General features: G+C 57.6%; 52 protein-coding genes (1 of these 52 running past the window's edge). 24 read left to right on the forward strand and 28 right to left on the reverse strand.

Annotated features, from left to right (window positions below; translation table 11 throughout):
* The 8 genes from AB5Y47_RS01405 to AB5Y47_RS01440 all read left to right on the forward strand — a co-directional run.
* A partial coding sequence (locus AB5Y47_RS01405) for a type I secretion C-terminal target domain-containing protein (protein ID WP_368219639.1) occupies window positions 1-3,000 on the forward strand: 3,000 nt, incomplete at its 5' end.
* Between the two features lie 87 nt (window positions 3,001-3,087).
* Entirely contained in the window at window positions 3,088-3,645 is a 558-nt protein-coding gene (locus AB5Y47_RS01410; RefSeq protein ID WP_010675157.1) for a hypothetical protein, read from the forward strand.
* Between the two features lie 54 nt (window positions 3,646-3,699).
* On the forward strand, window positions 3,700-4,401 hold the full coding sequence (locus AB5Y47_RS01415; RefSeq protein ID WP_010675156.1) for an SIMPL domain-containing protein: 702 nt from the start codon (window positions 3,700-3,702) through the stop codon (window positions 4,399-4,401).
* A gap of 788 nt (window positions 4,402-5,189) precedes the next feature.
* Window positions 5,190-7,949, forward strand: coding sequence for a UvrD-helicase domain-containing protein (locus AB5Y47_RS01420; RefSeq protein ID WP_368219641.1), 2,760 nt, complete (start codon window positions 5,190-5,192; stop codon window positions 7,947-7,949).
* Between the two features lie 146 nt (window positions 7,950-8,095).
* Window positions 8,096-9,193: a hypothetical protein gene (locus AB5Y47_RS01425; protein ID WP_368219643.1), complete on the forward strand. Its 1,098-nt coding sequence runs from the start codon at window positions 8,096-8,098 to the stop codon at window positions 9,191-9,193.
* Between the two features lie 467 nt (window positions 9,194-9,660).
* Window positions 9,661-10,470, forward strand: a complete 810-nt coding sequence (locus AB5Y47_RS01430; protein WP_368219646.1) for a hypothetical protein — start codon at window positions 9,661-9,663, stop codon at window positions 10,468-10,470.
* Window positions 10,471-10,560: 90 nt separating this feature from the next.
* A complete protein-coding gene (locus AB5Y47_RS01435; RefSeq protein WP_368219648.1) occupies window positions 10,561-10,740 on the forward strand; it encodes a hypothetical protein in 180 nt (59 codons plus the stop codon).
* 303 nt (window positions 10,741-11,043) lie between these two features.
* The gene (locus AB5Y47_RS01440; RefSeq protein WP_368219777.1) at window positions 11,044-11,112 is read left to right on the forward strand and encodes a DUF4113 domain-containing protein; all 69 of its coding nucleotides are present in this window, start codon (window positions 11,044-11,046) and stop codon (window positions 11,110-11,112) included.
* Here AB5Y47_RS01440 and AB5Y47_RS01445 read toward each other — a convergent pair.
* Both AB5Y47_RS01445 and AB5Y47_RS01450 read right to left on the reverse strand, forming a co-directional pair.
* Window positions 11,084-11,437: a hypothetical protein gene (locus tag AB5Y47_RS01445; protein ID WP_368219650.1), complete on the reverse strand. Its 354-nt coding sequence runs from the start codon at window positions 11,435-11,437 to the stop codon at window positions 11,084-11,086. The two genes, AB5Y47_RS01440 and AB5Y47_RS01445, sit on opposite strands and share 29 nt — an antisense overlap.
* A gap of 47 nt (window positions 11,438-11,484) precedes the next feature.
* Complete coding sequence (locus AB5Y47_RS01450; protein WP_368219652.1) at window positions 11,485-11,928, reverse strand: hypothetical protein; 444 nt, start codon at window positions 11,926-11,928, stop codon at window positions 11,485-11,487.
* Between the two features lie 209 nt (window positions 11,929-12,137).
* Here AB5Y47_RS01450 and AB5Y47_RS01455 point away from each other — a divergent pair, with 209 nt between their 5' ends.
* The 3 genes from AB5Y47_RS01455 to AB5Y47_RS01465 all read left to right on the forward strand — a co-directional run bounded on the left by AB5Y47_RS01455 (window position 12,138) and on the right by AB5Y47_RS01465 (window position 13,348).
* Complete coding sequence (locus tag AB5Y47_RS01455) at window positions 12,138-12,386, forward strand: hypothetical protein (protein WP_368219653.1); 249 nt, start codon at window positions 12,138-12,140, stop codon at window positions 12,384-12,386.
* 218 nt (window positions 12,387-12,604) lie between these two features.
* The gene (locus AB5Y47_RS01460; RefSeq protein ID WP_368219656.1) at window positions 12,605-12,763 is read left to right on the forward strand and encodes a hypothetical protein; all 159 of its coding nucleotides are present in this window, start codon (window positions 12,605-12,607) and stop codon (window positions 12,761-12,763) included.
* 156 nt (window positions 12,764-12,919) lie between these two features.
* Window positions 12,920-13,348, forward strand: coding sequence for a hypothetical protein (locus tag AB5Y47_RS01465; RefSeq protein ID WP_368219659.1), 429 nt, complete (start codon window positions 12,920-12,922; stop codon window positions 13,346-13,348).
* A gap of 179 nt (window positions 13,349-13,527) precedes the next feature.
* Here AB5Y47_RS01465 and AB5Y47_RS01470 read toward each other — a convergent pair whose 3' ends face one another.
* The 6 genes from AB5Y47_RS01470 to AB5Y47_RS01495 all read right to left on the reverse strand — a co-directional run bounded on the left by AB5Y47_RS01470 (window position 13,528) and on the right by AB5Y47_RS01495 (window position 22,670).
* Entirely contained in the window at window positions 13,528-17,292 is a 3,765-nt protein-coding gene (locus AB5Y47_RS01470; protein ID WP_368219662.1) for an SNF2-related protein, read from the reverse strand.
* A gap of 18 nt (window positions 17,293-17,310) precedes the next feature.
* Window positions 17,311-19,014: an EH signature domain-containing protein gene (locus AB5Y47_RS01475; RefSeq protein WP_368219665.1), complete on the reverse strand. Its 1,704-nt coding sequence runs from the start codon at window positions 19,012-19,014 to the stop codon at window positions 17,311-17,313.
* On the reverse strand, window positions 19,011-19,721 hold the full coding sequence (locus AB5Y47_RS01480; protein WP_058052924.1) for a flagellar motor protein MotB: 711 nt from the start codon (window positions 19,719-19,721) through the stop codon (window positions 19,011-19,013). The genes AB5Y47_RS01475 and AB5Y47_RS01480 overlap by 4 nt, the downstream gene beginning before the upstream one ends.
* The gene (zorA, locus tag AB5Y47_RS01485) at window positions 19,721-21,769 is read right to left on the reverse strand and encodes an anti-phage ZorAB system protein ZorA (RefSeq protein ID WP_368219667.1); all 2,049 of its coding nucleotides are present in this window, start codon (window positions 21,767-21,769) and stop codon (window positions 19,721-19,723) included. Before zorA ends, AB5Y47_RS01480 begins: the two co-directional genes overlap by 1 nt.
* Window positions 21,766-21,981 carry an excisionase family DNA-binding protein gene (locus tag AB5Y47_RS01490; protein ID WP_368219669.1) on the reverse strand — a complete coding sequence of 72 codons (216 nt, stop codon included), beginning with the start codon at window positions 21,979-21,981 and terminating at the stop codon, window positions 21,766-21,768. Before AB5Y47_RS01490 ends, zorA begins: the two co-directional genes overlap by 4 nt.
* 131 nt (window positions 21,982-22,112) lie before the next feature.
* Window positions 22,113-22,670 (reverse strand): recombinase family protein, encoded by a 558-nt coding sequence (locus tag AB5Y47_RS01495; protein ID WP_368219671.1) that lies wholly within the window; start codon window positions 22,668-22,670, stop codon window positions 22,113-22,115.
* Window positions 22,671-23,001: 331 nt separating this feature from the next.
* Between AB5Y47_RS01495 and AB5Y47_RS01500 the strand changes: the two genes are divergently transcribed.
* Window positions 23,002-24,702: an SEC-C metal-binding domain-containing protein gene (locus AB5Y47_RS01500; RefSeq protein ID WP_323952243.1), complete on the forward strand. Its 1,701-nt coding sequence runs from the start codon at window positions 23,002-23,004 to the stop codon at window positions 24,700-24,702.
* A 119-nt stretch (window positions 24,703-24,821) separates the two neighbouring features.
* On the opposite strand, the gene AB5Y47_RS01505 is transcribed toward AB5Y47_RS01500, so the two are convergent.
* The 11 genes from AB5Y47_RS01505 to AB5Y47_RS01555 all read right to left on the reverse strand — a co-directional run bounded on the left by AB5Y47_RS01505 (window position 24,822) and on the right by AB5Y47_RS01555 (window position 34,560).
* On the reverse strand, window positions 24,822-27,050 hold the full coding sequence (locus AB5Y47_RS01505; protein ID WP_319863443.1) for a nuclease-related domain-containing protein: 2,229 nt from the start codon (window positions 27,048-27,050) through the stop codon (window positions 24,822-24,824).
* A gap of 275 nt (window positions 27,051-27,325) precedes the next feature.
* Window positions 27,326-27,601, reverse strand: a complete 276-nt coding sequence (locus tag AB5Y47_RS01510) for a hypothetical protein (protein WP_045524329.1) — start codon at window positions 27,599-27,601, stop codon at window positions 27,326-27,328.
* Entirely contained in the window at window positions 27,588-27,902 is a 315-nt protein-coding gene (locus tag AB5Y47_RS01515) for a hypothetical protein (protein ID WP_045524331.1), read from the reverse strand. Before AB5Y47_RS01515 ends, AB5Y47_RS01510 begins: the two co-directional genes overlap by 14 nt.
* Window positions 27,903-28,161: 259 nt before the next feature.
* Window positions 28,162-28,857: a phage antirepressor KilAC domain-containing protein gene (locus tag AB5Y47_RS01520; protein WP_045524332.1), complete on the reverse strand. Its 696-nt coding sequence runs from the start codon at window positions 28,855-28,857 to the stop codon at window positions 28,162-28,164.
* Between the two features lie 219 nt (window positions 28,858-29,076).
* Window positions 29,077-29,718, reverse strand: coding sequence for an inovirus-type Gp2 protein (locus AB5Y47_RS01525; RefSeq protein WP_045524333.1), 642 nt, complete (start codon window positions 29,716-29,718; stop codon window positions 29,077-29,079).
* Window positions 29,711-29,962 carry a hypothetical protein gene (locus AB5Y47_RS01530; RefSeq protein WP_139737018.1) on the reverse strand — a complete coding sequence of 84 codons (252 nt, stop codon included), beginning with the start codon at window positions 29,960-29,962 and terminating at the stop codon, window positions 29,711-29,713. The genes AB5Y47_RS01525 and AB5Y47_RS01530 overlap by 8 nt, the downstream gene beginning before the upstream one ends.
* Before the next feature lie 96 nt (window positions 29,963-30,058).
* Window positions 30,059-30,529 (reverse strand): hypothetical protein, encoded by a 471-nt coding sequence (locus tag AB5Y47_RS01535; protein WP_368219677.1) that lies wholly within the window; start codon window positions 30,527-30,529, stop codon window positions 30,059-30,061.
* A gap of 1 nt (window position 30,530) precedes the next feature.
* Window positions 30,531-30,737, reverse strand: coding sequence for an AlpA family transcriptional regulator (locus AB5Y47_RS01540; RefSeq protein WP_045524334.1), 207 nt, complete (start codon window positions 30,735-30,737; stop codon window positions 30,531-30,533).
* 467 nt (window positions 30,738-31,204) lie between these two features.
* Entirely contained in the window at window positions 31,205-31,738 is a 534-nt protein-coding gene (locus AB5Y47_RS01545; protein WP_139737019.1) for a hypothetical protein, read from the reverse strand.
* Window positions 31,735-32,970 (reverse strand): integrase arm-type DNA-binding domain-containing protein, encoded by a 1,236-nt coding sequence (locus tag AB5Y47_RS01550; protein WP_045524336.1) that lies wholly within the window; start codon window positions 32,968-32,970, stop codon window positions 31,735-31,737. Before AB5Y47_RS01550 ends, AB5Y47_RS01545 begins: the two co-directional genes overlap by 4 nt.
* A 213-nt stretch (window positions 32,971-33,183) precedes the next feature.
* Entirely contained in the window at window positions 33,184-34,560 is a 1,377-nt protein-coding gene (locus AB5Y47_RS01555; RefSeq protein WP_010675155.1) for an amino acid permease, read from the reverse strand.
* A 356-nt stretch (window positions 34,561-34,916) separates the two neighbouring features.
* On the opposite strand from AB5Y47_RS01555, the gene AB5Y47_RS01560 reads away from it, so the two are divergent.
* Window positions 34,917-35,192, forward strand: a complete 276-nt coding sequence (locus AB5Y47_RS01560) for a hypothetical protein (RefSeq protein ID WP_010675154.1) — start codon at window positions 34,917-34,919, stop codon at window positions 35,190-35,192.
* Window positions 35,193-35,322: 130 nt separating this feature from the next.
* On the opposite strand, the gene AB5Y47_RS01565 is transcribed toward AB5Y47_RS01560, so the two are convergent.
* Window positions 35,323-36,135: a pyruvate, water dikinase regulatory protein gene (locus AB5Y47_RS01565; RefSeq protein WP_010675153.1), complete on the reverse strand. Its 813-nt coding sequence runs from the start codon at window positions 36,133-36,135 to the stop codon at window positions 35,323-35,325.
* Between the two features lie 307 nt (window positions 36,136-36,442).
* On the opposite strand from AB5Y47_RS01565, the gene ppsA reads away from it, so the two are divergent.
* Window positions 36,443-38,815 carry a phosphoenolpyruvate synthase gene (gene ppsA / locus AB5Y47_RS01570; RefSeq protein WP_319872694.1) on the forward strand — a complete coding sequence of 791 codons (2,373 nt, stop codon included), beginning with the start codon at window positions 36,443-36,445 and terminating at the stop codon, window positions 38,813-38,815.
* A 118-nt stretch (window positions 38,816-38,933) separates the two neighbouring features.
* Window positions 38,934-40,388 (forward strand): molybdate ABC transporter ATP-binding protein ModF, encoded by a 1,455-nt coding sequence (gene modF / locus AB5Y47_RS01575; protein WP_119197587.1) that lies wholly within the window; start codon window positions 38,934-38,936, stop codon window positions 40,386-40,388.
* A gap of 18 nt (window positions 40,389-40,406) precedes the next feature.
* Here modF and AB5Y47_RS01580 read toward each other — a convergent pair whose 3' ends face one another.
* Complete coding sequence (locus AB5Y47_RS01580; protein ID WP_234927709.1) at window positions 40,407-40,586, reverse strand: hypothetical protein; 180 nt, start codon at window positions 40,584-40,586, stop codon at window positions 40,407-40,409.
* Window positions 40,587-40,603: 17 nt separating this feature from the next.
* Complete coding sequence (locus tag AB5Y47_RS01585) at window positions 40,604-41,143, reverse strand: hydrolase (protein WP_119197589.1); 540 nt, start codon at window positions 41,141-41,143, stop codon at window positions 40,604-40,606.
* A gap of 220 nt (window positions 41,144-41,363) precedes the next feature.
* Between AB5Y47_RS01585 and AB5Y47_RS01590 the strand changes: the two genes are divergently transcribed.
* Window positions 41,364-41,561: a hypothetical protein gene (locus AB5Y47_RS01590; RefSeq protein ID WP_010675148.1), complete on the forward strand. Its 198-nt coding sequence runs from the start codon at window positions 41,364-41,366 to the stop codon at window positions 41,559-41,561.
* Window positions 41,562-41,575: 14 nt separating this feature from the next.
* Here AB5Y47_RS01590 and AB5Y47_RS01595 read toward each other — a convergent pair whose 3' ends face one another.
* On the reverse strand, window positions 41,576-41,812 hold the full coding sequence (locus AB5Y47_RS01595; RefSeq protein WP_234932780.1) for a hypothetical protein: 237 nt from the start codon (window positions 41,810-41,812) through the stop codon (window positions 41,576-41,578).
* Window positions 41,813-42,370: 558 nt separating this feature from the next.
* Between AB5Y47_RS01595 and AB5Y47_RS01600 the strand changes: the two genes are divergently transcribed.
* Window positions 42,371-43,192 (forward strand): MetQ/NlpA family ABC transporter substrate-binding protein, encoded by an 822-nt coding sequence (locus AB5Y47_RS01600; RefSeq protein WP_010675145.1) that lies wholly within the window; start codon window positions 42,371-42,373, stop codon window positions 43,190-43,192.
* A gap of 53 nt (window positions 43,193-43,245) precedes the next feature.
* Here the strand turns inward: AB5Y47_RS01600 and AB5Y47_RS01605 are convergent, their stop codons facing one another.
* On the reverse strand, window positions 43,246-43,968 hold the full coding sequence (locus AB5Y47_RS01605; protein WP_029314731.1) for a phosphatase PAP2 family protein: 723 nt from the start codon (window positions 43,966-43,968) through the stop codon (window positions 43,246-43,248).
* 250 nt (window positions 43,969-44,218) lie between these two features.
* Between AB5Y47_RS01605 and AB5Y47_RS01610 the strand changes: the two genes are divergently transcribed.
* From AB5Y47_RS01610 to dedD, 7 genes are all read left to right on the forward strand, one after another.
* On the forward strand, window positions 44,219-45,340 hold the full coding sequence (locus AB5Y47_RS01610; RefSeq protein WP_202043521.1) for a 4-phosphoerythronate dehydrogenase: 1,122 nt from the start codon (window positions 44,219-44,221) through the stop codon (window positions 45,338-45,340).
* Between the two features lie 145 nt (window positions 45,341-45,485).
* Window positions 45,486-46,502 (forward strand): aspartate-semialdehyde dehydrogenase, encoded by a 1,017-nt coding sequence (locus tag AB5Y47_RS01615; RefSeq protein WP_143237705.1) that lies wholly within the window; start codon window positions 45,486-45,488, stop codon window positions 46,500-46,502.
* A 293-nt stretch (window positions 46,503-46,795) separates the two neighbouring features.
* Window positions 46,796-48,922 carry a FimV/HubP family polar landmark protein gene (locus AB5Y47_RS01620; protein WP_368219680.1) on the forward strand — a complete coding sequence of 709 codons (2,127 nt, stop codon included), beginning with the start codon at window positions 46,796-46,798 and terminating at the stop codon, window positions 48,920-48,922.
* 166 nt (window positions 48,923-49,088) lie between these two features.
* Window positions 49,089-49,898: a tRNA pseudouridine(38-40) synthase TruA gene (truA, locus tag AB5Y47_RS01625; RefSeq protein WP_041214976.1), complete on the forward strand. Its 810-nt coding sequence runs from the start codon at window positions 49,089-49,091 to the stop codon at window positions 49,896-49,898.
* 119 nt (window positions 49,899-50,017) lie between these two features.
* Complete coding sequence (gene accD, locus AB5Y47_RS01630; RefSeq protein WP_010675139.1) at window positions 50,018-50,881, forward strand: acetyl-CoA carboxylase, carboxyltransferase subunit beta; 864 nt, start codon at window positions 50,018-50,020, stop codon at window positions 50,879-50,881.
* A 2-nt stretch (window positions 50,882-50,883) separates the two neighbouring features.
* Window positions 50,884-52,143, forward strand: a complete 1,260-nt coding sequence (folC, locus tag AB5Y47_RS01635) for a bifunctional tetrahydrofolate synthase/dihydrofolate synthase (protein ID WP_216944386.1) — start codon at window positions 50,884-50,886, stop codon at window positions 52,141-52,143.
* Between the two features lie 179 nt (window positions 52,144-52,322).
* Window positions 52,323-53,129 carry a cell division protein DedD gene (dedD, locus tag AB5Y47_RS01640; protein WP_216944385.1) on the forward strand — a complete coding sequence of 269 codons (807 nt, stop codon included), beginning with the start codon at window positions 52,323-52,325 and terminating at the stop codon, window positions 53,127-53,129.
* A 113-nt stretch (window positions 53,130-53,242) separates the two neighbouring features.
* Here dedD and AB5Y47_RS01645 read toward each other — a convergent pair whose 3' ends face one another.
* From AB5Y47_RS01645 to AB5Y47_RS01660, 4 genes are all read right to left on the reverse strand, one after another.
* Window positions 53,243-53,587 carry a TusE/DsrC/DsvC family sulfur relay protein gene (locus tag AB5Y47_RS01645; protein WP_039038798.1) on the reverse strand — a complete coding sequence of 115 codons (345 nt, stop codon included), beginning with the start codon at window positions 53,585-53,587 and terminating at the stop codon, window positions 53,243-53,245.
* 122 nt (window positions 53,588-53,709) lie between these two features.
* Entirely contained in the window at window positions 53,710-55,851 is a 2,142-nt protein-coding gene (yccS, locus tag AB5Y47_RS01650; protein WP_368219682.1) for a YccS family putative transporter, read from the reverse strand.
* A gap of 179 nt (window positions 55,852-56,030) precedes the next feature.
* On the reverse strand, window positions 56,031-56,687 hold the full coding sequence (locus AB5Y47_RS01655; RefSeq protein ID WP_010675134.1) for a Bax inhibitor-1/YccA family protein: 657 nt from the start codon (window positions 56,685-56,687) through the stop codon (window positions 56,031-56,033).
* 163 nt (window positions 56,688-56,850) lie between these two features.
* Window positions 56,851-57,671, reverse strand: partial view of a helix-turn-helix transcriptional regulator gene (locus AB5Y47_RS01660; RefSeq protein WP_041201640.1) — the 3' portion only. The gene runs 118 nt beyond the window's last position; the window shows 821 of its 939 coding nt (coding positions 119-939); the start codon falls outside the window, past its right edge — the gene reads right to left on this strand; the stop codon is at window positions 56,851-56,853.

Raw genomic sequence — 57,671 nt, forward strand, 5'->3', positions numbered from 1 at the left:
GCGAACGGCAACAACAGCCTGTTCGAAGACTTCGCGGTGAGCCTGGTGGACAGCGACGGGGACTCGGCCTCGAACACCCTGAGCGTGCAGATCGTCGATGACGTGCCGACGGCCAACGATGATGCTGACAGTGCCACTGAAGGTGTGTTCACTCCGGTGACGGGTAATGTCATTACCGGGGCGGGGACCATCGGCGGCACAGCCGGTGCCGGGGTGGACGTCATGGGGGCGGATGGTGCGGCAATCAGCCAGGTCGTGAGCTCGAACGGCAATTCAGACAGTAATCCTGCCGGTGGATTCACTGTGACCGGGCTGTATGGGACGCTAACCATGGGGTTGGATGGCGAATACAGTTATACGCTCACGGCGGCATCGGTTCCCGTGGGTGCCTCGGAGGTATTTACCTACACGCTCAAAGATGGCGATGGTGATACAGATCCGGCAACTCTTACCATCAATATTGCTCAGGATACCCGTGTCCCTGTATTGACCATCGGCAATGCGACGGTTGATGAGGAGGGACTGCCTGAGGGGACGGCTGCCAGTGGTAATTCGGAGATATTCAATGGCAGCTTCACCATCAACACCCAGGGGGAAAATCTGACTACCTTGACCATCGGTGGGCAGGCTTACAACTTGACCAGTGGCGGCAGTCAGACCTTGATCAACAATACGGAAGGAATGCTGACGGTAACCGGTGTCAGCGGCCCCACAGCCGGTGTCTACACGGTGAATTATACCTACACGCTCAAAGACAATGTGCTGACTCACAACGTTCAAGGCAACAGTGATACAGCGAATGGTCCGAGTTTCGTCGTGTCGGCTACGGATGCCAGTGGCGACAGTGGCACGGGTAACCTGCAGGTTGTGATCAGCGATGATGCCCCCATTGCCAATGCTGTTACCAATGCAGGCCAGGCGACTCAGGTGCAGAACACGAATCTGATGTTGATCCTCGATATCTCCGGCAGTATGGGTGATCCATCGGGCTATCAAGGCATGACTCGGATGCAGGTGATGCAAAAGTCCGCTTTGGAGCTGCTGGACAAATACAGCGCCTACGGCAGCGTCATGGTCAATATCGTGACCTTCTCCACTTCAGCCGCCAATCCGACCGGGGTGTGGGTCTCGGTCGATGTAGCCAAGGCCATCATCCTTGGCCTTACCCCCACGAACTCGACCAACTACGATGATGCACTGAACGAGGCAATCAAAGCCTTTGGCGATACAGGTAAACTTGCTAATGCGCAAAATGTCTCTTACTTCATGTCGGATGGTCTGCCAAATGCCAACTCGTTGAGCGGTACCCCCGCCACAGTTCCTGATGGCAACAACTCGCTTGGCGGTGGAAACGGGATCGATGGTGACGGCACGACGCTGAGCGGTGAAACCAAGGACTGGGCCGATTTCCTGACGGCGAACAACATCAATTCGTACGCGCTCGGGATGGGATCGGGAGCGACCCAGTCTGCACTGGATCCCATTGCCTACAACGGGGTCAGTGGTGCCAGCCCGGCAAATACCACCGCAGTGGTGGTGACTGACTTCAGCCAACTGACCGCGACCCTTTTGAGCACCGTGGTAGCCCCGCCCTTGGCAGGACAACTTATAAACGGTGTAGCGGCGAGTGCTGGGGCCGATGGTGGCTGGCTCAATGCCATTACCGTGGGGGGGGTGACTTATACCTACAACCAGAAGACGGACTCCGCCGGCGTTTCGGGAGGGACATCAGCCGGGACCTTCAATACAACGACCAACGAATGGACCATTACACTTGCAGGCGGCATCCTCAAGGTGGACATGGACAACGGCGCCTACACCTATACTCCGCCGTCATCCATTCCGGTCGGGGGGATAAACCAGGTCGTGGGTTACAGTGTGATAGACAACGATGGGGATACTGCGTCCAGCACCTTGTCCATCGTTATCAACCCGGCGGTCGGTCCTACCGTGGTTCGTGATGACTTTATCATCACCAACCAGGACCCCGCGACCATTCCGGATTGGGCTCTGCTTGCCAATGACACCGGGCCTCTGGCTGCGACCCAGATGATCACGGGCGTCTCGGGAGCCGTTGGAGGGACCGTCACAGACAATGCAGGCTCGGTAACATTTGATGATACCTCCGGCAATGCGACTCCCAACTCTTACGAGGGTTCGTTCAACTACACCAATAGCACGACCACAGATACGGCCAAGGTGTATGTGGATGTGCAGAGCGGTTTGACACTTACCGGGAGCTATCTCGACGAGATCCTTATTGGGGGATCTGGAAACGATACGCTCAACGGCAATGCCGGGAACGACATCCTGCTTGGAGGACTCGGTAACGACACCTTGAATGGTGGTGAGGGCAATGATCTCCTGATCGGTGGCGCTGGCAACGATACCCTGAACGGCGGCAATGGCAATGATACGGCCAGTTACTTCGACAGCGCTGCTGGGGTCACGGTCACAGTCAATGGTGCCAGTCAGAATACCGGAGGGGCAGGGACAGACAGCCTGAGCAACATGGAAAATCTGGTAGGATCCATGTTCAACGACAGCCTGACCGGCGATGGCAATGCCAACGTCCTGAGCGGACTGGCAGGTAACGACATCTTGAGTGGTGGTGGGGGCGACGACCTGCTGATTGGGGGTACCGGCAGTGATACCCTGACTGGTGGGGCTGGCAAGGATACCTTCAAATGGATGGCAGGTGATGCAGGAGGCACGGATACCATCAAAGACTTCACCACGGGGGCCAATGGAGATGTCCTGGACCTGAGTGAACTGCTCAGTGGTGAGCATGCCGATGCGAGCACACTGGATCACTACCTTACCTTTGCTTCTGGTCCGGGCAGTGGCAAGTCAACCCTGACCATTGATCTCGATGGAGCGGGAAGTGGCACCACGACTCATACCATCCTCTTTGACAACGTGGATCTGACGGCCGGTAAATCCAATCTGCAGGTCATTCAGGATCTGCTGGATCAGGGCAACCTCAAGGTCGATCCGTAAGCAGGGTATGGGGGCCGGGTGTGCCCGGCCCCTGTTATTTGATGGAGTGGGCAGATAAGATAGCTGCAGTATCAGGAGAGGGTCACCATGCAGTCATTCAACTGGGTCGACATCGACGGCATTCGCTACAGCTGGAACGGGCAGGACAATATCGTCTGCACCGGCCGCTTTGGTTATCAGGCCACGATGACAGGTGACACGCTCAATGGTCTGGAGCTGGAGAGCGAAGATGGTGAGGTGGCGGGGTTGCTGAATGTGGACTTTGCCGCTTCTCGTATCAGCTTCACGCCAGCAGAGGATGCCCCCCTGCCCCACATGATGGTGCTGGTCGGCCATGAGTGGGGGCAGCAGGAGTATTCGTTGCAGAGCCTGAGTGATACCTCCTTGCAGGGGCTGCTCAGCCACGGTGAGGAGCTTGACTGGGGAGCGCTGGCCGTCGTGACGACGTCCGAGCCGAATCTGCCATCACAAGGTCATGTTCTGTCGTGGGATTCGTTCCACTTTGAGGATGAGTCGCTGTTTGGCAGCCAGGCGCCTGCTCCCGTGATGACAAGTCATGGCAATTCAGGAGGAGGGGAGATCAGCATCAATATCGACATGACCAATCAGGTGCTGGACCAGATACCGCCGACACACGATATATGAATCCCAATCGACGACATGCATAATGACCTCCATCTAAATGATGGAGGTTTTTTTATGTGGCGTCCCCTTCTTACCCTGTCCGCGCTGGTTGTCAGTGCTCCGTTGCTTGCCATCGAGGTTCCCCAGGCTCCTCATCTGGTCGTCAGTGGCTATGCGGAGCAGAAGGCTGAACCAGACATGCTGACGCTCAATGTCGCCGTCACGGCACTGGAGAAGCAGGGCATCAAGGCCAAACAGCAGGTAGATACCAAGGTAGCTGCCTTCTTTGGCCAGCTTGAGAGCCTGGGCATCAAGCGCAGCGACGTGGAGGCTGGCAATCTGGTGATCTCCCCCGAGTACCAGTATCCCCAGAACAAGCAACCCGAAATGGTGGGTTACCGTGCCCAGCGTCAGCTGGCGGTCAAACTCTACCAGCTCGACAAGTTGAGCCAGCTGATGGACACCGCCCTCAAGGCGGGTCTGGAGTCCGTGACCCAGATAGAGTACGGCCTGAAGTCACCACAGGTCATCAAGGAGCAGGCCCGGCTTGGTGCTGTTGCTGATGCCACGAGCAAGGCGGAATCCCTGGCCAAGGCTTTCGGCATGAAGCTTGGCAAGGTGTATAGCGTTGAATACCGCAACAGTTCCCCCATGCCGGTCTATACCCGTGCCATGAAGGCTGCGGCAGCCCCTGCCGCCGACATGATGGAAAACAGCTATCAACAGCAGCAGATCAGCATCACTGACAATGTAGAAGCCGTCTTCCTGCTGGAATAACACAGCCCCTTTGTCCATCACTCAAACCCGAGGCAACCCCTCGGGTTTGTCATTGCAGGGGCTGGCAGGACAAGTGAGCCGCGAACTGGGTCAGGTGAAACGGGAATGGAATAAAAAAATACCGGTCAGTGACCGGCATTTTTAATGAAAAAACACAATAAGTTCAAGCCATTAACTTTAATGTTGATTTAATCCCCCCACATATCCCCCCACTTTTTTTTCTAATGGTTAAATTCTGGTTTCAAATCGAGGTGCTACTGTTGCCTCACGTGGAGGTGTCGTGAAAGGCAGCTTTAGAGTACATTTGTACCAATACCTCAAGATCACCAGTGTCGAAACCATTCTGATAAATACGCCGAGTTAAGTCAGGTCTCATGTAGAGATCATTCCACCATATGATGCTAAGCATACGTGCACATTTATTTCGTAATGCGAAGGTCGTAGGTTCGACTCCTATTACCGGCACCAGATACAGCAAGGCTCGCAGCGATGCGAGCCTTATTTTCTTTTGAGGCGGGCTAACACTGGGCTAACATCAGCCCCGACGCACAAGTGGCATCGGCATCCCTGTCTGTCGGTTGTTCAATCGTCTGCTGAACCAAATAGGTACGAGCCAGTTCAAGATCTCGGCAAAACAAACAGGCGTCGTAATTCTGTCCTGGCACAATCAACAAGCTGCGCTTCTCGTCGCCGGGGTTATGCCTCCGCCGCAACAATAGATGCGTGTCGGCGTTAATCGTGAGTTGAGAAAAACTGAAAGGTATATCCGAAGTACGGGTGAGGTTGAAATGGCTGTGACTAAGTGGGAGCCGTCGTTCTTAGGGCTGCATCTGACTGGATCGTTTAATTGGCATTTGCGCTTGGATGGCCCTGAACTGGTGTTAACGGCGGAAGGCCGTGCTCACCGGGTACACGCCGAAGAAGAGACGGCTTATCGCATCCAGCCAGGCATACTCTGGACAGGTATCACCCTCTATCCAGGACAAGGGTCAGAGGTAAAAGTGGATGGCCTGCCCAACACTCAAAGCGCGACCCTAACCCACACTCTGAACTTGCTGCTGGCCGAGAAGCGTTTACGTGAGGACGTAGAGTTTCTCTTAGGCAACCTACGAACAATCAACAAATGGCTGGAAAACAAAACCAGCCAGGAACAACACTGTCACCAAGCGCGGCGGTGGTTCACTCATGAACAGCAAGCCGCCGTGATGGCGGCACGCCCTTCAGTGGACGCCAATTCCATACGGACCAGGTTGAAGAAACCTGGCGTTATGGACCGACTAGGTCCAAAGGCCAATGCGGTGGAACGTTCCTTAATCGCATGGGAAACCGACCCCTATCCTACCTGGTCAAGGCTCAACCTCACGCACACCGAATTGGAACTGAAAGATTGTAAGGAGCTTCTCGGTCGGGTGGAAAGTAAGCCCCTGACGGCGGAGCAGGCCCGAGCCGTCATCTGTTTTGACAACCGGGTGCAGGTAGTGGCCTCGGCCGGTTCCGGTAAGACCTCTACCATGGTGGCCAAGGCAGTCTACGCGATCCACCGGAGGATTGTGGCTCCCGAGCGTATCGTGCTGCTGGCTTTCAACAAGCAAGCTGCGAAAGAGCTGAAAGAGCGTGCCGCCAAGTCATTCGAGCGCTTGGGTATGTCGGGAGTGACGGTAGAGGCCTTGACCTTTCATGCCTTAGGCCTGCGCATCATTGGCAAGGCAACGGGCGAAAAACCGGACATTCCTGACTGGGCCACCGATACCGTAGGCGGCTTTCGCAAGCTGACCGACATTATCGACCAGTTGAAAGACCGCTCCACGGTATTTCGAATGAATTGGGATCTTTTCCGTTTAGTATTCGGAAAAGACCTGCCCTCATTGGGATCGCCAGGAAATGCCGACTTATGGGACGGCCAAGGCAACGGTCTGCTCCGCACAGCCCATGGCGAGACGGTGAAGAGCCAAGAAGAGGCGATCATCGCCAACTGGCTTTTCTACAACGGGGTGAATTACCGCTACGAAGAACCTTACAAGCACAGCACCGCCGATGAAGACCATCGCCAATACAAGCCTGATTTTTACTACCCCGACCTGGACTTGTACCACGAACACTTCGCTCTTGACGCACAAGGCATGCCCCCTACCCACTTTGAGGGCTACATGGCAGGGGTCCATTGGAAGCGCCAGAAGCACAGTGAGATGGGCTCCTCGTTGTTCGAGACCACCTCCCACGGCCTTCGCAATGGCAATGATTTTGATCGGTTGGCAGCCGAGCTGACTTCCCGTGGAGTGTTATTAGACCCTAACCCGGATCGGGAGATCCCTCAGGGTGGACAACAGCCAATGGAGTCGGCCGATCTGACCGGGCTGGTGCGCACGTTCATCAGCCATGCCAAAAGCAACTGTTTAACATTTTCATCCCTACATCAGCGGTTGGACGCCATGCCAGAGGACGGGTTCAAGTTCCGCCACAGGATGTTCCTGAATATCGCGATTCCTATCATGGAGGCTTGGGATGCAGCCTTGGCGGCCGAGGGAGGCATCGATTTCGAAGACATGCTCAACTTGGCTGCCGAGCATTTGGAGAGTAATCGTTATGAAGCACCATATGAGCTGGTGATGGCTGATGAGTTCCAGGATGCCTCACGGGCCCGTGCCCGTTTGTGCCGCGCCTTAGTCCAGAAGCCTGGTCGGTTCCTGTTTGCCGTGGGCGATGACTGGCAGTCCATCAACCGCTTCGCTGGTGCCGATGTGTCGGTGATGACCGCTTTTCGACAGTGGTTCGGCCATGGGCAAGTACTCAAGCTGGAACAAACGTTCCGCTGCCCGCAAACCTTGTGCGACGTGTCCAGTGCGTTCGTGTCCAAGAACCCTGCCCAGATCGCCAAACGGGTACGTTCCGTCACCCCGGCTCAAGGCCCAGTGCTCGAAGCCTTCCAGGTGGACAACAAAGAGAAGTTGGCCGATGCGGTCGACCGGTTCGTAATGACGTTGGCGGAGGGGGTTCGCGACGGCACAATCCCCCTAGGCCGCAATGGCAAGGTTTCGGTTTACGTGCTCGGCCGCTACAACGCCGATCGCCAATACCTGCCAGCAGGTAAATCCCGTTTTGAGCGTTGGCTGGATGTATCGTTCTTGACTATCCACCGCTCCAAGGGCGCCGAGGCGGACTTTGTTATCCTACCCGAGATGCTCAGTGTCCTGCGTGAGCGAAGCTTCCCCAACACACGTACCGATGATCCCGTGCTAACCCTGGCCATGCCCAGCGGGGACAATTTCCCGCAGGGAGAAGAACGGCGATTGTTCTATGTTGCTCTGACTCGAGCTCGGCGTAGCGTGGCAATGTTCACCGTTCGTGGACGTTACTCTAGCTTCCTGCGTGAGTTAGCAGAAGAAGGGGCTGTTTCAATCACCGACACCGATGGGAAAGCTATCCATGAGGAGAGTTGCCCGGCATGCAAGCAAGGTGTATTGGTGCTGCGCACCGGGCCGTATGGGGAATTTCGAGCTTGTTCAAATTTTCCTGTCTGTTGCTTCAAACCTAAGAAGCGTCGCCTGTAGATTCAACTTGTCAACGCAACACGCTGGTGTGGTGATATTGGCCCTTGCGTGCGAAAATTCATGGATTATAAACTGCGAATCGCCGCACTCCAGCTCCGCGCTAGGAACACCCCGCGGCGTAACGACCAAGGAAAGGGACAGTTACGGTGGCACCCAGAGACCCGGTAAAAACGCAGCGCAATCGCCAGATTAACGAACTCACAGTGCAGATAAATGAACTCAAGGAGGACGTCCTAGATATCACCGGCTATCCCAGCGAACATTCGTTGAATGCCACTTATGGCGGGAAGCACGCCGAGTACATCGACATCAAGAATGAAGTCATCGATTCGCCCGAGCAGTTCATCGCGCTTTATCTCCGTGGGTTCCTCGAGGCTCTGGAGAACCTCGGATCTGCCGCGCGGCCTGGCAACCCCTATTACGAGGCCCATGCGCATATCAAGAACTCCAAGAAGGTGCGTCGCTGGTTCAAGCTATTCCTCACTCGAACCTACCTGCGTCAGTTCGATGCTCTGGCCCGCAAGCGTCCGGAAGTGGAGGATGCGGAGATATGGATAGGTCAAAAGAATGCGTCCTACGGGATCCTGGTAACCCCCCGGTTCAAAAACGGAGCCTGGGAGAACGATAAGAGTGAAATTCGACATTTCAAACCGAACTACTGGACCATCGGGCACATTCTGCAGACTGGATTCGTGATACCTGATGAAGATGACCGCATCGAGTTTCCCTCCGTCGATCACTACCTGAAATTCTTCCGCCAGACCTTGGTGCGCAACTCTGGCTCCGAACATGAAATGGCGATTGCCAAGCGCTACTGCAATTTCGTGCTCAATAGCGAGAACCCACTGGAAGTGCCGCTGTTGATTCCAGAACTGCGCTATGGTGGAAAGGTGGCGCGCCATGAGCATCGCCTCGACTTCACCATCATTGATCCTTTTACCCTATCGAAGGTCGGGTTCGAGCTTTCGCCCTGGTCAACCCATGGCAGGCTGGAGGGCACCCGTGACAAGACCCAAAAGCAAATCAATGAAGAGGCCCAGGCAAACTTCGAGAAGGGGATGCGCAAGCTCAAGGCATATTTCCGCAAGCGTGGCATCCCCATAATTGTCTACACAGATTCAGATCTGAAGGATCCCGATGCCATCTTTGACGACATTGCGGCATACTTGTCTCCCACGCGCAAGGCCAAGCAGTTGGAGTTCCACGCCATGGAGGACTTCCTGGCGTTCAAACCCGGTCGCTAGTGCCCGCGCCAGTGGCCTCACCTAACTCGCCTCAAGCCGAGGTTCCGCTACCCGCCTTACGGGGCTTCGACAAATGAGAACGGTCGCCTTTCGTATGCTTCGCTGACCGCGGAGCAAAGTTCTGTGAAAGCATCGGCTCACAGCACCAGAGCGCCGACCCACGCGGCCTTCCAGCCTGTCACCGATTGAAAAGGGGACAGATTTATTTTCTCTACTCTAAACGGCTGCTCATGGCCGGTTGCTGCCTATTGTGACCAGCCGGTTTGGGGTGATCCCTGCCAGTTAGGGTCATGAAGCATGCCGGTCAGATTCGATGCAAATGACTGGTCAGTTTGCCGTCGCACACCGCCAGCAAGCAAGCGCAGCAGCTAGGTATCTATTCCCCCTGAATATTTTTTCTTATAGATACCGACATGGCCGCCGCCATAAGTACCATAGGCATGGACTCAATGAAGGGGACTTGCCCAATGACCAAGAGCAGAATCGAAGCAGCCGAAGTGTGCGAAAGCATTCTCAGGAAAGAAATAGAGTACAACGAGCAGAACATTATATACCCCTCCATCAACGCCACAGTCAGGGTTCTGCTCCGGCAAAGCCAAACTATGGCACCAGTCTACGAAGAACTCTGTGAACTGCTCACCTTGGAGCGGTATGTGGCTAGCTTTCTGGACGCGCTGGTCAGTACATTCACCTTCTGGGATGAAGGCGACATGCGCAAGGCCAGGGAAGATCGTAGCAGGCTCATTCAAGTTAACGAGGACATATCGGATCTCGCCTCTCGTCTGGCTGATTTGCTGAGGGAGAGAGAGGAGATCTGCAATCGAGCTGGGTTCGGGTGTGAAAGAGAAACCGGTCTGGCCGCGCTACTTGATCGTGCAGGTGAGCACAACCCACTATATACCATGTATCCCCAGGATGAATTTTTAAGCCTTGCGCGGAAATATGAGTACAAGTACTGGCCAAGCATCGAAGACCTTCTTGAGGAGTTGGCGTGCGACGCGGAGCAATCGGAAGTGTACGCCCACGACGCTGAAACTGAGGCTGGCACCTCATCCAGAAAGCCATCACAGTACGACGTCCTTCGTGCTTTCCAAGCCAAACTCGATGACTACGCACTCGGCGGCTCACTTCCATCCAATCTCAGACTGTCTGACAGCGCCATGGCTACCATCCTGAACTGCATCACGGAGCTCGATGCAGACTCCTTGGTCACAGCTGAATACATCAAGAGCTTTCGACAGAAGGAGCGAGAGAGAGTCAAATCTCAGCGGCATTAAAACGGACACCCCAACCACCTCAGGAGTTTGTCCTGATCCAGATTCGCTCCTATTATTGTACCGCCACATTAAGTACCAGAGGAGAAGATCATGGCGGTCAACGAGCAATTAGGGTCAGGCCAGGACGAGTTCCTGCATGAGCTCGTGGGACAGGAAAACGACCTCCCGTTCGGGTTCGAGCCTGATGACGAGTACGACGACGATGGCGATAGCGACTTCGGCGAGGATGGGCGCGCTCTTGACGTGAACCCCTACGGCGACCTCGAGTAACCCCTCGAGCATATTCCGACCGGTCATAAGCATCGATTCTGGTTTAACGTGAACGACCATTCCAGTTCAGCCTGAACATTTTGACAATTCGCCCACAATGCATAGCGGGGCCGTAGCCCTGCCTATATCACCCGATAGTGCTCAACTGCCGATCAAGGTGGCCGGCCGCATGGGGGATCTATTCGCTGATCAGTTGCAAGATCCCCGTAGCGAAGTGCTGATGCAAGTGATCGACAAGATCAGTCAGGGAAGATTGGGGGAGGTCTGCTTTGCCACTATGGTTGGGACACCAGAGAGTGGATGATGGAGAGAGAGAAATTGAGCACCCGCTACACCACATCTATCAGCGAAATCCCCGCGGTGAAGGCATGAATTTGACCAGTTTGGTCAACTGTTGCTGGATAGACGCCGACTTTGGCACCAGCGGTACCTTCTTGGGACTTGGCGGAGCTTCGGGGTGAATGCAGAGCACCTTGATGAAAATCCGCTTGTAGACTTTCCCTTCCTCTTTAAGCCCTCTCCGGACTTCAGCAACAAGCTCGACGCATTTCAACGTGCGCAAGTAGATCATTAGATCACCAGCCTGACCACTGGGGATTTCAAGCACTTCGGCGACGTCGTACAGATCGAAGAAATCGCCTTGCAGTAGCCCCCAACCCACCATCTTTAGAGCTGGTGCTTTGAATACGCTATCCATGCGTTGTGGCCTTTGCCTCCCTCTCGCAGTTCAAATCCAACCACCACTCAGCTCGGTACTTGCTCCAGACTCACAGTTCGACCTTGCTTACCTTCGAAGGTTGCCGCCAACTCAACTGCCTTCTCATGACTAAACCCTCTGGCATCGCGAATTTCTGTGGATGCACGAGACTTACCATCTCGATTCAGGCTTGAAATGTATAGGGGGCCGAGCTGTAGTCCCTCATCCTGGATGCGAACCATCCAACTACCAGGAGCAGCCTTCATTGGAATAGGCAGCTCCTCATGATGCAGCTCTCCGCTCTCATTACGTACTATGGCAACGGCAACCGCATATCCAGGGCCACGGCGGTTTGCCGATGCCCACGCCTTGGCGACAGTCACGTACATCATTGCTGACGCAGGATCCCAGTGATAATTGTTTGGAGATGCAGTGACCAAATACCCGCTTTCAAACTTGCTGTAAACTGCATATCCAATGTGTTTAGACATCCTTTTTCCTCTTCTACACGGTGCAGCGCCAGTCCCATAGCCAACCGTACCACATAACCCGGTCAGGCCATCTATGCCCTGTTAAGCATCACATTCCTGCGCTCTATGATAGCTGTAATCTCCTACTGCCGGAGCCAATTGTTGCACAACCAAGCACAGGGTTAATATGTATGCGCCACTGAGGCCATGTCACCCTAAAGGAGATGAATATGTCGATCGAAGAAGCACTGGAACCCTGGTTGTCCCGACCAACGTGGTTCAGCTCTCACCCATCAGATCAGCAGCAGTTCAGCCTTGCCATGAAACAGCTGAAACTGCTCTCTACGGCCCCTAGCGTGGAAGAGCTGGAACAAGTGATCATCAGACGCGTAGAGCATCTGCCCGCCATGCTCGGAACCCCGAGTGACATTTCTGCCACTGCCAGGCAGTTTGCCGTCAAAATCCAAGCGAAGTTGTAAGAGTGACTGATGTGACAAAGCCCGCAATGGCGGGCTTTTCTTATTTTTTGCTGCGAGCGTTACCTCTGCGTATCCGCTCAGGCAGCACCATGACTGTCCAAGGACCATGCTCACGGAGTGGATGGCTGGCGCAAAGCACTTTTCCCTTCACCTAGGCCAACATGCACCAGGGAGAACTGTTCGCCGACCATCAGCAGGATCCACGAAACGAGGCGCTGATGCAGGTGATCAACAGTATCCATCAGGGGCAGATAGGAAGGTCTACTTCACGGTCCGTGGCCGGGAGAAGAAAGAAAGTATGGATGATGAAGCGAGAGCATCTCAGTCCTCGCATCAACGATGCTCCCCACTGTGAAGGCCTGACCCAAGCAAGTTGAAAAATGGTTACTGGTTGGGATCCAATTTTGAGGACGGAATCGGCAACACCGACGGCGATACCGACTTAGGGCGGTATTCGACACAGGTAATTGGGGCTATATTTATGTACTTGAATGCAAGGGGATTGTGGTATGGCGAGTAGAGATAGAACATCAATGGCTACAACAACTGTGAAAAAAACGTCGAAAATAGAAACCAACTTTGGAAGTTATACCTTCCAAACAGAAGCTAAGATCGTGGCCGACCTGTCAACACCAGAGGGGGCTGATGCTACAGGGAAACTGTTGTCCAACGATAGCAGTCATCTCGAGACAGCCATTGCTGCTGCCGTGATCGCCGGTTTTGGATTGCTGTTATGTAAATCGAAAAAACAGAGACCAAAACATGGAGAAAAGCCTCAAGACCAGGTCATGAAAGCTGATGACCCTTGGTTAAAAGTTAAAATCAATCCCGAAGTAAAGATAGATTCTGGGTTGTGGAGTGAACACCCAGATGATTTGGTCTCCCCCCAGAAAATCCGGGGAGTGAAAGGGCCAGATCGCGAACGTTGGTTACCAAACCCTTACCTGGGGAAGACTCGATAGACCCTTTCCACATATTCTGGTAAAAATCTACTTATGGGGTTATTCATTTCGTGTAACCCCGCCTACTAGCAAGACCAATCGTCAGATAGATACTTAATCGTCATGGATTTTCTAGACACTCTGTTGTTTAACTTGCTTCTGGCCATGTAGCAAATTATCAGTTCACCGCATGGCATTGGCTATGTGTCCGCTGTATCTCTCCAGTTGGAATACAAGACCCGCTCAATTTCAAGCATCGTTACAGGGAACAGCTCAAGCAGTTCCCCCAACCGGTTCTGGTCAACCAAGGTCACATCGTTTAATTCAGCTTGCTCAAGTGCTTGGGCATTGAAAAATTGATTTGTCATTCCAATTTTCTTGAAGTGCACGTTGGGATGCTTGCGCTGATAAAAAGCCTCACCGCCCGCAAGATCCTTGATAAGCTCCCAGCCTAGCTTTGTTCCCTCATTGCTCGAAGTCTTGGTTTGAATCAAAACACCTTGACCGTCTGATATAGCTACGACATCGACACCCTGATCATTCGTGCCAGGAGTGCAATAGCTGAAATCGAAACCTTGCTTGCTCCATAACGCTGCAGCTAGTCCTTCGAAGTGCCGCCATTCCATCTGTAAGGCAAGGTCCAAGGTGATTCGTTCCTGTAGCCCAGCTACATCGCCATCAGGAATCACATCAGCTATCTCAAAGTCTCCGGGGCTCAAGTCGCCAGAGCCATTGAGTATGTCGCCGGCCAATTCCCGCTTCTTGGTCAGTAACTGATCTAGCTTTACGTCGAAGGTTGAGAAGTCATCAGCAATCACGACTGGGTAGTAGACATAGACATCCTTTTTCTGCCCAATGCGATATGTGCGATCCGTCGCCTGATCCTCCTTGGCCGGATTCCAGGTTCTTGTGTAATGGATGACATGATTGGCGGCCTGGATGTTTACACCGAATCCTACGGCCACTGGGGACAGTATGATGACCCCGAAGCCAGGCTTTTCTTGGAAGGCCTTGATGCGCTTCTGCCGACTAGCGGTGTGGCTCGCTGCCGCGCTCGTCTCGCCATTGATAATGTCCGCCCTAAGCTTAAATGTCTGCTCGATGTAATATTGCAACAAACGCTGAATGTTGCGGAACTCACAGAAGACAATAGCCTTCTCACCCTCCCCACGTTTCCGGATGAGTTCAAGCTGCCCAAGCAGCCAGTCCAGCTTTGGTGCCTTAGCTCTATAGTCTTGCAGAGGCTCTGGTTTAAACGCCGTCAACCCATAGCGCTGAGGGTCGGTGCAAAGTAATCTCAGGTACTGTAAAAGCCCCAAATGATTCTTAAATGGGACCGTAGCTGCCGGGTCATTTCGTTTCTTGAAATCTTCAATCGCCTTGGCGTACAGGTTGCGCTGAGTAGTCGACAGGCGAAGTCGCCGACAATCTTCATCAATGATCTTTTGTGGCAGGTCTTTGGCCACCTCTGCCTTCGTGCGCCGGAGGATCTGTGGAGAAATACGGGTTCTAAGCTCTTCTACCCGAGAGCGCTCCTCGTCGTTGCGAGCTTCGATGGGTTTTCGGTACCGCTGGCCGAAGTCGTTCAATGCTCCAAGCAGCCCCGGCTGGACAAAGTCGAACAGGCACCATAGGTCCGCCAAAGTGTTCTCGACGGGCGTGCCCGTGCACGCCACCTTGAAGCCAACGTTCTGCTTTTTCGCAGCCCGTGTGACCATAGCCGCAGGATTCTTGATGCGCTGCGCCTCGTCGCAGACCATTACGGACCACCGCTCCAAAGCAAAGGAGAACTCAAGGTCACGCAACGTTTCATAGGTGGTCAGCACCACCTTCGCACTTCCGATCCAGCCTGGCTTCAAAAAACGCACCAAGCCGTCCTCAGTACGCAGTCGAGACTCAATAGCTTCTCGAGGTACCCTTAGTGGCGCCAGAGACTCGCCATAGGCAGTTAGGATCGGCAACACCCCTGGACGGATGAACTTTTCTGCTTCTTCCTTCCAGTTTTCCAGCAGGGACACGGGAGCCACCACTAGCATCGGTGCGACGTCTGGGTCATTCTCGGCCAGCCACCCCATAAAGGTAAGTAGCTGATACGTCTTGCCAAGACCCATGTCGTCCGCCAGAACCGCCCCCCGAACATGGTGCTCTGCCTGTGACTTGTGCAAGTGCTGCAACCACGCCAGGCCCTGCCGTTGGTGAGGCAGCAGCGAGAATTCCGCACTCAGACACAGTGGCAGTTCGGGCTCAACAGGGAGTGCAAGCAAGGCCTCCCGACGTTGTTCTTCGTAGTCAACAGTCTGGATGTTGGCCCGAAGGATGAGCGTTTTCCGCGCGCTAAGCTTTTCCTTTTGCTCAGGCCCCTTGCGCTCGGGGTCAAAAGCGCTTGTCTTGACCTCTTCAAGCACTTCGTCAAAGGTCCCAACGATATTCTTGGCCTCTTTGAGGAGCATGGGCTTGGGTAACCACGAGACTTCTACAGTGTCCTGACCTGTCGCCTCTGCATTACCTACAGCCTCTCGAAGCCTACTCAGAGCATCCTTGGTTGCCGGTACGGCCACGGGCTCAGTGTCACCTTCAGGGGTGTACGCAATCAGCGGTAGAACGTTATCGGGGAACCAGCCTTCGCTGTCCTCCTTTTTGGCGATATAGGGTGAGTAATAGGGCTTCTCAACGCCGATCCCTTCGATGCGTGCCGAGTATGCACTCAGGTCATGGACCTGGACATATGACACCATGGCTACGGGTTTGAGCCTCTGCTTGAGCGCATCCTGCAGCTCGGAGAGGTAGTTCGGTGTCTCACCTTGTAGTTCCAGGTCGTATCCATTCCAGCCCAGTAGCTGAAATCCCTTTGCCAGAGATACCTCCAGCTTGGCGATGAACTTGGCAAGATCTTCATCGGCCAACCACTCTGTCTCCGACGTCATGGTGCCCGCAGCACTCGCAGACTCGATGAGCAACCCCACACGTACCGGGTAGCCCGTAGCGTCTTTCTCGATGGCTGGCACAAAGCGCTCGTACTGCAGGCCGGCCTGTTCCCTGGCCTCTTCGAACTGATCTTCGTTGATGACATCCTTGGCGTCGGGACCCAGCGTGGCATAGGGATTAAGGATAAATGCTTGCGCGCGAGAGCCTGCCACCCGGCGCAGCGGCAGCCGCTTGACCTCTTGGAGAACCGTCTTAACTTGTGGTGTAACAAGGACCTGTACGATACCATCCGATGTGACAATGTCATAGCGATCGGGAACGGTTCGGATGCTGTCAAAGCGCTCGAGCCAGTCTGACGGTGCGCCCTCGAAGGTGGGCTCAATCTCTATGACGCTGTCGTCTGCGATAAGCGCGGACTTCCGAAGCCCGATATCGAGTCGCTCCGGCGTAAGCACCACGGATCGATGAAGGAAGTCATCGAGTCGGGCGCCGGCCTTCAAGGCCAGCGTGCGAATACGCCCCCATGATTGTCGATGCAACTGTTCGCCCCGCAGCTCCACAGGTCTTCGAGCAAACTGGACAATCTCCGTAAACAGATCCCATTGCTCGGGCCGCATCAGTTCCATAAGCCCATCGCGCACCAGCATGGCGCCTTTAACTTCGGGTTGCTCGTCACGCGGCACCTTGGAACGCCAACCCGAGACTGCGATGGAAAAGTCCTCGTCAGTCAACGAATTCCTGCTTTGCAGCATCACCTCACTGACAGTGAATGGTGGCAACTCCAGGACCGCTGCGAGTTCGTCGTAACCGGGACTGCGTAGCGCTTCGTAGACCGAGGCCCAAGGTAGAAGTACCTCTGGGGAGTCCTCCTCGGAGGCAAATCCGTCGTCAATAAGTTGGGCCAGATAGGCAGGCAGGAGTTCACTGGAAAGGTGTGTGCCGTCACCAGCTTGGCCAACAAGCACCCCCTGTTCGGTGAGTCTGCGGCGCCAGGTGACATCAGGTGTCGCTAACGCCTTCTTGAAGAATCCGAAAACCATATATACCGACCTGTTGCGCTATCGCCACCAGCCCTTGCCGGGCTTGTAGCGGAATCCCCAATCCAGAAGAGCTTTGCTCACACTAGGGATACTGTTATCTGTTCTAACCCAGAGATTGCCATTCATATCGCTTTTGTCCTCCACCTTCAGGCGGTGGGTCCGTGCGTAGGCATCAAGATTAGCCCTGCTGAAGCTTTGCCCAGTCTGGGTGGGCCTAGAATGAAATGCTGGAGGTGGAGAAGCCACATGGGGAGGCTGCGAAACGGAAGCTGACGTTGACGCAGTCGTTCTTGATGGGGCGTATTTGGCAATCGCGTTCGGGTTAATGTTGAAGTGCTCCTTCAGCGTTGCCTCGAACATGTCTTCCCATCGACTCCACCCTTTAATGCCGTCTTTATGCCCCATCCAAAGCAACCGCTGCTCGTTTTTGAGAGAGTTCCGTGCGTTAACTGCAGTCTCTACGGGGCAAGAGGCATCAAACGGAAGCGCTTTGCGAACATCGTAGCCATAGAACGCATTACCCATGCCGCCAAACTCCACTGCGACCAAGTCACCTAGGGTCATGATGAAGGCGTTGTTCGAGCGGTCATTAGTATAGAGCTTTGTGTAAAGGCCCTTCATTTTCGTACGCAACGCAATGAAGTCACGGTCTCTGGAGTCGTATGCGTGGGGACCAAGTGCAAACTGGATGTTATCCATCGACTTCACGTAGCGCAGCCAGAAGTTGGCACGCCTGCGGTCGCCGACGCCGTCCTCTGCAAGTTTGGTGAAGAAGGCCTCGATAAACTCGCGTTTGAGCCACTCGGAGACCATCTCACGCGCCGCCGGCACGACCCCACCCCAACGAGTCTCGTTCGATGGCAGCCAAGGATTGCCCCACCAGTCGACAGAAGCATTGCGCAATGGTTCGTTGATGCCCGGCTGCGATGCTGATGCGTACTTGTCTAGCATAAGGATTAGGCCCCGGTCACGTAGAACCTGATTGTTGGCCAGAAGCTCAAGCAGACGAGGTATGAGTCCCTTGAATTGCTCATATCCAAACTGGGTGGCCTGTCGTACTTGGGCCAGAACGAGCTCGCGCAGGAACCAAGATGACTTGACTACGCCGAGTTGTTCGCACAGATGGTCAATCTTGGCCATGTCTCCTGATAAGACATCCTCCGCGTAGGCCGCGCAGGGATCCTCACCAAACACCAATCTATTGCTGACAGCAGTGATGACCCAGTCCGGGTTTCCTTGCTTGTCGGTAATGTTCTGGGCGCGGTCATTAAGATAGTCCCGAAGGTCGCCCCAGTTCTGCTTAGCGATGGAAGGCGTTTGAGCAATCATTGCGTCATATGCGAAGTAGCTTCGCACCAGGCCTTGGTAGCACCGTCGGTACCAGCGAGGCTCGTCGACCCACTGATCCACTCCGGTCTTGGCATCTAGGACGGCCAAAAAACGCTGGCGATCTTCCATGATGCAGGGGCCGGAGGGACGACTAGGCACGCACATGCTAAACGACACCATGCGAGCGTCCTTGAGGGTTTCGAAGTGTTGGGTCTCCCAGAACTTGCGGACTGCTGCCTGTTGAAGGTCTTCAGGTATATATGTACCGGTGCCAAACTTGTTGTGCTTGCGAAGCGAAGCAATAACGGGGTCCAAGTCGTCAGAGTGCGGGAATGGCTGTTCAGCAGCGCTGAGGCTACCAAGAAGATTTGAAAGACGGCTGAGCGCAGTCATCGCAGTGCGCACTCGCCAAAGTTGCCCGCACCGGCCGGTGGTGCTAAACGTGCTTCGTCGACCCCGAGAAATTCCAATCTCATCTCAACGCGACGGCTCTCTTCTGCCGTCTCCTTTGACGCATTGAAAGAGTATCCACCCACAAAAAACAGTCCACGAACTTGCTCTTTTTGTTCGTCATTGAGCAAGCTTGGGCCGCTGGTATCAAACATCGTGCAAAGCACCCGCTGGCTGCGCAGGAGACTCAGGTTCAGGTTGGCGAGATAGGTTCCCTTTTTATCGGTATAGCCCTCGACGACAATGCGTTTAAGGATGCTTTTGCCTAAGTCATCATTGGCAAGGTTGAGGATTTCCGGAACGAACTTGCGCAGAACCTCTTCCTGCTGGGTGTTCAAACGCCAATCTCCAAAAGCGAATTGTGCACGCTGGCCGAAATCGATGACATGGCGCAGTTTGTCGACCTTGATGCCCTCATGACGCGCCGCAGCTTGTTCGAAACGCTTCATGATTAGCTCAATGTTTTTGCTGTGCTGCTCTTGCTTCCTCTCACGCTCAGACACACTTTTGGTGACAGCCAACAGCGCAACGCCCATAACGACCAGGAACAACACCATCAGCGCTGTCATAAGGTCAGCGAATGAGATCCAGAATGGCTTTTCCGCCTCGTCGCGGTTACCCCTACGCCGCATAGTATGCATACTGAACATTACTTAGCGCCTCGGGGCAAGGGGCCAAGACTACCAAGCGAGACCTCAAGCTCTTGGACAGCAGTAGAAAGCAGGCCGACGGCACTGCTGAGCTTGGTATGAAAATCGTGGTTAACCTTTGCCAAGGTCGAGACCACCGATTCTCGGAATGCCTCACTGGAACCTGCAAGAACATCGCTTACACCATCCAAGTACTCGTCCGCAGCCTTCTGAGCTTGGCTCAGCTTATTGGTCGACGCCTCGATGCGCTGCAGCACATCACCAGTGAGGCTGGCTTCCTTCCTTGCCAACTCGATAGTCGAACGCACATCTGCAAGCAACGTACTGACAGAGTCACGTTGCACCTTGTAGTCTCGAAGGGCGTCCTGCAACGCACTTGAGCTAGTTGTGAGTGAACCAGACAGTTCGGCTAGCTTTCCGCTGACCGTAGTTGTTTGTCCCATAACTGCCGCGACTCGGTCGCCGGCGGCAGCAAAGTTGGCAGCGGCCAGATCCAAGCGATTCGCACCCGCGCTCATCTTGTCCACGGTCGAGGCTGTGGCCGCCGTGAGCGTGGAAACGCTTTGTGCCATCGTTTGCGAGGCTGCAGATATCTCTTTGACGGCCGCTTCGACACTACCAGTCATCGCTGATACGGCTGTAGAAGTACGTTCTGCCATTGATTGTTCGCGCGCTCGGTTGCCTTCGAAAACCTTGTCCTGAGACTCGTTGAGCGTCCCAAGGATACTAGTCATCTGCTGACCGATAGAAGCCAACGTGGACTGAAGCTTCTCCTGGGTCTCTGCCTGAGAGGACTGAACCAGCTGCCGAATCTGGTCGACAAACTCCTGAGTCTGGTTATTGATACTGGCCTGGCGCTCTTCCATCGCCTTGATTGAGGCTGCCATCTGGGCAGCCATGTCGTCAGTTGTCTTGCGACCACTTTCTTCCAGTTTACCAACCAAGGCGTTGAGCGAAGCAACTGCTTCCTGCATCCCCTTAGAGGTCTGCTGATTCAACTCATTGATACCGTTGATTTGTCCTCCAAACAGGTCGTTCAGGCGCTGACTGAAACTGACCATGACGTCATTCAGCATCTGGACGGCGGTAGAACTCTGCTCGCCGGAAGCAGACTCAACGGAATTAGCAATCTTATCCAAGGGATCTTTTAAGCTACGTTCGATGCTGCCTGCGATGACGTCGCCTAGAAGCTGGTTATCCTCACGAGCTGCCGCAACCTGTCGGGCAGATGACTCTTCAATGTGCTGAGCGAGTTGCACGTTGAGCTGTTGGCCAGTCGCCAACTGAGAAGCAGAGAGCTCTCGCAAGATGTCGCCCAGCTCCTTAACTAGCGCATCCTTGAGGATCTTGGACTGACTGGCTGACGATTCTGATGCGTTGACCAAACGGGACAGATATTCCTCGCCCGCACCAGACGCGAAGCGAGCGTCAATGCCATGAGCAATAGCTTCCGTCTTCCGGTAAAGCGCGGCCAAAAGCAATTTTTCGACAAAAGTAACCAGCATAGCGGCCGCAATTGCAGTAGCAGAAATGAGGAATGCTTCACCGACCGCGTGCATCAGTGATTCGAGACTGGCGCGAACTGTTACCGCGTTCTCGCTGACCTGAAATTGACGCAATCCCTCGATCAGTCCGGTGAAAGTCCCGATGATGCCCAAACCGGTAAAAATACCAGGCAAATGCTTGAAAAATTCAGTGCGCAGACGACTGTCGACAACAAATTGTTCATTGAAAAACATTTCAGCAGCAACTGTTGAACGAACTGCATTAACAACCATTTGGCCATCTCGTTCTTCCCGCTGCTCATGTAGCGTGTCCTGAAATTCAGCCCAAAGATGGGCAAGCAGCTTGTCACCAGCAAAAAGCCTTTTGAAGTTGTTGGGTGCAACGCTCGCCTCGAATACCCCTATCTCGTTGGAAATCTTCCGCAGCCTGAACCAGTGAATTACACCAGGTATCAAGAAGAAAATGAAAAATGCTACAACCAGCAGGCCGAGCAACCCTCCAGTCACCAAGAGGTGGGTAGCAATTCCGGCAAACTCAATCATTTCTTTATTGCTCCTAGGGCATTCGTTTTCATCGCTTCATCATCGGCACCACCCGTGCGCACCCATCCATCGACTTCGGACACCTTAAACTTCCAGAGACGCCTAACACGGTGCGCAGGCTGTCCCTTACGGTCGATCCAGCGGCAGATAGAAACAAATGTGACACCTAGGTATTCGGTAGTCGGTGCGACAGACACCCATGGTTCACTCATTAAATACTCCGATTGTCGAAAAACGGCGGCATAACGTCGAAATTAGTCATAAAGCGAGTAATTTATCAGCTACTAGCTGGGCCAGCTAGATTCAGATGCAGAAAGTGGAAATGACCCCAAATAATGGACATTTATAATCTCCGACAAGCGCGCTTAACGCTGGCGAGTGAGATCCCAAAGTGTTCTGCGGTCAATTTGATGCTCGCTGAGTTTTCTTTACGCCAGATAGCGACAGCTGCATCGTCAATTGTCTTTTCACGCCCAAGCGCCTTACCCTCTGCCTTGGCCTTAGCGATCCCGGCCATCTGACGTGTTTTGATGTTCGAGCGCTCCAGCTCTGCAACTGCGGCTAACATGGTCAGCATGGCTTTGCCGATGGGGGTGGACAGGTCGAACCCCTCCCGCAGACTGATGATTGAAACGCCCTTGCCTTGCAGTGCCTCAACCGTGTTCAGCACGTCGATGGTATTGCGCCCAAGGCGGTCGACAGCGGGCACGATCAGCGTGTCCCCCTTGCGTATGAACTTGAACAGTTCGGCGAACCCAGGACGCTGTAGCGCCTTCACTGCCCCCGATACGCCTTCGTCAGCAAACCAGGTCTCCACCTTGTGAGTCTGCTCAATGCTGTGCCGCTGCGCCCCAATGCTCTGCTCGCCCGTGCTGACCCTGAGATATCCGATCACCGCCATGATACGCCTCTTTGGTTGGCTCATTATCTATGGCTCTAAATATAGATGTGGCTCATAGAGAAAACAACAGATTTGAGCCTATGGTTTGGGAGGAGTGGCTTAATGGGTCAAAAGGTACACTCTTTGAGCCATTCGAGGAGAGATTCGGCACGACGTCACCGAGTCTCGGCTTCGCCATAATCTTCAGCATTCATTGTGAATGTAATCGGCGGTGTTTTCGCCAATAAAATGCTATAACCCGTCAAAATTAACAAACTTGTATCGACCAAGACCTTGCACACACTAGGGCTTTTTTCGATATTGTTGGCCATCAACCTGCTTGAGATTATTCATGGACGACATTCAATTGGCATATGGTGCTTCTGCTGACATAGGACGACTTTACAGAGATGCAAAAGCGTTCAGTATCGACACTCCTGTACTGGCACTGTTGTCACTACGTGGTCTGGCCGCAATTTTTTGTGACTACTTGGACCGTGGCTTAACGGAGCTGATGCTATCCGACAAAATCTCCCATCTTGATCAACAGGGAATGCTCAAGCCAAAAGTGAAACAACAATTACGGTTGTTGCAAAACAGTGGAAATAAGGCTGCCCATCCAGAAAGTTACGATTTCATTAAGCTGAACCTACCAGCTCTCGTAGCTGAGGCATTGGTCGTGGCGAGGAACCTGATTGAGCATCTCTATACAGCTAGGCATCAGGATGTACCTGAATATGACATCGCAGAAATTGAATCTGGAGTTCTGAAAGAGATGTGTGTCCGCGCGATGCTTGATCAGGATGTCGACGCCATGAATCAGGCGGGTAATTTTTTCAAGGAAAGAGCAGATCAACACTCCAAAGATGCGGTGTTGCTTCATTCCGATGGATACCCTCTGGAAGCGAAAGAAGATATCGACCATGCCATGTTCTGGTTCAAAAGAGGGGCCAACAAGAAACACCCCAACTGTCTTTACGAGTACGGACACTATCTAACCAAGCACTTGTTCAATGATCAGGAGAAAGGGCAAGCACAGATTCATGAAGGGGAGCTATACATATCGCAGGCAGCGCTTGCGGGTCATGCTGACGCTCTTGTCTATGCAGCCCAGAGAACAATTTCTGGGATAGGTATTTTTGTTCAAGATGAAGCTTACGCATTCGAGTTATATGGCCGTGCAGCAAAGTTGGGCCATCCCGCAGCTCTCTCTGGGTTGGGGCTCATGTATCTTGAAGGTGTCGGATGTGAGGCCAGCCCGATTAAAGCTGCGCAGCTTACCCTCCAAGCAGCGCAAGCTGGCTTCCCCCAGGCGCAGTACAATCTTGCTGTCCTCTTCATGAATGGCACAGGGGTGCCAAAAAGCGAAACAGACTTCATCCACTGGCTTGAGGAAGCAGCCGCTCAGGATTACCCCTGTGCGGTGTATCAACTAGCCTGTTTAATTCGTGACGGCAGGATTCCGAATCGCCCTGCTAGCGATGCGGAGGCTGAGTTTGAGCGGGCGATGGAATTTGATGAGTTTAGGGCCCGTGCGACTCTATCAGCAGCTGATATGATCTATGAGCGTACTAGCCAGCGGCCGGATCTACTTCGTGCGGCGGTATATCTGCAAGACTGCTTCGCACTCCTGTCAACAGATGGTGATCCAACGGATTTACGTGGCGAATGCTTGTTGGCCTGTAAAAACGTCGTCGAGCGTCTGCGAGAGCAGATCAACGTAAATGGGCCGGATAGTTCGCTAAATGGCAGTGACATCATCACTTTGACCCTCTTCGACCATCACTGTATCCCTGTTGTCGATAGACAAGTCCGGCAGATGGCGGTTGCCGAACAGATGTACAATTTAGGTCGCATATCAAGCGATCAGGGTGTTGCGTACCTGCTACGTGAAGCCTGCCTCAATCCACGACCGATACGGCAAATGTCCCGAGAACGCCAGCGGATGAGTGTTTTGCGTAGTGCCTCCAATATTCCACAATTGGGACGAAACGAACCTTGTCACTGTGGTTCCGGAAAAAAATTTAAAAAGTGTCACGGTCGTGAAGCGTGACAAAAGCATTGAATCTTGACTACAAACCCTGCTTCGGTATCGATGGGGGCTGGCTGTGTAGGTACACAGATATGGTGGTGCTAGCTATCCATCTCTGGTTCATGCCAAATGGCTGGTGCCTAAAGCAAGTCACACCAGACCCCATCGGACTCGATCAACCTAACAAGAGCTTGCGCACTGAATCCGTCGGCATACAGTGTCTCTTCCTCATTCTCAACCTCAGCCTCGTCCATCTGTTCAAACGCCCGCAGATAATGCGGTTCATCGCGCAAAGCGATCTCCATGATCTCGCGGGAGACGACGTGGAAACCATCGATGACCTCACCATCAAATTCAATCGAAGTATCCACAACCCAGGCATGCAGGGCTGGCAGGTGATTGAAATCACTCAGCAATAGAGCTGAACGCAACCCTTGGTCATTTAGCAAGGCTTGAAGCACAACCGGTTGCTTGCGCTTTAACTGCCTCGCCGCCTTGCGCAGGGTATTGGTTCGATGCAGCCAGACTTCATGACGAGTTGAACGGATGAAGCCAGACTTGACCTCCAGCAGCAACACTACCCCATCCAAGTGACAGATCAGGTCCACCTCACCAGCATCGCGCTCATCACTCAATGGTGGTTGGTAGCCCACGACGACGCTGAACCCCCTCTGCCTTAGCGCTTCGGCAAGGGTATGTTCAATACGCTCCGTTTCGCTGCGCAAAGCTGTCCGGCGTTGTTCAACACGACGCAGGTTATTCACCGCAGCGGTCAGATTGTTCTGTTGACCGGCAACCCAGGGGAACTGAAAGCTGTAGCGGCCAATCTTGTAGAACGGTCGCTCGTACAGCCGTGGTGAAGGCATGTTAGGTACTTGCCTCATCTGTGCGGATAGAGCCTGCAGATCACTGGTCCAGAACTTCAGGATGGCACTGGCCGCTTCGGTGTCGCCCTTGGGATGCTCAGGACTGACGGTCCAACCACAAATTCGACTGATCTTATCTTTCGGTTCCGACCAGGTGATGGGAAAGCGATTCTCGCCTTGTACAAGCCCGTCCAGAGCTAATTGACCAAGTGCTTTCGCTGCTACACCTGAGTCGTCCATATAGCGAAGAAAAGGCTGAAGAAACGCCTGCTCAAAAAACACTGTCGTCAGCTCACTGGCTAATATCGCGTGGTGCAGTGCTACCTCAGCTCCGTCGTTCAGTCTGACCCGCTCACCCAGACCGAAAATCGTCTGCAGGTAAAGCTGACTGCGGATGGCTTTTATGTAAGCAAGCTGATTCGCTTCGTGATTTTCCGGTCTCCCGATGATTTTGCCAGCTATATCTGAAGCTGCGAATTGGTCAATCGCGCGGTACATCCAGTAGTGCCAAAGCAACTTGCTTTTGCGCCCGGTACGCTGCCAGCGCTGTGAGCCCGTATATGTTTTGTTGAAAATGACCGGTTGTCCCGGTTTGAGCTGGTAACCGCAATCACTGTCAAAACAGAACCAATTGATGGAATTCTCGTAGTCGATTCGCTCGCGCATGGCGGCAATAAGCAAGGCGACCGATTCGAGGTTGGCAACGTTCTCTCGCCCCACACCTGACTGTGGAAAAAGGATTGGCGACAAATGACGCTTAATAGAGCGGCCGAGAGCTTCCTCTGTCAGTTGAAAATCACACTCAGAGCAATTCGACAGCTTGCGCGCTATTAGCCGATCATAGACATCCCAATCTTCCGCAGAACTGTCCTTACCCTGAGAGGCACCAAGTTGCCCATATGCGATCACGCTCAAATAGGAAAGCAGCTCTAGTAACGAAAGCGACTTCAGGTGGGTCTCAGCCAGTGCAATTGCTTCGTCGAATGGTTCGAGTTGCTCAAGGAGACGATCACAGACGCCGAAAAATTCGTACCAATCTCCGCTACCGAGATTGTCTCGGAGATGCCGCCAGATCAGTGAATCGCTGCGTGTAAACAGCTTCGAGTAACGAATCGCCCAGCGCAATACATCTGGATGACGAGCGGCCAGATGATCCAGCAGCGCAGTGTTAATAGCATCCTCAAAATGCAAAATACGTCCCAGTGCCAAGCTTGCCAGTTGAGCACCTTCAAGATTGACTGGCTCCCACCAAAAGGACGCGGCAGCTAGTCCGGCAGCACGATTGCGAGTTGTGTACTTGCCGCTCGGACGTTGATCCAGAAAGTCGTGAAGGCACTCATCAAGTGCGGCGAATGGGGCAAGCTGCTGAGCATATCCAGCAAAGATAGTCTGGTAAAAATCCTGACATTGCCGCGCCTGGCCATTCATATCTGGTGATCCTTTTCCAGCCGTCGAATCTTGATATTCAAAGACACTGAAACAGATTGCCCATGTGAGACCCATAGCAAGATCGGGTAATCTGTATGAAAGGAAATAGTTAGCACGTTTCCCTGAAAGGGGAAACTGCTGATGAGGAGCCAAGAACTGGCAATTACGGATGTGGTAAGCAGGGCGGCAAATCAAAATGCCCCACAAATGCCCCACAGAACTGGGGGACCGGAAAAGCACAAGGGCCTAGTCGAAGCTAAGCCCTTGTTGAATTTGGTCGGTGTGAGAGGATTCGAACCTCCGACCCCTTCGTCCCGAACGAGATTGCAGTGCGGGATGCAGCGATGAAATTATTGCTCTACTTTGGCGCCATCAGTCGCCTGTTGTTGCCGGTACTCGTCTCTAAGTGCCTCAATATGAGCAAGGTCCCGGCCATAAAACTCGATCCCTGTGAACGATGAGGTTGCTGTTTTTTCTTGCATACAGATGTTCCAGGAACCGCACCGGGGGTCATCGCCATCAACCAGTGCTACGAAACTCACCTGACTCACAACTTTCAATTGCTTATCCGGATCAACGCACTGCTCGAGACGAGCCAGGCGGCCTGAAATGTTACGGCTGGTCATACTTTTCCCCTGACAGTAACGACGCTTCCAGCTTTGCCACCCGCTCTTCAACGTCACGCAGGCTGCGGATCTTGAGCTCTAACAATTCAGCATCAATGGAGTGCTCAGGCGTCACGGGCTTGAGCGCAGGATAGGCCCGCTCAATGACCAGCTTCACAGCTTGCATCTCGCCTGCCTCAACGGCCGCCCGTAACTGCTGCAGTGCTTCGGCGACGAGGTTAGCCGGCAACTGGCTGCGCTTGCCCAGTGCGCCTTTGGGGCGGCCAGCAGCATTACCCGATTTCCCAGGTTGATACTTCATTACTACGCTCCCGACGCTTGACGTTGACTGCTCATGCTACGACCACGAAACCGTAATTTGAAACTGTAGCGCTCTGTTAATTACCTGTTTTTTACAGGGTTCCAAATCTGATAATTGAAGCTTTGCGGGCTCTTGCATCTACTGTTGCTCGGCATACTCCACGTCTTCGTTATTGGTCATCCAATGCAGAACTAAATTGAGTACCTTCAGCACTGCTGACCTTGTTACAGGTTGCCGCATGCAGCGGTGTAGCCATGCGTTACACTGCCACCGCTTTCAGATGGCCACTATCCAACAACTTCTTGATCAGCCACTGCTGTCCCTTGCCGGTGAGCCGGGGCGTAAACCTCAGCCAAGTCTTCCCCTTTACCAGGACGGTTGACTGAACCACCGTAAAATAACCCCGGTCCTGATACTCTTGGTAGGGCAAGTTCTTCTGGATTTTGCCCGTCATCAGGATCCCCATCTCACGCAGCAGCGCAAAGATGCGATTCGGGCCGATGCCCACCGTCTTGGCAAAGGTGCCGAGGAGAATCCCCTTGTCTTCCCCAGCTACCAAGTCAGCGAACATCACCTTCGGGGCATCCTCAGCCACCTTCTGCTCCAGTGCGATATTCTGCTCGGCCAACTCAGCAGCCAGCCGTAACGCCTCGGGCATGGTCTGCGGGACCTTGGGGCTCCGCTGCTCCAATTGCTGCCAGCGGCGAATGATCCGCATGCGCAGGTCGGTGTTGTAGCCAGCAACCAGGCAAAGGGTCTCCTCTTTATCCAACATCAGACACGGTTGGATACGTCCCATCCTGTCTTTGTAATCTCCCGCTTTCTCGGGAGATTGAATTTCAACCAGCATCTTGCGGATATCGACCAACACATGGTCATGCCGCTTACCAGTCAGCTCCGCAATTTCCACACTGCTCATCACCGGATCTGCGCCCATTTTCATCAGCTCATTCATTGGGTATCCTCCCAAACTTCACGGATCTACCATCTCGACTACCTCGCCCGGTACTGATGGCCACGTCCAACTAGCCCAAAATAGAAAATGGATTGGACACAGTCGGACCTGCTTTTTCCTCCACCGCTGCCTACCATCGGATTGCACCTGGCGCAATCATCATCGCAAGAGATAAATTCCACCGCAGCCCCTACAGGGGTGACCGCTCCCTAAGAACGGTTAAGGAGCCCTTGACTTGATGCGCGAACATCCAAAATCACGGGCACCGTCTGGTCGGAACCCCTTGCCCCTCGCCTTGGCAAGGTAGCTGGCCCGGTAGACTGCGTCCGCCACCAATGCTGGCTTGTCGATGAAGATGTACGGCTTCTTAGGTATTGAGGCTGTTCCCCCCATGCGCGCCCAAATCTCCCCCAGCTCTGCAAGCAATTTGGACGAATACCTTATCTTGTCACCGTCCAGCATCAGGACCAGGTGGTAATGCTGACGCTGAGCTTTTTCCTGCTCCCTCACCCACAGGAACCCCATATGCCGCGTTTGGTAGCGACGCTTAGCATGTTTGCGAGCGGCCTCAATGAACGCGCTGACACGTTCACTAGTGGCCTCTGGCTGGAGATGGTGAAGATCAAACCGGACAAACAGCACCCGCCGATAAAGGTCGACCATGGCAGTGAGTTGCTCGATGGTTCTCTGCAGGATCAGGGTATAGCAGCCCGACTTGGTCGAGTTGATCGGGTAGTTCATTCCTGCAAATGGGTATTCGTTCCGATGCGTCACATAGTCATAACGCTCGCCCTGTTTGCGCTTGGCCTCACCTGTCAGGTTGGCCACCACCGATGACGGCAACCCACCGTCCTCAAACATGCGTCGCCACCCACGGCAGGAGCCGCCCGTGAATGACAACTGTATTAAGGTCTCTAACTGGATAACCCCCCTTATAGATATTATAAAAAACCGCCTTTTTCTGACGATGTGAGCGTCCAGCCAGACCGCGCCATTGCTGGAAATACGCCATTTTTTGTGGCGGGATTAGCATGGCGGGATTACCGCAACTAATGCCATGCGACAGATAGGCTTTTTTGGGGGCTAATTCGCGGTAATTGGCCATGGTATGAGGGTCATTGCCAGAGGGGGTCATTAGGGGACGCTTGTGATGAGGTGGTGGGTCCAGGTCGTCAACTGTTGACCCATTACGCACCATGATTTATGCCCCAGTGTCAGGCGAGGTGAGGCCCCCCCAACGCTCATCACGCTTCGGATCGAAACCGAGTGCCAACAGCGTTGCCAAGGATGCTTTGCGTTCGAGGAAGGGCATGTTGGCAGCCAGAAGGATGGCGTTGCTACGCTCCAGAAAGGTAATTTGCTCAAGCTGATACGACGTCAGATGCTGGCGCAGCTCCCCCGCCAGCCCCCGCGCGGTAAGCCACTGCTTACTCTCCATCCCCAACACCAGACGGTTAATCATGTTCAACTCGTTGATGTAGTGGTATTCAACCGTATCCTTTCCCTGCCGGGCACGCTGCTGCAAGGCGTGACACATCCAGGTGTGATGGTCTTTGGTGGCCTTGAGTTGGGCTTGCCAGTTGTTCAGAGACCAGGTGTGGAGTGGTGGGCACAGGCAGCGCTGGCTGTCGTTAGCCTCGCTGCACTGCTGCATGTTTTGGAAGGGGCGCATGTTAGTTGCCCCCATCCAACCGCTGGGATACCCACTGCTGGACCTCATCAGAATCCCAGCCAATGGCACGGGTACCGATCTTGCGAGCTTGGGGGAACTCGCCACGCTTCATCAGCTCGTAAATCCAGGCGCGACCGAAACCAGTGGCGGTCTTGACCTGCGGAAGCCGCATGATGCGGCGCTCGGGGGTGGGGGAATGAGTAGACATTGCTAAATCTCCTTAGTGCCCGATAGGGCTGAGTGGACTTAGCTTCTTCATTATAAGTAGAGAAAAATGAGCTGCAACGCTAAGTTATTTTCTCTACATATTGATATCCCCTAGCGACGTAATTCGGCCTGAGCTATTGGTAGCGGCAGGCCACCTTACCCTTGTTCAGCTCAGCTGTAGGGGGGCTCCAACACGTGTAAGTCACACTCCTCCGTGCCAATGTCATCGGGGACGTTGGCGTTCTGGATTGGTACGGTGGTAACGAACAATGACATTCATCAAGCGCGGCATGGGAAGGGTGGGAGTTGTCTTTACACTGGCCGGACAATCGCCAAGTGAGGAGCTGATGGCGTAGGTGTCCATCAACACACAAAGCACCCTGGCTTTGCGATCAAAAAGCCCCAGGGGTATCGAGCTCCTGGGGCTGAGGCATTGGGGAAAGGGAGGTTAGGTGGTATGGGTAAGCACTAACGCTGGCTCCGGCGTCGCAGTGCAGACCGTCGATTCTTCTCGCAATTATCCCTGTACTTCTGCGCCGGTTCGCGTAGCTGGTCAGCCTCATGCTCGCTGGCAACGAGTCGTTGCTTCAGCGACCTCATTTCCTGATGAAGCCTTCGGATCTCCTTGTGGCACTCCTCAAGGTGCTCGGGAAGACGAAGTCCCTGCGTCTCATCGCTGGCCCTTGCTGCATCTTCGACAACATCAAGCAGGGTTGGACGGGGCAGATCGGTGAGCTTGGCTGACCAGTCCGCACCACTGACCTTCAGCTGACGTGCCCAAGCAGCCAGATCTTCGATTGTGATTCGTTTTTCTACCCTTACCAGCTTGTTGGTTGTCACTCCATACTTGATCCGTTTACGCCAGCGATCTATACCCTGGCGCAGGATTTCGCCCGAACGTTGGTCTCGCTTTGCAAGCAGGGTAGCCGCCTCGTTGAGGGTGAGCCTATCTCCGAGTTGGTATGGGTGCATGGGTTGCGCTTCGTTAGGTGCCATTTTCATGCTTGTCCGAATCCTCCTACTAGCACATTCTCGGCTGGTGGAGTGGTGGCATAGCGAGCCCAGTCTGCCATTACTGACCGGCGCTTTTCCAAAAAGTCCGACCGGGAATAGGCGGCTTCGGTCTGGTCGCGCTTATCGTGAGCCAGTGCCAACTCGCAAATTTCGCGCGGGTAGTGGGTACGCTCATTGGCCCAATCCCGGAAGGTGGAACGAAAACCGTGCCGGGTAATTTCGGTGTAACCCAATCCGTGCAGCAGCTCGCGCATTGCATTGCCATGCATCGCGCCACTCTTGCCCTGGCCGGGAAACAGATAGGGACTGCCTTCCATCCGCTCCATGCCCTGCAGCATGGACATCACTTCCCGAGCCAGGGGAATAGTGAACGGTTTACGCTTCTTCATGCGCCCGGCTGACAGCGACCACACCCCGGCCTCCCAGTCAAATTCCGACCACTGGGCGAGGCGGATCATTTTGGTGCGGGCGCCAGTCAGGATCAGCAGACGGGCCGCCACAGCTTCACGGCTGGACAACTGCGATAGCACTGTCATTAGTTTGGGAAGTGCTCGCCAATCCAAAGCCGGGAAGTGCTGACGCTGAAGCGCCCTCTTTTTGTCGGCTGCGCTCAGCAGATTGTCCAGGTGGCCACGCCAGCGGGCGGGGTTGTCCCCTTCACGTAAGCCTCGGGCCTTGGCGGCATCCAGGATTTTCTCAATCTGGCCGCGGACTTCATCAGCGGTGCGGGTCTTATCTGCCCAAATCGGACGCAGCACTTTCAGGACCTGCTCCGTCTGGATGGTATCAGCCGACAGTTGGCCAATGACGGGAAAGGCGTGCAGCTCCAGCTTGCGTAGCCAGCCTTTGCTCCATTTTTCAGACCACGAAGCGCCATGGGCGGCATGATAGTCCAAGGCTAATTGTTGGAAGTTTATTCGACGTGCTGCAGCTTGGCGCTCCGCCTCGCGCTGAGCGGCGCGCTGTGCATCACGGGCCGCTAAGGGGTCGATTCCCATGCTCAACTGCTTGCGCGCGTCGGCGGCAAGCTGACGGGCCAATTTCAGGGACACGGCCGGGAATTTGCCCAGCCCCATCTCACGGCGCCGGCCATCCAGCTGATAGCGAAACGTCCAGGATTTGGAGCCACTAGGTTTGACCTCCAGCCGCAAACCATCGCCGTCTTCATAGGTGCCGGCTGCGACCAAATTCTCCACTTGCTTGGGGTTGAGCTTTCCCATGCCATCCTCCTACCCAGTGGGGGGAATAAATTCTGTCCCCCCATCTGTCCCCCCACTTTTCCGCCGGATGACGGTCATTTTGAGTGGACACCAATAGACTAAAACTAGGTACTATCCATTGATAAGTCAATGGTTTAATAGATTACTCTGGACGGTGATAGATATCAAAAAAGCCGGTCAGTGACCGGCATTTTTGCTGGAGAGGCATGATGCCTAGCCCAGGTTGGTAGCCAGCTTGCGTTGGCTCTTCTGTTTGAGCAGATAGCCGATACCGAGTACCAGGACCCAGGCCGGGATCAGCTCGACCGAGATGCGGGTGCCATCGTTCATGTACATGATCACCAGGATGGCGGCCATGAAGGCGAGGCAGAGGTAGTTGCCAAACGGGCTCCACAGTGCCTTGAACTTGGTGGTGACGCCTTCTGCAGCCTTCACCTTGCGGAACTTGAGGTGCGCCAGGCTGATCATGGCCCAGTTGATGACCAGGGCGGAGACCACCAGGGACATCAGCAGACCAAAGGCCTTGCCCGGGATCAAATAGTTGATGAGCACGCACAGCAGGGTGGCCGCGGCCGAGATGGTGATGGCGGTCAGGGGCACGCCGCTCTTGTTGGTCTTGAGCAGGGCCTTGGGGCCGTTGCCCTGCTTGGCCAGGCCAAACAGCATGCGGCTGTTGCAGTAGACGCAGCTGTTGTACACCGACAGCGCGGCGGTCAGCACCACCAGGTTAAGTACATTGGCTACCAGGTTGCTGTCGAGCGCATGGAAGATCATCACGAACGGGCTGCCGCCTTCCACTACCTTGCCCCAGGGATAGAGGGAGAGCAGTACGGTGAGGGCACCGATGTAGAAGATGAGGATGCGGTAGATCACCTGGTTGGTGGCTTTTGGGATGCTCTTCTCGGGATTGTCCGCTTCCGCTGCCGTGATGCCGACCAGCTCCAGACCGCCGAAGGAGAACATGATGAAGGCCATTGCCATCACCAGCCCGCCGACGCCGTTGGGGAAGAAGCCACCCTGGGCCCAGAGGTTGCTGACCGTGGCCTCGGGGCCGCCGCTGCCGGAGAACAGCATCCAGCCGCCGAATCCAATCATGCCGAGAATGGCGACCACCTTGATGATGGCGAACCAGAACTCCATCTCGCCGAACGCCTTGACGTTGGAGAGGTTGATGGCGTTGATCAGCACGAAGAAGAAGGCCGCCGACATCCAGGTCGGGATCTCGGGCCACCAGTACTGGACATAGATACCGACTGCCGTCAGCTCGGCCATGCTCACCAGTACATAGAGCACCCAGTAGTTCCAGCCGGAAGCGAAGCCGGCGAAGTCACCCCAGTACTTGTAGGCAAAATGGCTGAATGAGCCGGCAACCGGCTCTTCCACCACCATCTCGCCCAGCTGGCGCATGATGAGGAAGGCGATGAAGCCGCCGATGGCGTAGCCCAGCAGCACCGCAGGGCCCGCCATCTTGATGGTGTCGGCAATGCCGAGGAACAGGCCTGTACCGATGGCACCGCCCAGTGCGATAAGCTGGATATGGCGGTTTTTCAGACCGCGCTTGAGCTCCTCGCCGTGTTGTTGAAGATCCATGCTTCCTTCCTTACGTCGCTGAAATCACTCGGCTCGCGTCCCGTCAGCCACAGCACTTCCTCTGCCTGGCGCGGCATCTTGTGCCGAAAACGTGACGAAATCCGTATTTATATCGTTACGGTTTGCCGCTGGCTGTTTTTTGTAGCGGCTACCAACCCGAGCAGAATAGTGATAATCGACCGTCCATGCACCTGTTTTCCTCATCATTGGCTGCTATTTTGTGCGCCATGCAGGTTTTTCATGATCTGGGAAGGGGTTTTGAGAGTGGTTGCTGGTTTTGTGTTCGGGTGGATTTTAATCTATTGACTCAGTCCGGTTTTCATGGCCTTGTTGCCCTTTGATAAAAAGGGACTCATATGATGGAGCGTATAGTCGGTGGCCTGGTGATGGCCGTGCTCTGGCTCGGGATCTGGCTATCCCCCATGTTGCTGACGATGGCGATGAGCAGCCTTGTTGTCTGGGGCTGGTTGGGAGCGGATTACCTGGTGAACCACATCGCCATGGTGCTCATCCTTGCTGCCGGGATGGGGATGGTGCCAGCTTGCTGGCTGAGCGAGCGAGTCCGCAAGGGCAGGGGACTCATCCATTTTCACGGCATGTTGATGAACAACAAGGAACTCAACAAGCCCTGAGCCTGCTCGCCCCGCGAGTGATGGGATGCCAGCGATGATGCTGGCATCATTTTTTCATCCTGTTCTTCTGTTTCGTTATCTTGCCACTGACTTGTTTAAATGGTGTGTTGTGCTGTCACAGCCTTGCAGGTTAGCAGAGCTGGCGGCGAAGGCCGGTCGCTTCCAGGATCTTGGCGCTGATCTCCTCGACCGAGTGGGAGCTGGTATCGAGGAAGCGGATCGCCTCCTGGCGGAACAGCCTCTCGACGCTGGCCAGCTCCTGTTTGCATTGATCAAGCGAGGAGTAGCGGCTGTTGGCGCGGCGCTGGTTGCGGATCTCGTGCAGCCGCTGCGGCATGATGGTGAGGCCGAACAATTTGTGGCGATTGGCCTTGAGGGCGGCGGGCAGCTCCAGCGATCCCATGTCCTGCTCGATAAAGGGATAGTTGGCGGCGCGAATGCCAAATTGCAGTGCCAGATAGAGGCTGGTCGGTGTCTTGCCGCAACGGGAGACCCCGATGAGGATGATGTCTGCCTCGTCATACTCCCTGGTGGTGATGCCATCGTCGTTGGCCAGCGCAAAGTTGACCGCTTCGATGCGATCGTCGTACAGCTTGCGGTTTTCCATGCCATGGGTGCGATGCAACCTGGGTTCGGCCTTGATACCGAGCTCCTGTTCGAGAGGGCTCACGAAGGTGTTGAGAAAATCGTGGCTGCTGGCCTGGGCCTTGAGCACCTCTTCACGCACCATGGGGTCGACGATGGTGTGAAACAGGATGGGGCGCACCCCGGTCTGGCGAAACTGCTCATCAATGCGTGCCCGTACCTGGCGCGCTTTCTCCTGGGTCTCGACAAAGGGGATGGTTACCTGTTCGAAGGCCAGGGGAAACTGGCTCAACACGGCGTGGCCGAAGACTTCGGCGGTGATGGCGGTGCCGTCGGATACATAGAATACGGTGTGCACTGCGGACTCCTGTGGTGCGCTCCAGGGGGCGGCGAGAAATAAGTATCTCTCGAAACCATATCGTTTTTGTCAACAGATCTGCCATGCCCAAGTTGTGAACTCGCTTGCAAACCTGAGTCGTTACCTTTTTGTGTCGCTATTGTAGAATGCCTGTGTCAAACGACCATCCCCAACTCTTGCTCGGGGATTTTTTTGACAATAAATAGAAAACGTTTTCATGGTCGTTGGCAACAGACACTAACAAAAACACACGACTTGGCACAGCAGGTGAATTGTCACCCTGGCCCCCCAACCTGGAGACATGCAAATGCAACAGTACGTACTCTGGTACGAACAGCTCGGTATGCAGGACGTTGAACGCGTCGGCGGCAAGAATGCATCCCTTGGCGAGATGATCAGCAACCTCTCGGGGGCCGGCGTGTCCGTGCCGGGCGGGTTTGCGACCACGGCCTTTGCGTTTAACGAGTTTCTGGAGTTAAGCGGCCTCAACGGCAAGATCCATGACCTGCTCGACACTCTGGATGTGGATGACATCGCCGCCCTCAACCGGGCCGGTCAGCAGATCCGCGACTGGGTGGTGGAAGCGCCCTTCCAGCCCGCTCTGGAGCAGGCGGTGCGCGAGGCCTATGACAAGCTGAGCGCCGGGCTCGAGGCATCCTTTGCCGTGCGCTCCTCCGCCACCGCGGAAGACATGCCGGATGCGTCGTTTGCCGGTCAGCAGGAGACCTTCCTCAACGTGCGCGGTATCGATGCCGTCATGACTGCCATCAAGCATGTGTTTGCCTCTCTGTTCAACGATCGCGCCATCTCCTACCGGGTCCATCAGGGCTATGACCACAAGGGGGTCGCTCTCTCCGCCGGGGTGCAGCGCATGGTGCGCTCGGACCTCGCCGCCTCCGGCGTCATGTTCACCCTGGATACCGAATCCGGCTTCAACGACGTGGTCTTCATCACCGGCGCCCAGGGCCTGGGCGAGATGGTGGTGCAGGGGGCCGTCAACCCGGACGAGTTCTATGTGCACAAGCCGACCCTCAAGGCCGGGCGCCCCGCCGTGGTGCGCAAGACGCTGGGCTCCAAGCTCATCAAGATGACCTACTCCGGGGATGCCGGTCATGGCCGTCAGGTGAAGGTGGTCGACACCACCGATGCCGAGCGCAACCGCTTCTGCATCACGGACGAGGAAGTGATGGCCCTGGCAAAGCAGGCCCTCATCATCGAGCAGCACTACGGTCGCCCGATGGACATCGAGTGGGCCAAGGATGGTCAGGATGGCAAGCTCTACATCGTTCAGGCCCGTCCGGAAACCGTGCGTAGCCGCCAGGAAGCCAATACCCTCGAGCGCTTTGCCCTCAAGCAAACCGGCAAGGTGCTGATCGAGGGGCGCGCCATCGGCCACAAGATTGGCGCGGGTCCGGCCCGTGTCATCTCTTCCATCAGCCAGATGGATGAAGTGCAGCCCGGCGATGTGCTGGTCACCGACATGACGGATCCGGATTGGGAGCCCATCATGAAGCGCGCTTCCGCCATCGTCACCAACCGGGGTGGACGCACCTGTCACGCCGCCATCATCGCCCGGGAGCTTGGCATTCCGGCAGTGGTGGGTTGCGGCAACGCCACCGACCACATCCAGGATGGTCAGCTCATCACCGTCTCCTGTGCGGAAGGGGACACCGGCTTCATCTATGACGGCGAGCTCGACTTTGACGTGGCGGTGACCGAGGTGGGCAACATGCCGCGCCTGCCCATCAAGATCATGATGAACGTCGGCAATCCGGACCGCGCCTTCGATTTTGCCCAGTTGCCGAATGCCGGTGTGGGCCTGGCCCGCCTCGAGTTCATCATCAACCGCATGATCGGGGTCCACCCCAAGGCGCTGCTGGAGTTCGATCAGCAGACCCCGGAACTCCAGGCCACCATCACCAGGATGATCGCGGGCTACGAGAGCCCCAGGGAGTTCTACGTAGCCAAGCTGACGGAAGGGATCGCTACCCTGGCGGCCGCCTTCTGGCCTGAGCGGGTCATCGTGCGGATGTCGGACTTCAAGTCCAATGAGTACGCCAACCTGGTGGGGGGCCGTGGTTACGAACCCCATGAAGAGAACCCCATGATCGGTTTCCGTGGTGCGTCGCGCTACATCGCCGACAGCTTCCGCCCCTGCTTCGCCCTCGAGTGCGAGGCAATGAAACGGGTGCGGGATGTCATGGGGCTGACCAACGTCGAGGTGATGATCCCCTTCGTGCGTACCCTGGGTGAGGCGGAGCAGGTGGTGGAGATACTGGCTGAGAACGGCTTGCGCCGTGGCGAGCGCGGCCTGAAAGTCATCATGATGTGCGAGCTGCCTTCCAATGCGCTGCTGGCGGACAAATTCCTCGAGCACTTCGACGGCTTCTCCATCGGCTCCAATGACATGACCCAGTTAACCCTTGGGCTGGATCGGGACTCCGGGCTCATCGCCCACCTGTTCGACGAGCGCAACGAGGCGGTCAAGGCACTGCTGGCCATGGCCATCGCCGCCGCCCGCAAGGCGGGCAAGTACGTGGGGATCTGCGGCCAGGGGCCGTCCGATCACCCGGACTTCGCCGCCTGGCTGGTCGAGCAGGGGATCGATTCCGTGTCGCTCAACCCCGATACCGTGGTCGACACCTGGCTCTATCTGGCCGAGCAGCACAAGGCCGGCTAAACCCGTCCCCGCTTTTTGATGACACGGCGCCGCAATGGCGCCGTTTTTGTCTGCGCCCCCCTTTTTCTGTTACAAGGGGAATGCGCAAGGCGCTCCGCACCCATCACAGGACGATCCCATGACCTCATTGCAGTGGCAATCCGCCACCCTGGCCCTGCGTGGCCACCACACCCTGGTTATTCCCGAACTCTGTCTCACCCCGCAGGCCTGCTGGGCCTTCGTCGGCAGCAACGGCAGCGGCAAGACGGCGCTGGCGTCGGCCCTGTGCGGCGAGCTGGTCGTGCGTGCCGGAGCGGTATCGGGCCGAGTCCGGGCCGAGCGACTCTCGTTCGAGTCGCAGCAACAGCTGGGGGAGCTGGACTGGCAGCGGCGCAATACCGACATGCTGGGGGAAGAGGAGGAGGCGGGGTATCGGGTATCGACCCTGATGCTGGAGGCGGGGGGCGAGGAGCATGAGGCCCGCGCGCTGCTGGCCCGCTTTGGCATTGAATCCCTGTGGGATAGCCCCTATCGCTACCTCTCGAGCGGGGAGGGGCGCAAGCTGCTGTTGGCCCGGGCCCTGCTGGGGCGGCCCGAGCTGCTGGTGCTGGACGAACCCTTCGATGGCCTGGATCAGGGGGCCAGGGCTTCTTTGATGATGTTGCTGGCCGACCTGGTGTCAGAGGGGCTGCGCCTGGTGGTGATCGTCAACCGTTTTGACGAGATCCCGCCCTTTGCCACTCACCTCGGCCTGCTCGGCGAGTGTCGTCTGCTGCTGGCGGGGGAGCGCGAGGCGGTGCTCGGTAGCCAGGAGGTGGCCCAGCTGGCACGCGCCGAAACCACGTCCCCCCGTTTGCCGCCACCGCTGACGACACCCGAGCCCTTGCCTCCCGGCCCTCGGGTCGTCATGAAAGCCATGCGTATCGCTTACGGGGATCAGGTGATCATCGACGGGCTCGACTGGACCATTGACGAGGGGGAGCACTGGCAACTGGTGGGACCAAACGGCGCTGGAAAGTCGACCCTGCTCTCCCTCATCACCGGGGATCACCCGCAAGGTTACAACAATGAGCTCCATCTGTTCGGACGGCGGCGGGGCAGCGGCGAGAGCATCTGGGAGATCAAGCGCCACATCGGGCTCGTGAGCCCGGCGCTGCATCTGGACTATCGTGTCAGCTGCCCGGTGCAGACAGTGATCCTCTCCGGTTTCTACGACTCCATCGGGCTTTATACCCGGCCGGGAGATCGTCAGCTGGCGCTGGCCAACCAGTGGCTGGCCCTGCTGGGGCTGGCCGATCAGGGGGCGCAGCCTTTCCACACTCTCTCTTTCGGTCAGCAGCGACTGGTGCTGATCGCCCGTGCCCTGGTCAAACATCCGCCGCTGCTCATCCTGGACGAACCCCAGCAGGGACTGGATCCCCTCAACCGTCACCTGGTGCGGGAGATGGTGGCGCGCCTCGTGGGCGAGGGAACCCAGCTGCTGTTCGTTTCCCATCATGCCGATGATGCGCCCCCCGGTCTGACCCACAGGCTGAGCTTCGTGCCAAGGGAGGAGGGAGGATACGACTATCTGCAGGAGCGTCTGGGGAGCTGAGCCGCCCGGGCGGCATGGTCAGAGAGGGGGTGGTTCGGCGAGGAGCGGCGGCATATCCAGCAGCGTCCACCACAGCCCGAAGAAGAGCATGATCCCCAGCCAGAGCCAGGCAAGATAGTGACGGGTGGCGGCCATCCCCGTCACCGTCACCATGAATGCCGTCCCGAAGGCGATGAGGGCGAACAGAAAGGGCGCCATGTTGTCCATCATGGCGGTCATTTCACTAGGGAGAGGATCTGGCGAAATGCCGGATGGCGGCAGTCCCCCATCAGCTCATAGAGGCACATCTCCACCGACGTCAGCGCAGCTCCCCTGGCCGCAAGCTGGCCGATGGCGAGATCCCGGTTGGCGGCGCAGCGAGACGACACCGCATCCACCACCAGCGAGACCCGGGCGCCCCTGGCCAGAAGCCCCAGCACGCTCTGGTAGACGCAGATATGGGTCTCGATGCCACATACCAGCCAATGCTCTACCCCACTCTCGGCCAGCGCGGTCGCCACAGTGGGCTCCCCCAGGGCGCCGAAGCTGTATTTGGGCAGCACAAGATCGCCTGCCTGCAGCGACTGCAATTCGGGCACGGTGGCACCGAGCTTGTCCGGGTTCTGCTCCAGCCAGACAACCGGCAGCCCCAGCACCCTGGCCCCTTGCACCAGCCTGGCGGTATTGGCAATCAGGGCGTCGCTCTCCTCGACCAGGCGGGCCAGCTTGCCCTGAATATCGACCACCAGCAGGCCTGGGTGATGGTGTTTCTGCATTTTTTGTCTCCTTTCTCCGTTGCGGATGAGATACAGCGCCATCCTGGGAGCCATTCTCGCGTACATCTTGATACAAATTGTGAGCTGACCGACGGCGTGGCGGGCACTAGGATGCGCGTCATGGAGCCCGTTTTCTCAGTTGTGGTGTGCATGACAAGGGGCGACGCATCAACCCGCTACTGCGTAGTTGGACGATTTTCCATTAACGATGAGAAGTACCATGAAGAAGATAATCCTGTTCGTCTCCCTGGCTGGCCTTTTGGCCGGTTGCGCCAGCCCGGCACAACGCATGGCGGAATGCCAGGCGCAAGGGATCAGCAAGGACGCCTGCTACCAGGCCGAGCAAAACCGCCAGGCGTCCATCATGAACGCCGCCGAGAAGCAGGCCTTGGAGAACGCCAGCAAGGCGGTCAAATAATCCAACCCGACTCATTACGTGTACTTCTCAGGCCCTGGATTCACCGAATGCAGGGCCTTTTGCTGGGTGGCACAGTGCTGCGATGTGTTTGCGGCGTGTGAGGACTCAATGTAGGTCATCGCCTCGATGTTGCTGCCATCGGGATCGCGCAGGAAGGCGGCGTAGTAATTGGGGGCATAGTGGGGACGCAGTCCCGGCAACCCATTGCAGGCAAAGCCTGCCTTGATCCCCGCGTGATGGAACGCATCCACCTGTGTCGTGTCGTCGGCCCTGAATGCGAGATGGCAGGAAGCAGCCCTGCTGCCCCCGCTCAATCAGAAAGCCCACGTGATCGCGGCCCATCAGGCCAAAACCGGCCGCCGCCTCATCAGACCATTTGAGTTCTATCAAAAGAGGAGCCAGCACGGTGGCGTAGAAGTGCTGACAGGAGTCAAAACGCACCACCTTGATTTCTACATGATCGAACACGGTGACTCCTTGTGTTGCCTGGGTGTAGATCAGCCCATCAGGCCCTCATTGGAACTTGTGTAAATGGGTATCGAATGACCACAATAAGCCAGTTTGACGCCAGGCAGGGAGAGGGCAAGGCGCATAACTGCGCGCTCTGTCAAAGATTTTTCATCCAGTTGTGGGATGCGCTTTGCTTCGTGCTGGCCAAGCTTGCCCGGTTTTGTTGCTTGGCGAAGGCTACGAGCTCTGTTATGGTGTGCTCAGTTAGCCGTTTGGATGGCTAGATGGTTGTGCGCTGACTGCATGTTTGCGCCCCCGACCGCTCACCGTTTTGATGATCATGTTGACAGGGAGTTTTTATGCAACGTCGTTCCTTCTTCACCCTTTCCGCCCTGGCGTTGCTCGCCAGCAGCCTGCCTCTGTCCGCCTTTGCCATCGATGAGGCGAAGAAAGAGATCGTCATCGGCACCACGGTTGGCGACTTTGCCGACATGGTCACCGACGCCATCAAGCCGCAGCTCGAAGCCAAGGGCTACAAGGTCAAACTGGTGGAGTTCACCGATTACGTGACCCCCAATATCGCCCTGGCGGACGGGTCGCTTGACGTCAACTGCTTCCAGCACAAGCCCTATCTGGAGAGCTTCGCCAAAGACCGGGGTCTCTCTCTGGCGCCCATCACCCAGGTGCCGACCGGTCCCATGGGGCTCTACGCCGGCAAGCTGGGGGATCTGAAGGCGGTGAAAGAGGGAAGCACGGTCGCCATCCCGAACGATCCCACCAACCAGGCCCGAGCACTGCTGATGTTGCAGGATCTGGGCTGGCTGAGCCTCAAGGAGGGGATCAATCCCCTCAAGGCGAGCGAGTTCGACGTGGTGAAGAACCCCCACAACCTCAAGCTGGTGCTGCTGGAAGCGGCGCAGCTGCCGCGCTCCCGTGAGGATGTGGACTTCTCCGTCATCAACGGCAACTTTGCCGCCTCAAGCGGGATCCCGTTCAGCTCCGGCCTCTTCCTCGAGCGCAGCTATGACTTCATCAACTGGGTGGTGGTCAAGAGCGCCGATGCGGGCAAGCCGTTCGCCAAGGATGTGGCGGCGGCCTACAACTCCCCTGAATTCAAGGCTTATGCCGCCAAGCGCTTCGTCGGCTACAAGTATCCCGAGGGCTGGCAGCAGAAGGGGTGAGTAGCGTACAAGCGATAAAAACGGGCACCCAGGTGCCCGTTTTTTATTGGACGTCAGTAGTGGCGCAACCACCAGCGGGCGGCCAGGAGGGCGGTGAGGCTGCCAAGCAGGGCGCTTGCCAGCACATCCAGGGGCCAGTGCATGCCGATAAGGGTGCGCGAGAGGCCGATCCCGATGGCCCAGAGCGGCAGCAGCCAGGCCCCGGCGGGTGCCCGGGCCAGCCAGATCAGGCCGAAGAACTGGGCGAGGCTCATGGCGGCGATGCTGTGACCGGAGGGAAAGGCGTAGTTGACCTCTGCCTGCCAGTGCTGACCGAGCCAGGCGGGCAGCGCCAGCAACTGGGTCGCGGCGTGGACCTGTTCACTGCGAAGGGCCTGGCTTCCCCCATAGAACTGGCGGATGGCGGGGATCAGCTCCTGGCTCTCCAGCCAGATGAGGTAGGGCCTGGGCTCCTCGGTCAGCAGCTTGATGAGGCTCTTGATGACCCAGTCGCTCGCCAGCACGGCAAAGAGGGCGCCAGCCAGCGCCAGCAGGGCGCGACCGTCCAGCGTCAGCTTGTGTCTTGTGAGCAGCAGCAGGGCGGCGATGGTGAAGACCAGCCCCGGCAAGTCCACCATGCGGGTGAGGGCGTAGGGCCACCATAGCCAGCCCGATTGCAGGGCCTGGGTCATGAACGGCTGCCAGGGCAGGCAGACGAGCAGCAGCAGGGGGAGGAGCAGGAGGGCATTGAAATGAAGCACCTTGCGGCGTGGCAACGAAGAGGAGTGAGTCGGCATCAAGGGGTCCGGTTCGGTGGCGCGAGCGGCTAAAAAGAGGCGTCATTGTGCCAGTCAGGTTGCTCTGGTCAAGGCGAAGGGGGCGAGGGCAACAGGCTGTTACATATGATGCTGCCGGGCATCGTGCCCGCACCTGAGGCCGGGAGGCGGAAAGATGGCCGCAGAGCGGTCTGCCAACAAGCCTCTGAAAATCCGTCGCGTTTGGGCTAGAATGGCGCGCCTGTGGCCCTTGTGGACGAGATGCGTGCCGATGAAGATCGTCGTTGATGAAAATATGCCCCATGCGGTGGAGCTGTTTGCGGAATTTGGTGAAGTGGTTCCCCTGCCGGGACGAGAAATAAAGGCCGCGGATCTGCAAGAGGTGGATGTGCTGCTGGTGCGCTCCGTGACCCGGGTCAACGAAGCGCTCCTGGCAAGTTGCCCCAGGCTGGGGTTTGTCGGCACGGCCACCATCGGCACGGATCACATCGATCAGGGGCTGCTGGCGGCGCGGGGCATCCCCTTCTTCAGCGCCCCCGGCTGCAACAAGGTGTCGGTGGGGGACTACGTGCTCTCCGCCCTGCTGGTTCTGGCGGAACGCCATGAGCTGACCTTGAGCGAGATGAGCCTCGCCGTCATCGGTGCCGGCAACACCGGCGAGAGCGTGGCCGGCAAGGCCGAGGCGCTCGGGATGAAGGTGCTGCGCTGCGACCCGCCCCTGGCCCGTAGCGGCGCCGCTGGCGACTTCGTGGATTACCGCACTGCCCTGGATGCCGACATCGTCAGCTTCCATGTCCCCTATCTTCGTGAAGGGGATGAGGCCACCTTCCACCTGCTGGGAGCCGAGGAGATCGCCGAGCGTCCGGCCGGGCAGATCCTCATCAACGCCTCCCGCGGCGAGGTGTGGGACAACCGTGCCCTGCTTGTCCGCCAGCAGGGACCCCATCCCCTGCGACTGGTGATGGACGTGTGGGAAGGAGAGCCCGAGCCCCTCAATGAACTGGTGCCCCATACCGAGCTGGCCACCCCGCACATCGCCGGTTACAGCCTGGAAGGCAAGGCCCGTGGCACCTGGATGCTCTATGAGGCGCTGTGCCGGCAACTGGGGCGCACCCCGCGCCAGGATCTGCAATCCCTGCTGCCTGCCCCAGAGGTGCGCGAGCTGACGCCGGGGCAGCCGGCGGATCAGGCGCTCATCAAGCAGCTTGTCCACCTTGTTTATGACGTGCGCCGTGACGACGCCCGTTTTCGCAACCGGATCGGGCTGCCCGGCAGCTTCGATGAGCAGCGCAAGCGCTACCCCGAGCGGCGCGAACTTGGCGCCCTGCAACTGAAAGGGCCCTTCGCCGACGACAGATTGGCTCGACTGGGCTTTGCCGTCTCGGGGCAATAAACCCGATTTCAACAAGGGGAGGGGCTTGCCCAGGCGGCGCCACCCCCGGCCCGGCATCAGGCGGGCCTGTCATCAAACCGATACGCGTGCCAGCCGGGGCCCTCATGCCCGGCCCCGACGGGCCGCATCATAGGAGAACAGATCAGTGAGTCAGCAATTCAACGTAGCGGTATTGGGTGCCAGCGGCGCCGTGGGTCAGGCCATGATCGAGATCCTGGAGGAGCGCGCCTTCCCGGTAGCGACCCTCTATCCGCTCGCCTCCAGTCGCAGCGCTGGGGACACGGTGCGTTTTGGCGGCAAGAACGTCGACATCCTTGACGTGGAGGCCTTTGACTGGAGCCAGGTGGAGATCGCACTCTTCTCCGCCGGTGCCGAGGTCTCGGCCAAATGGGCGCCCATCGCCGCCGAGCACGGCTGCATCGTCATCGACAACACCTCCTGCTTCCGCTACGACGAGGACATTCCCCTGGTCATTCCGGAAGTGAACCCGGACGCGCTGGCCGATTTTCGCAACCGCAACATCATCGCCAACCCCAACTGCTCCACCATCCAGATGTTGGTGGCGCTCAAGCCCCTGCACGACGAGGTAGGCATCAGTCGCATCAACGTGGCGACCTACCAGTCCGTCTCCGGTTCCGGCAAGGAAGGGGTGAGCGAGCTGGCGGGCCAGACCGCCCACCTGCTCAACGGCCGTCCGGTGGAGCCGACCCTCTATCCGCAGCAGATCGCCTTCAACCTGATCCCGCAGATCGATGACTTCACCGACAACGGCTACACCCGGGAAGAGATGAAGATGGTGTGGGAGACCCAGAAAATCCTGGGGGATGCCAGCATCGCCGTGAACCCCACCTGCGTGCGGGTACCGGTCTTCTACGGTCACGCCGAGGCGGTCCATGTGGAGCTGCACCAGCCGCTGGACGCCGAACAGGTGAAAGAGCTGCTGCGCAATGCCCCGGGGGTGACCCTGTTTGATGATGAAGGGGACTACCCGACCCCGGTACGCGATGCCACCGGCCAGGATGATGTGATGGTCGGGCGGGTGCGCCAGGATATTTCTCATCCGAGTGGTATCAATATGTGGATCGTGGCCGATAACGTTCGTAAGGGCGCGGCGACCAACAGCGTGCAGATTGCAGAACTGCTGGTACGCGACTACCTCTGAGGCCGGATGTCGGCCCCGGGCGGGGAGGGAACCCCGCCTTGATGTGGGCGCCCTGGCCCCGGGATGTGACCGGGAACCCACTCTCCGGTTTTTGGAATACCGTGTGATATCAGTGGACTAGGTTTTTTTCTACACTCTGGTTCGCGTCTGGGGCTGCTTTCTGGTCGCCGCCGGGCGCGAAATATGTCGGATCGCTGGCTTGAGACCGGCGCCTGATTTATATTGAGCCGATTGTTTTGGGGTAACTATCCAGATTTTTCAATGTGATAGGGCCGTCATACGAAGGAACGAATATGGGACATTCCCGCATAACGCTGGCAACGCTACTCGCATTGGGGCTTCTGGGCACGGTTCAGGCCGAAGAGGGGGCGCGAGAACCCTTCTTTGTCGAACTCAAGGGACCGGATGGCTCACCGCCCCCCGCGGTGCAACCAGAGCCCCGGGCCCAGCCCGTGGCGCCCGTCACCCTGCCCAGAGCCCAGCCCATCGTGCGTCAGGTGCCTGCTGCGTCGGCTGGCAGTTATGGTCCCGTGCGTCCCACCGATACCCTCTGGAGTCTGGCGAGCAAGCATCGCCCGTCCAACCGGGTAAGTGTCTACCAGACCATGGTGGCCATCTATGACAAGAACCCCCGAAGCTTCGCAGACGGCAACATCAACCATATTCTGGTGGGTTCCCACATCCTGCTGCCCACCGCCGCAGAGGCGGGGCGCATCACGGATGCCGAAGCACGCCGTCGCTTCAACAGCGACAACGCGAGCTGGAAGGGGCTGAGCCCCAAATACCTGGCCAACAAGCAATCCCACGTCGCCCAGCCGGTGGTGAGCAAGCCTGCTCCGGCCAAGCCGGCTGTAGTGGCCAAGAATACACCGCCCAAGGCGGCGCCGATCCCGGCGGCACCCAAGGCGACGGCTCCTGCCCCCGAGGTGAAGGAGACCACCAAAGCGGTCGTCTCCACTCCCGTGGTGGTGAGCGGTGCTGCGAGCAGCGCCGACAGCACGGCGCCGGCGCCCCTGCCCGCCACTGCGGTGGGCAAACCTTCCACCGAGATGGCGCTGGCTCTGGAAGATGCCAACGCCCAGCTCGGCCAGGTCACCGAGATGAACCACAGGCTCAAGCTGCGCCTGCAAGCCCTGACCGAAGAGGTGGAAACCCTCAAGGCCCAGTTGCAGGATCAGACCGCCCTGCAAAAAGAGGTGGCGGAACTCAAGGCCAATCCGACGCCTCCCGTGGTGGCGCCGGTGCCCAAACAGAGCTGGCTGATGGAGCTGCTCTCTTCGCCGCTCAATCTCGCCATGATCATCCTGCTGCCGGTACTCCTGGTGCTTGCCCTGGTCACGCTCTGGCTGCGTGCTCGTGCCCGCCGCGAGCTGGAAGAGCAGGAGAAGAGCCTCTCCGAGTCGACCTCCATGGTCATGGGAGACGAGAACAGCGAGTTTGATCAGTTGATGACGGTGGGCATCGCGGATGACGAGCCCCTCCATGGCATGCCGGATCTCAACGAGCCGGAAGTGATCAGGAAGCAAGATGGCGCCAGTGCTGCCGCCGATGTCATCTTCCGGGATGACGAGACGGCGCTCTCCGCTTTTGATGTGGAGCCTGCGGTGACGACGGCGAACCGGGATCCGGATCTGGTGCCCGAGCTGGATCTGGCCCACGAGGGTGACTTCGATCTACCCGTGGTGCCGGAACTCGATCTCTCCGACGAGCCCAGCTCCTCTGCTCGTGGTCATGACGAGATCATGACCGAGGAGGAGCTGCAGGCCGCCCTGTTTGCCGAGCTGGACGCGGATCTGGAAGCGGATCTGGCCCAGGCCCAGGAGGAGAGCCGCAGCCAGCGTGACGAGACACTGGCCAACTTCGATCTGAGCGATCTAGAGACCGGGTTTGGCGAGCCGACCGACGATGAGCTTGCCGCCAAGGCGCCGCACATCGACGAGACGGGGTTTGGCAAGGACGATGTGGACGACATGCTGGCCGAGCTCGGGCTGGAGCCCACCAAGCTGGCGGCGTCCGAGTGGGATCCCAGCGAGCTGGCCCTGGCGGATTTCGAGGATGCCTTCGCCGAGGTGGAGTCCCATCAGGGGGAGGTGAAACCCCGCGAGCAGGTGCAAGACAGCGACTTCGTTGAAATCGACAAGCTGCTGGCCGATGCCGATGCCAGCAGCACGGAGCAGGAACCCTATCAGGGCTTCTCCCTGGATGTGGGGCTGGACGGTTTCCCCGAGGTGCTGCCGGAGTCCAACGGCTTTGATGTGGATGCCGATGACGGCGGGGTGGGGGCCAAGCTGGATCTGGCCCGGGCTTACCTCGAGATCGACGACAAGGAGAGCGCCCGCGAGCTGCTGGAAGAGGCGGTGGCCCAGGGCAGCGAGCACCAGCGCAGCGAGGCGCAGAAGCTGCTCAAACGCCTGGGCTAGGCAGGCGCTTGTCATCCATGCACCAGAGAGGGCAGCCCACGGGCTGCCCTCTCTCTTTGGGGGCCACGCACCGCGGCCTCGCCCGGTCTGGGACTTTTGAGCTCGAGCGCGTATAATCCGCCCCGTTTCTTTCACTGCATCCTTTCATCAGAAGACACCGTTACCCATGCGAATTGCCCTTGGTATTGAATATGACGGCAGCCGGTACTTCGGCTGGCAGCGCCAGCGCGAAGTGATCAGCGTCCAGGAGGAGCTGGAAAAAGCCCTCAGCCGCATCGCCAACCACCCCGTCTCCATCCAGTGTGCCGGTCGCACCGATGCGGGGGTGCATGCCACTGGCCAGGTGATCCACTTCGATACCGAGTCGAACCGCGCAGAAGGCGCCTGGACCCTGGGGCTCAACTCCAACCTGCCCCCAGACATCGCGGTGCGCTGGGTCAGGGAGGTGGACGAGCATTTCCATGCCCGCTTCAGCGCCACCGCCCGTCGCTACCGTTACGTCATCTACAACCACAACTACCGCCCGGCGATCCTGGGCCAAGGCGTCAGCCACTACCACGAAGCCATCGATGCGACGCTGATGCACCAGGCCGGCCAGAGCCTGCTGGGGGAGCACGACTTCAGCACCTTCCGGGCTGTCGCCTGTCAGTCCAACACCCCCTGGCGCAATGTGACCCACCTGTGTGTCAGCCGTTCCGGCCCCTACATCGTGCTCGACATCAAGGCCAACGCCTTCCTGCATCACATGGTGCGCAACATCACCGGCTCCCTGCTGCTGGTGGGGCAGGGGCTTCAACCGGTGGAGTGGATTGCCGAGGTGCTGGCGGCGAAGGATCGCAACCTGGCGGGCCCGACCGCCAAGGCGGGCGGCCTCTATCTGGTGGATGTGGATTACCCGGCCGAATTCGGGTTGCCCCGGCCGCCCCTCGGCCCGCTGTGGCTGCCGGACTCGGCACCGGGTACGACCAGTTTTTAGTAACTGGGCCCGAAAATTTGTGGTTTAATGATCCGTCGTTTATTGCCATCGAGCCGTTAAGTCATTGAACAATCAAGGCTCGATGTGTTTTGTCAGGCACAAATGCATTAAGGAATTCCATGAGCTGGCTTGAGAAGATCCTTCCCAAGAGCAAGATCACCACACCGCGTCGTCACAACATTCCGGAAGGGGTGTGGACCAAGTGTACTGCTTGCGAACAGGTGCTCTACCGGGCAGAGCTGGAGCGCAATCTCGAAGTGTGCCCCAAGTGTGACCATCATATGCGCATCAGCGCACGTGCCCGTCTCGAGAGCTTCCTCGACGCCGAGGGACGCAGCGAAGTCGCGGCCGAGCTGGAGCCGCAAGACATCCTGAAATTCAAGGATTCCAAGCGCTACAAGGATCGTTTGTCTGCCGCCCAGAAAGAGACGGGCGAGAAGGATGCGCTGGTGGTGATGAAGGGGACCCTCAAGGGGGTACCGGTCGTCGCCTGTTCATTCGAGTTCTCCTTCATCGGGGGCTCCATGTCCTCCGTGGTCGGTGCCCGCTTCGTGCGTGCCGTCGAGGAGAGCATCAAGGAGGGCCGCGGCCTGGTCTGCTTCTCCACCTCCGGTGGTGCGCGGATGCAGGAAGCCCTGTTCTCCCTGATGCAGATGGCGAAGACCAGTGCGGCCCTAGATCGCCTCACCAAGGCGGGCCTGCCCTTCATCTCCGTGCTGACCGACCCCACCATGGGTGGCGTTTCCGCGAGTCTGGCCATGCTGGGTGACATCAACGTAGGCGAACCCAAGGCGCTGATCGGCTTTGCCGGCCCCCGCGTCATCGAGCAGACCGTGCGCGAGAAACTGCCGGAAGGCTTCCAGCGCTCCGAGTTCCTGCTGGAGAAGGGTGCCATCGATCTCATCATCGACAGGCGCGAAATGCGCAACCGTCTGGCCGGTCTGCTGGCCAAGCTGATGAACACTCAGGTCATCGAAGACTGAAGATGAGTTCACACATGCAACAATCCCAAAGCCGGTCGCTGGTCGACTGGCTTTCTTATTTGGAGCAGATCCACCCGGCCAACATCGACATGGGGCTGGAGCGGGTCGGCACGGTTGCCCGCCGCATGGGCCTCACCGAACTGCCGTTCAAGGTGATCACGGTGGCGGGCACCAACGGCAAGGGCTCCTCCTGCGCCATGGCTGCCAGCATCCTGATGGCCGCCGGCTACCGGGTCGGTGTCTACTCCTCCCCCCATCTGCTGCGCTTTACCGAGCGGGTGCGCGTCAATGGCCAGGAGCTGGCCGATGGCGATCACTGCGCGGCCTTTGCCGAGGTGGAAGCCGCCCGGGGCGACATCGCCCTCACCTTCTTCGAGTTCGCCACCCTGGCGGGTCTGTGGCTGTTTCGCCGCGCCGCGCCCGATGTGCTCTTGCTGGAAGTGGGGCTGGGGGGGCGGCTCGACGCCACCAATGTGGTGGAATCGGACGTCGCCCTGATCACCTCCATTGCCCTGGATCACTGCGACTGGCTCGGGGATACCCGGGAGGCGGTGGCAGTGGAGAAGGCTGGCGTCTATCGCAAAGGTAAACCCGCCATCAGCGGGGAGCCCAATCCGCCGTCGACCATCGCAAGCGAAGCGGCGCGCCTCGGCGCCTGCCTGCGTCAGGTCGGCATCGATTTTCGTGGTGACGAGCATGAAGGTGACTGGGATTATCACGGCCTGCACCACTGGTCGGGATTGCCCAAACCGGCCCTGCCGCTGATGAATGCGGTCACCGTGCTGGCGGCCCTGGAGTCCCTCGGTCTGCCATTGGCGGAGTCCGCCATCCGCGACGGCCTGGCCAATGCCCGCCTGGCTGGCCGGATGCAGCAGTTGCAAACCTCGCCGCTGGTCATCGTCGACGTGGCCCACAATCCCCACTCTGCCGCCTATCTCGCCAGCCAGCTGCGTCAGCGCCCCGGCAAGGGCAGGCGCCGCGCCGTGGTTGGCATGCTCAAGGACAAGGACATGGCGGGGTCGCTGGCCGAGCTTGACGGTGTGATTGACGAGTGGTTCCTGGCAAGCCTCCACGGCCCGCGCGCGGCCACGGCCGACCAGTTGGCGACGGCCCTTGGCAGCGGCCGGGGCGTGGCGCTCACTTTTGCCTGCGTGGGGGATGCCTACGGCGCCGCCTTGGCCGCATCGAGTCCTGACGATATGGTCATTGTGTTCGGCTCGTTTTACACTGTCGCCGACGTGCTGGCTCTGGGCTCGGTCTGAGCCGTTCGCTCCCCTGGCTCCGTCATCGTGACGACGGGCCGGGTTTTGCACTGGATAATCCCCTTTCAGGCCAAGTGGGTGGCGAGGGACCCGGCTTCGCCAGCCGGCGTGAGGGGAGGCGTTCTTTGCGAAGTGTGCAAGATTGCAATGGATCCTAAGTAACATGGGTGGAAATTAACTTGGCTTCGAAGTTTCAAAACAGATTGGTGGGGACCGTCATCCTGGTCGCCCTGGTGGTCATCTTTCTGCCGGACCTGATGGACGGCAACAAGCTGGAGCAGAAGGACGAGGCCTTCGCCAAGATACCCCTGCGTCCGGAGCTCGAGCCCGCCAAACCTGCGCTTCAGGTCTCGGCGGCGAGCACCCTGCCGGCCGAGCATCTGGCGAGTCAGCAGCAGGCCTCTGCCGCGACCCAGTGGCAGGTAGAGGAGATTGGCGATACCGTGACCCTGGCCAATCAGGGGGGAGCCAATCCAGCGGGAGCCAGTCAGGCTCCCATTACCCAGCAGCAGCCGGTACAGGCCGTGGCGCAACCCAAGCCCCAGCCCCAGCCCAAACCCGAGCCCAAGCCGGAAGTGATCGCCAAGAAACCGGTGGAGCAGCCTAAACCCAAGCCGGTGCCAACCAAGCCGGTAGAGGTGCTAAAACCGGTGGAGGCCAAGCCACAGGCGGGCCAGATCAAGACCATGGATGATCTCATCGCGAGCAAGATGGCCCAGCCGACTACGGCACCGGCAGCCCCGGCTCAGGGGAGCTGGATCCTGCAGCTCGGCGCCTTCAAGAATGCAGACAGCGTCAATGCCCTGGTGAGCAAGCTGAGGGCGGCGGGCTACTCGGCCCAGACGTCGCCGAGAACCCCGGTGCAGGGGCAGATCAACCGGGTCTTCATCGGGCCGGATGTCTCCAAGGCCAAGTTGCAGGGCATGCAGAGCCGGATCAGCCAGATGACGGGCCTGAGCGGCTCCGTGGTGGCCTACAACCCCTGACAGCATGATGAAATGAAAAGACCGCGCCTCATGGCAACATGGGCGCGGTCTTTTTTTGTGTCCAACACGGGGGAGGCAGTGTGGCTATCGGGCTATCGGGCTGCCGAGGAGGCCTAGATGCACTTCACCGGCTTGGGGAGGCCTGCGATCTTGGTGGCCTGCTTGGCGGGGCCTTCCGGGAACAACTTGTAGAGGTAGCGGCTGTTGCCCTTCTCCGGGCCGTACTGCTTTTCCATTGCCTTGACCAGGGCGCGGATGGCGGGGGAGGTGTTGAACTCCAGATAGAAGGCCCGCACGAAACGCACCACTTCCCAGTGGGGATCCTCCAGCACTATCCCCTCTTTTTCGGCCAGCACCAGGGCCAGCGCCTCGCTCCATTGCTCGCTGTGGCGCAGATAGCCTTGGGCATCGGTCTCGATGAGTTGGCCGTTGAACTGCAAATGGTGTGGCTCGGACATGACGCTTCCTCGAAAAGGCTATCTCAATGGGGCGGGCATGGTAGCGCCTTGCGTCCCGTCAGGCAACCGGGGCGGCGCTTGGCACCTGCCTCGGGCGGGACTGGTCCGGCGGCTATGTCCGGCTAGGTTCGCCCCTGACCTGTCAGCAACTGGCCGTCGTTGGCCAGCACCAACAGCTCGTCTGCCAACTGGCTGATGAGGGTGAGCTGCTGGCTCAGCATCAGCTGCTCCTCGCTGCTCTCCGGAGCGATGGCTGGACAGGCTCCCGCGAGCGGCGTCGGCATCTCCCCCGCCAGGTGACCGGCGGCCTGCTCCAGGGTCTGGCTGATGTGGCGGCTTATCTCCTCCAGCCCCTCGATGGGCTCGAGTTTGTCGCGATGGGCCCCAAGCGCCGAGATATAGGAGAGCAGAGCATGGTTGCGCCAGGTGAGAGTGAAGCAGAGATCCAGGAAGCGGCGGCGCTTGCTCGGCTCTACCAGCATGCTCTGCCAGGCCATGGCCAGCTCGCTGTCGGCGAGGTGGGCACACTTGCGGGCCACCCGGTAGTCCAGGGATTCATCCCGTTGGCGATGCAGGCTGGCGAGCACCGCCGAGAGGTACTTCGCATTGGCGGACAGGGAGTTGGCGATAAGGGTCGGCAACCGCTTGTATTGCCAGTCGGGCCAGAGCCAGGCCACCAGGGCGTAGGAAAGCAGGCAGCCGAGTAGGGTATCGAGCAGCCGGGGTCCGAGGATGGCGAAGCCGATGCCATCCAGCAGGTTGAACGCCATCAGCACGTAGAGGGTGATGAAGCAGACGGCGGCGCTGTAGTTGCTGCGCACCTGGGTGAAAAACAGGAAGGCGGCCAGCCCCATGATCCCCAGTTGCAGGTGCAGCTCGGGGAAGAACCAGAGCACGGGCACGCCGATGAGGATACCGGCAAAGGTGCCGAGCATCCGCTGCACCAGGCGACGGCGGGTGGCGCTGTAGCTCGGCTGGCAGACGAACAATACGGTGAGCAGGATCCAGTACCCCTTGTCCAGGTGAAACGCCTGCAGAATGCCATAGCCCACTACCAGCCCGAGGGAGAGCCGCAGGGCATGGCGAAACACCATGGAGTTCGGGGTCAGGTTCTGCCTGAGCAATGCCAGCAGGGGCAGGGCGATCGGCCGTGCCAGGGGAGGCAGGCTGGTGGGCGGCGCGGCGGGGTTTTGCAGCTCTTCGGCGCTTTGCAGCAACTGGTTGATGCTGGCCAGGTTGCGACGCAGGAACTTCATCGGTGTCAGCAGGGTCTTGGGGTAGTGCTGCTTGAGGTGGGTGAACTCCAGCTGATCGCCGAGGGCCTCCAGGGTCCAGTGAATGCGTTTGTGGTGGGTGTAGGGCTTGTGCACCAGGATGGCGTAGCCAAGCTGCTGACAGGCGTCGGCAAGCTGTGACAGCACCTCCTGGAAGCCGTCGAGGACGATGCCCTGCTTGAGCTCCGCTTCCAGCTTGCTGTAGGGGTAGTGGCTGGAGGTGGCCCGCTCCTGGATCTCCAGGGCAAGCAGGTAGAGGCGCAGCAGGCCCGCGAGCTCGGGGGCAACCCCGTGGCGGCCGGGGGCATGAAGACGGGCATTGAGCGCCGTCTTGGCCTGGTTCAGGGCATTGACCAGGTTGATGTTGAGCTGGGCCAGATTGTGGCGGATGGCCTGGGCGCCGTGTTCGTCGGCCGGGAAGAAGCGGGATTTCTCCTGCAAGTAGCGGGCGAGGGCGAAGTAGCTCTGGGCCAGTTGCTCGTGCAGGGTCTTGTAGGGCAGCAGCCAGAGCCAGACCAGGGACACCAGGCCGTACCAGAGGGCCCCGGCGCACAGGGCCAGCGGCTGATAGAAGAGATCCGGCGCCTTGGCGGCCCCCAGCATGGTGTAGATGGCAATCAGCAGGGAACCAAAGCTGATGGTGGCGTAGCGCTGGCCGAGGGCACCCACCATGACGAAGATAAAGGTGGAGCCCGCGAGCCCGATGGCAAAGAGCCAGGGGGTGGGGAAGAGATACTGCACGCACAATGAGGCGAACAGGAAGCAGAGCAGGGTCATGGCGAGGTTCTTGACCCGGCCCCAGAGGCTGTCGTCGGTCTCGGCGATGGCGCCGGCCACCACCCCGAGGGAGAGCAGCACGGTGAGCTGGATGTCACCGGTTGCCAGCGCGAAGGCGAGCAGCCCCGCGATGGCGAGCAGGACCTTGAGGGCGAAATAGATGTGGCTGTCGGTCAGCAGACGGCGCAATAAACCTGAGAAGTCCATGGGCATGGGATGAAGGCAACCCTTGAGCGAAACGAAAGCGACAGCATAACCTGTCGATAACGAAACGGCCCTGATTTGGATCAGGGCCACTTCGCTTCATATCCTTGATTTGCAACTTATCCTGACAGAAATGGGCGCCAATAAAAACCCCGCCGAAGCGGGGTCTTGTGCATCTTAAGCATCCATCAGTTGCGGTTGCCGCCAAGCAGGCTCAGCAGGCTCAGGAAGATGTTGTAGATGGAGACATACAGAGTGACGGTGGCAGAGATGTAGTTGGTCTCGCCGCCGCGCACGATCTGCTGGGTGGTGAGCAGGATGGCGCCGGAGGAGAAGAGCATGAACATGGCGGACAGGGCCAGGCTCAGGGCGCTCATCTGCAGGAAGATATTGGCAACCATGGCTACCAGCAGTACCCAGAACCCGACGAACAGCATGCCGCCGAGGAAGGAAAGATCCCGCTTGGTGGTCAGGGCATAGGCAGACAGGCCGAAGAAGGTGAGCGCAGTACCGCCCAGCGCCGTCATCACGATCTCGCCGCCGCCGTTGTTCATGTACATGTTGATGATGGGGCCGAGGCTATAGCCCAGCAGGCCGGTCAGGGCGAAGGTGAACACCAGCCCCATGCCGTTGTCACGGTTCTTCTCGGTCAGGAACATCAGGCCGTAGACACCGATGAGGAACACGGCCCAGTGCAGGGGCGGCATGTTCATGACGGTTGCTACCCCGGCTACCACGGCTGAGAAGCCAAGAGTGAGGGAGAGCAGCATGTAGGTGTTGCGCAGCACCTTGTTGGTGTCGCGCACGGCACCCTGGGTGCCAGTGTAGATAGAACGGGTATCCATCTTGATGTCCTCTTGATTTCCGGGGTGAAGCGACCATTTGTGCTTCGTTAACGCATTGTATGCACTGAATGTGTGGATGACGAGCGCTGATTTCAAGCGCCACCCCACCTGCGTGGTGCCTACTATCCCAGAGCAAAGATGTATTGCGCATGAACAAGGAGGCTCAAGGCGTTGCAGAGGGCGCCTGCTCCTGTTCTTTACCCTGTCTGGCGATCCGCGTCGGCGAGAAGCCGAACTGCTTTCTAAACGCCGTAATGAAATTGGCCACATGGTCATAGCCGGCGTAGGCGGCGGCCCCTTGCAGAGAGAGGCTGCGCGCCTCCAGCCTGGCCCGCGCTTCTTGCAGCTTTCGCTGGCGAAGGTAGCGCTGCAGGCTCATGCCCAGCTCTTTTTTTGCGGCCCGCTGCAAGGTGGAGACGCTCATGCCGAGGGTGGCCGCGATCTCGGTCAGGGTCATCTCGTCCACTTTTTCATCCCTGAGCAGCATCTTGAGGCGCGTCGGTTGCTCGTTCTGGCGCTGGCAGCAGGGGGAGGCGGCCTGCTGGAGGTGGGTCATCAGGCTCTCCCAGACACTGAGGGCAAAGGCCTTGCGCATCAGCATCTCGGAGGCGTTCTGGCTGCTGGTGAGATTGAGCGCTTCCGCAATCTGTCCAAGGGCAGCGGGCAGGGTCCAGTCGACGCGGCTCAGATGGCGGCTGAAGGTCTGTGCGAAAGCCTTGCGATGCGCCTGTGCCAGATTGTGGGCGAGCCAGGTGTGGTCCAGGGAAAGGACGATGCTGCGGCTGCGCACCTGGGCTTTGGCCGCCCCCTGCACGATGTCGGGCTCGGTATAGAGGATGGCGGTTGCCACTATGGGGTCGGACTCGTGGAAGCGGCACCCCTTGAGCCTGTGAGTGGCGCCATAGGTCATCAGGGCCCGGCTCTCTAGGGGAATGGCGATGATCAACTGCGGCGGCAACTCCCGCTCGGTGGCGAAGTCTGCCT

The sequence above is a fragment of the Aeromonas sp. R7-2 genome (assembly GCF_040908105.1).
GTDB classification, from domain to species: Bacteria; Pseudomonadota; Gammaproteobacteria; order Enterobacterales; family Aeromonadaceae; genus Aeromonas; species Aeromonas caviae.

Coding starts and splice junctions, on each gene's coding strand:
- AB5Y47_RS01410 (WP_010675157.1), top strand. CDS start 3,088: ATGCAGTCATTCAACTGGGTCGACATCGACGGCATTCGCTACAGCTGG.
- AB5Y47_RS01415 (WP_010675156.1), top strand. CDS start 3,700: ATGTGGCGTCCCCTTCTTACCCTGTCCGCGCTGGTTGTCAGTGCTCCG.
- AB5Y47_RS01420 (WP_368219641.1), top strand. CDS start 5,190: ATGGCTGTGACTAAGTGGGAGCCGTCGTTCTTAGGGCTGCATCTGACT.
- AB5Y47_RS01430 (WP_368219646.1), top strand. CDS start 9,661: ATGACCAAGAGCAGAATCGAAGCAGCCGAAGTGTGCGAAAGCATTCTC.
- AB5Y47_RS01435 (WP_368219648.1), top strand. CDS start 10,561: ATGGCGGTCAACGAGCAATTAGGGTCAGGCCAGGACGAGTTCCTGCAT.
- AB5Y47_RS01445 (WP_368219650.1), bottom strand. CDS start 11,437: ATGGATAGCGTATTCAAAGCACCAGCTCTAAAGATGGTGGGTTGGGGG.
- AB5Y47_RS01450 (WP_368219652.1), bottom strand. CDS start 11,928: ATGTCTAAACACATTGGATATGCAGTTTACAGCAAGTTTGAAAGCGGG.
- AB5Y47_RS01455 (WP_368219653.1), top strand. CDS start 12,138: ATGTCGATCGAAGAAGCACTGGAACCCTGGTTGTCCCGACCAACGTGG.
- AB5Y47_RS01460 (WP_368219656.1), top strand. CDS start 12,605: ATGCAGGTGATCAACAGTATCCATCAGGGGCAGATAGGAAGGTCTACT.
- AB5Y47_RS01465 (WP_368219659.1), top strand. CDS start 12,920: ATGGCTACAACAACTGTGAAAAAAACGTCGAAAATAGAAACCAACTTT.
- AB5Y47_RS01470 (WP_368219662.1), bottom strand. CDS start 17,292: ATGGTTTTCGGATTCTTCAAGAAGGCGTTAGCGACACCTGATGTCACC.
- AB5Y47_RS01475 (WP_368219665.1), bottom strand. CDS start 19,014: ATGACTGCGCTCAGCCGTCTTTCAAATCTTCTTGGTAGCCTCAGCGCT.
- AB5Y47_RS01480 (WP_058052924.1), bottom strand. CDS start 19,721: ATGTTCAGTATGCATACTATGCGGCGTAGGGGTAACCGCGACGAGGCG.
- zorA (WP_368219667.1), bottom strand. CDS start 21,769: ATGATTGAGTTTGCCGGAATTGCTACCCACCTCTTGGTGACTGGAGGG.
- AB5Y47_RS01490 (WP_368219669.1), bottom strand. CDS start 21,981: ATGAGTGAACCATGGGTGTCTGTCGCACCGACTACCGAATACCTAGGT.
- AB5Y47_RS01495 (WP_368219671.1), bottom strand. CDS start 22,670: ATGGCGGTGATCGGATATCTCAGGGTCAGCACGGGCGAGCAGAGCATT.
- AB5Y47_RS01500 (WP_323952243.1), top strand. CDS start 23,002: ATGGACGACATTCAATTGGCATATGGTGCTTCTGCTGACATAGGACGA.
- AB5Y47_RS01505 (WP_319863443.1), bottom strand. CDS start 27,050: ATGGGTCTCACATGGGCAATCTGTTTCAGTGTCTTTGAATATCAAGAT.
- AB5Y47_RS01510 (WP_045524329.1), bottom strand. CDS start 27,601: ATGACCAGCCGTAACATTTCAGGCCGCCTGGCTCGTCTCGAGCAGTGC.
- AB5Y47_RS01515 (WP_045524331.1), bottom strand. CDS start 27,902: ATGAAGTATCAACCTGGGAAATCGGGTAATGCTGCTGGCCGCCCCAAA.
- AB5Y47_RS01520 (WP_045524332.1), bottom strand. CDS start 28,857: ATGAATGAGCTGATGAAAATGGGCGCAGATCCGGTGATGAGCAGTGTG.
- AB5Y47_RS01525 (WP_045524333.1), bottom strand. CDS start 29,718: ATGTTTGAGGACGGTGGGTTGCCGTCATCGGTGGTGGCCAACCTGACA.
- AB5Y47_RS01530 (WP_139737018.1), bottom strand. CDS start 29,962: ATGGCCAATTACCGCGAATTAGCCCCCAAAAAAGCCTATCTGTCGCAT.
- AB5Y47_RS01535 (WP_368219677.1), bottom strand. CDS start 30,529: ATGCGCCCCTTCCAAAACATGCAGCAGTGCAGCGAGGCTAACGACAGC.
- AB5Y47_RS01540 (WP_045524334.1), bottom strand. CDS start 30,737: ATGTCTACTCATTCCCCCACCCCCGAGCGCCGCATCATGCGGCTTCCG.
- AB5Y47_RS01545 (WP_139737019.1), bottom strand. CDS start 31,738: ATGAAAATGGCACCTAACGAAGCGCAACCCATGCACCCATACCAACTC.
- AB5Y47_RS01550 (WP_045524336.1), bottom strand. CDS start 32,970: ATGGGAAAGCTCAACCCCAAGCAAGTGGAGAATTTGGTCGCAGCCGGC.
- AB5Y47_RS01555 (WP_010675155.1), bottom strand. CDS start 34,560: ATGGATCTTCAACAACACGGCGAGGAGCTCAAGCGCGGTCTGAAAAAC.
- AB5Y47_RS01560 (WP_010675154.1), top strand. CDS start 34,917: ATGATGGAGCGTATAGTCGGTGGCCTGGTGATGGCCGTGCTCTGGCTC.
- ppsA (WP_319872694.1), top strand. CDS start 36,443: ATGCAACAGTACGTACTCTGGTACGAACAGCTCGGTATGCAGGACGTT.
- modF (WP_119197587.1), top strand. CDS start 38,934: ATGACCTCATTGCAGTGGCAATCCGCCACCCTGGCCCTGCGTGGCCAC.
- AB5Y47_RS01580 (WP_234927709.1), bottom strand. CDS start 40,586: ATGGCGCCCTTTCTGTTCGCCCTCATCGCCTTCGGGACGGCATTCATG.
- AB5Y47_RS01585 (WP_119197589.1), bottom strand. CDS start 41,143: ATGCAGAAACACCATCACCCAGGCCTGCTGGTGGTCGATATTCAGGGC.
- AB5Y47_RS01590 (WP_010675148.1), top strand. CDS start 41,364: ATGAAGAAGATAATCCTGTTCGTCTCCCTGGCTGGCCTTTTGGCCGGT.
- AB5Y47_RS01600 (WP_010675145.1), top strand. CDS start 42,371: ATGCAACGTCGTTCCTTCTTCACCCTTTCCGCCCTGGCGTTGCTCGCC.
- AB5Y47_RS01605 (WP_029314731.1), bottom strand. CDS start 43,968: ATGCCGACTCACTCCTCTTCGTTGCCACGCCGCAAGGTGCTTCATTTC.
- AB5Y47_RS01610 (WP_202043521.1), top strand. CDS start 44,219: ATGAAGATCGTCGTTGATGAAAATATGCCCCATGCGGTGGAGCTGTTT.
- AB5Y47_RS01620 (WP_368219680.1), top strand. CDS start 46,796: ATGGGACATTCCCGCATAACGCTGGCAACGCTACTCGCATTGGGGCTT.
- truA (WP_041214976.1), top strand. CDS start 49,089: ATGCGAATTGCCCTTGGTATTGAATATGACGGCAGCCGGTACTTCGGC.
- accD (WP_010675139.1), top strand. CDS start 50,018: ATGAGCTGGCTTGAGAAGATCCTTCCCAAGAGCAAGATCACCACACCG.
- folC (WP_216944386.1), top strand. CDS start 50,884: ATGAGTTCACACATGCAACAATCCCAAAGCCGGTCGCTGGTCGACTGG.
- AB5Y47_RS01645 (WP_039038798.1), bottom strand. CDS start 53,587: ATGTCCGAGCCACACCATTTGCAGTTCAACGGCCAACTCATCGAGACC.
- yccS (WP_368219682.1), bottom strand. CDS start 55,851: ATGCCCATGGACTTCTCAGGTTTATTGCGCCGTCTGCTGACCGACAGC.
- AB5Y47_RS01655 (WP_010675134.1), bottom strand. CDS start 56,687: ATGGATACCCGTTCTATCTACACTGGCACCCAGGGTGCCGTGCGCGAC.